The organism is Paenibacillus nanchangensis (assembly GCF_046543445.1).
Classification (GTDB): Bacteria; Bacillota; Bacilli; order Paenibacillales; family Paenibacillaceae; genus Paenibacillus_AQ; species Paenibacillus_AQ nanchangensis.
The window spans coordinates 1-57671 of the sequence record NZ_JBHOFD010000006.1 but is presented as its reverse complement, the minus strand read 5'-3'; the positions used below and the strand labels follow the sequence as shown (position 1 = coordinate 57671).

Below are 57671 nucleotides of genomic sequence, written 5' to 3'. Positions count from 1 at the left end.
ATAATTAACCTGCCATTTACGAACTCGGCAGTTATGATTACGGAGGTTCAAAACCAATGAAATTCGGACATCCACTCCTCGCATCGCTGAAGAGGCATCCTACTTATATGAAGCTCATTTTTTATTTTGTCAGTGCAAACGTTCTGGTGTTGGGCGTATCTTTTGCGCTGCTCTATTGGCAGTCTTCCAAAACACTCCTGGAGGAGATCGGCGATCATTCCGAGTCCTTGCTGGTGAACAGCGCCCAAAACACGGCGCGGCTGATGGAATGGGCGTTGGAATTTAGCTTTTCCTCAAGTAATGACAGCACCCTTAAGGTATATGCCCTCTCTGATCAATACAGCGATTTAGAAACGTTCGAGGTATGGAGCCGGCTTATGGACATTAAAAACGCCAATCCGGCTATCGATTCGGTCTATCTCATCAACGATTACTCGAATACGGTAGTCGATTCAAGACTTGGATTAAATGATGCGGAGGCTTTCTACGATCAGGACATTATTGAGCGTTTACGGGATCCGGTTACAGCAAACCACAGCGTTCTCATCCCAAGAACCTTGTCCCTCCCTCTTACCGGGGATAAGCCCAAAGAGGTGATGACCATCATCAGATTTTATGAAAAAGGCAGTTCCATCTCCGCTTTCGTTATGAATGTAGATACTGATAATCTCATGACCCTGCTTCAGAATAATTCGAATTATCCCAATAGGTCGGTTACGGTTCTGAATGACCGGGATGAGCCGGTGTATAGCAGCATTTCTTTGAATCGGGAACAAATTGCGGAGCTCAGAAACCATGGGAGCAAGGGAGAAAGTGGATGGAAGCTCTTCCAGCCCCGAACTCAGAGTGAACAGCTAATGGTTTATGCAAGCGTATCCATCAAAGGAATCCAGGATTGGACCTTTATCGAGACGGTACCGAAGTCTGTCATTTTGGGAAAAATCACTGTACTTCGTAACACAAGCCTGATCTTGTTTTTCGTTCTGTTCGTAGCATCCTTGACCGTTATCGTTCTGATTTCCAAACGGGTGTACTCGCCTATTCAAGAACTGATTAGCAGAGTGATGCGGCAGCATCAAGCTGAAAAGCCTGGTCAAAGACATAGCGCAAATGAACTGGACTACTTATCCGATGTGTTTATAGCCCAACGTAATCAGATTAATGAGCTGACCGAGCAGTGGCGGCTTAATAAATTTTTGGGCAGAGAGAGGTTTTTACGCGATTTTCTGGGGGAGACCTACCATTCAGCAGAGGAAATAGGTTCTCAATTTCTAGAATGGGGAATTGATCTGCCAAAAGATCAGCTGTCGGTAGCCATCTTCCGGATCGACCTCTTCTCGAAATTTACGGAGACCTACTCGGAGAAGGACCGGCGTCTGCTCCGATTTGCAATGTCCAATATTATTCAAGAGTCGCTGCAATCGTCCAAGCACAAGCTGCAAACGGTGGACATGGGAGACGATCACGTGGCAGTTGTCTTATCCGCTCCATTGTCCGAAGAATATGCGAAGAAGCTGCAGGTATCCCAACAGTTAATAGAACAGTACTTGTCTGTTGGAACAACTGTCGCTTGGGGCAGGACGCTGCCCAGCCTGACCGACATGCATGAGATCTATATGGAGACGTATGAACTGACGCAGGAGCGGTTCCGATTTGGACACAGAGCGCTCATCGTGAAAGCATGGCTGCCCGACGCACCCGGAGAACTGTATCATCTGCCTATGAACAAAGAGCGGCAGATCACTCAGGCTCTTCCCAAGGGGAATGCAGATGCGGTTCTGGAAGTCATCCGCTCAGCCGTAGTGAAGCTGCGAGGCATGCCCTATTTTGAATGTAAAATGTCGCTGATTACCTTATTTATGGATATACGCCGGCTCATGCAAGAGCACTCCAGTCAGCCGCTGCCCAGTTCATGGGGGCTGACTTCCATCGAGAAACAGATTATTCAGCAGGAGACTATGGAAAACGTGGTTTCATGGATGGAAGCATTGGTAATCAAGACACTCGAAGACATCGTGGCCGCCCGCAGTCTGTCCAAAAACGCAGCCCTGATCGAGCAGGCGGACCGGTTTATTGACGAACAATTAACCGATCCGAACTTATCCGCGAAAATGCTGGCCGATCATTTGGGATTGTCCGTGAATTATTTCCGCAGTTTGTATAAAGCGGAGACCAACCAGTCCATTACGGATAAGATATCGGAGAAGCGCCTTAATTTCATATGTCAGGAGTTGCTTGCCTCCGACTCCCCAATTGAGCCCATTGTCCAAAATTCCGGATTTTCGTCGCTGAACACGTTTTATTCCATCTTCAAAAAGGCGTATGGAATGACACCGGCCCAATACCGGAAGAAACATAGAAATGGCGATACTATGGAGAATATGTAGATAATCTGAGCCTGCGGTGGGAACCGAAGGCGGTGCTGGGCTGCTGTGTTCGGCTTATTCGCCGCGTTTCCGGCTTGAGTCTAGATAAAGACCGGCATAGAGGGTTCTTGGTTCAATCATGGTAGGCAAACTCTTGTCTCTTGCCGGTCACGTCATAAACAATTTCAAACTTATTACCTTCCGCATCCTCACGAACCCGTTTGTTGTTCTTTATATAGTAAATGGACGCACCTGACTCTTTAGCTTGCTTACGTGCATATTGATTAGCTTTTTTGAGTATTTCTTGGAGTTGTTCACGATTTACGACCATCAGGACTGCCTCCGATTCGAATTTGGCGTTATTTTAACATATCAAAAAACCACTAACCGGGATACTGGTTGATGGCTCCTTTAGTTACTCTATATGGAGCTGAGGGGTAGCCGTGCAGAGTCATACTCGGGTGGGGTTGCTGCTGGAGCTGTACGAGAGAGCCTAGCCGTTTAGCACACGTTAGTTTTTTAATTGCATTCTTTCAATGTCAATCACGAACTCTACCTGTTTTAAGAAGTTAAAACCAAGGATGCCGTCGATTTCCATGCCACGGAAGCCCAAAAATTGATGTTAGTTTCATCTTGGTCCTCTGATTCCCACATATCGTTCTCGTGCCACAACCTCAGGACGGGAGGTGTGAAAAAAACAATACTCGCGATGTGGATCTTCCTGATGCAACTCACTGTACCGCTTCAATGCTTTGGTGGAGTCCTCATAGGAGTTGATCACGGACATTTCTTCAATAAAACGCTGGCCTTCCTTAGAATAAGCCTTAGTTGCCTCAAGAACGACCCATTCATTCGGAAACCGCTCCCGAACTTCATCCCATCGCATCTTGGACACCCTCCGGTTGAATAATTTCTATTATTATAGCATATCAGGTGCCAACCTCTATACCAGAGTCATGCCTCCACCCGATTTTTGGAGCTCTTTTATAAAACGGTATCCCTCGAGAAAACCAGCTATAAAAGCCTCCTCTTCTTGGAGCCACTGTTCTGTACTCATAGCTTCTTCCATGAATCCGTAAAATTCACGTTGAGTCTCGTTTAAACTACTGTGTAGGCGATCGATTGCATAAGAAGCCTCTTCGTTAGCCTTCCTGATATGAGGATTGTCAGATCGCATTCCCCATATCTCAAGATATCTTCTGGCAGCCACCTCGCTCAGTATTTCTCTCATTCCATCAAGATAGGCATTTTCTAGGGCTGCATATTCAGACAACGTTTCTCTTTTCTTCGGAAAATGCTTTCCCACTGTGTCCATCCTTACCATTGATATACGACAAGTCCCCATTCTTTCTCCCCCTTTCAAATCCACAATACTAGTGTTTCCCAATTGCTAGATTTAAAACAACGAACAGTGACAGGTAGCAACTATTATATATAACAAGGCAACCAAAAAAAGATTACTGGGTGAGCTATATAAAATAGAAAACCTGAATTTTCAAACCATATGGGTTGAGATTACGGGAGCATTTTATGAATGGCTATATCTTTCGAGAAACATGAAAAAAGACACCCCTCAAGGTGTCTTCTACTTTACTCCATATGGAGCCGAGGGGAGTCGAACCCCTGTCCGAAGGCAACGGCACATAAGCTTCTACGAGTGTAGTCACAGTTTTGATGTCACCCGAGTATCGCCCCGTAACCGGCTATACGTTGGGTCAGCCTGATTGTCTTCTTCAGCTAGCCCCAGGCGGAGACTAGACAGCGTATCCCACTAAAGTTGAGCCCCTATCCCGCCACATGGGCGATGGAAGGTAGGAGCCTGGTGACCGTTATTAGGCGGCCAGAGCCAGAGTTGGTTGTTTAGCTTTGCCGTTTAATTGGCTTTAGCGTTGATGAAGCGGACGCGTCCCCACTACTCGCTACCCATGCTCGAACTACCCCCGTCGAATCCAAAAACGGCCCCTCATTAAAAAGGGCTTCTTCGGATCAAGCGGATCAGTTTCAGCATTGAGTGATCCATCCCGTTCTTTTTCCCTTCCGGAAAAAGAAGAAGCATCGTTTGATACATTTACAGTATATCATATTTATCAATACTTTAACATCAATTTTACAGGAAGCGCAGGAGAATGCTGTGAAAACACCACAGTATTTCCTTCTCAGCCTGCGTTCATAACCGTTCTGGAAGCCTTCAGGTTATCTTGAGCCTATCCCTATGGTATCTAACGATTATTCGCAGTTCTGGCAGTGGTCTCGCGGTTATCTCGCAATCTTCTGCTTCTCGCGCAACGCCCGCTGAATATCGCGCTGAGCATCGCGTTTGGCGGCGGCATCACGTTTGTCGTATTGCTTTTTACCTCTGCCCAAGCCCAGCAGCAGCTTCGCGTAGCCGTTACGGACATAAATCTTCAGCGGTACAATCGTGTAGCCTTCCTGCTTGGAGTGGCCGAGCAGCTTGCTGATCTGTTCTTTGTGCATAAGCAGCTTCCGTGTGCGGGTTGGGTCCGTCGGATTCGCCCGGTTGCCCTGTTCAAATGGACTGATATGCAGATTGTGCACAAAAATCTCGCCATTACGGATCGTAGCAAAAGCATCTCCAAGATTAGCGCGGCCATTGCGCAGCGACTTAATCTCGGTTCCCGTCAGCACCATGCCCGCCTCATAGGTATCTTCGATGAAATAATCATGGGAAGCTTTTTTGTTCTGTGCGAGCACCTTGCCATCACTTTTCTTGCCCATGTTCATCCTCCTCCCGAAGCCCTCGCGGGGCAGTTTACCAGACATTTATTGTATCAACTCCGGCGGTCAAACGCAAGAAAGGACAGGGGCAGCCGCTTTTGTAGCCATACTTTCCTGCCGTATTGTCTTTATAAAACCTTCCTAATTATCCCCCTGTTTCTGATGTCCGTCTTTCGCAATGCCGTTCCTGCTCTTCCCTGCTCTTCCTTGCTCTTCCTTGCTCTTCCTTGCTCTTCCTTGCTCTTCCTTGCTCTTCTTTGCTGTCCTTTGCTGTTCCTAGCTCTTCCCTGTTCCTCGCCATCAACCATCAACCCTGGCTTTACGCCTTAAACATTCACACTCCGGCCCTAAGCCTTCCCCCGCGGCAGCTTATCCGCATACCTGGCCCGCAGCTCCCCCAGCAGCTCCAGCTTGGACAGCGCCTTCTCCTTATTCAGCAGACCGATGCTTAGAATCAGCTGCTCGATCAGCAGCAGCGGCGTCACCATGGAATGGAATTCGCCCATCTCCCCCCGGCTAACATAAAAAGCGGCCTCCACCTGCGCCCCGTAACGAAAATCCTCACGGTCGGTAATCATCACGACGGAGCAGCCTGCCCGTTTCGTGCAGTCCAGCACCACTTCGGTTTCGGGAAGCAGCCGGGTAAAATTAAACACCAGCACCACATCGTTCCGCTGCACATGCGCCAGCGACTCCAGCACTTCATGTCCGCTCGCCGCCATCATGCGCACCGACATGCCAAAACGGGACAAGCGGTAAAACAGCAGCTCCCCAAGAGCCGCAGAAGGTCCCGGCGCAAACACGTAAACCCGCCTGGCTCCAGCCATGATGGCAGCGGTACGCTTCAAATCATCCGGGTTTGTCTGGTTCGCTGTTTTTTGCAAATGACGGATCGTCTGCTCCATCATGTTCAGCGGCAGGCTGGAGGCTTCCAGCTGAGAAATGGTGGTCTGCAGCTTTAGCGCAGGGGTGGTGTCGTTGGCCTGGCGAAGCTTGAGCCGAAAGTCTTTTCCGTTCGCATACCCTGCCGCGCGCCAAAATCGGGAGACCGTCGCAATACTTGTCCCAATCCGGTCCGCAATTTCCTGCTCATTCATAAACAGCACCTCGCTTTGATGCCGTTCAATGAAATCTGCAATCTTCAGCTGCCCCGGTGAAAATTTTGATTTATCCGCAAATACCGGATTCTGCGCTAAAAACATGATTTATTCCTCCCTTGCCCGTGCCGCTAAGCGCTTTTTAAGCCCATTTTATCCGGGGAATGTTATGCAAATTTTATTACACCATTTTCATTTTGTAAAAAATATTACATCCCTTTAACATACAGCCCCGCCCTCCTTAATACTCCGCCATTACACTGAAGGCAAATCCACTCAAGGAGGTTTCCTTCATGTCCCGTAAGTCCCTCTACACACTTACGTCATCGCAAAAAATGATGATTTTTGTGCTGTCCATGTCCCTCTACGGCTTATCCAACATGTTCACCGAGCTCATCCCTGCGTTCCGGATCGGACCGGTCGAATTGTCCGTCGAGTATTTTGCGTTTATCCCGCTTACCTTGTGTATTTTGTTTCATCCGCTGTATGCGGCGGTGGGCGCGGCGCTGGGCGAAATTATTTTTGGCGAACTGATGCTTGGGCAGTTCGGGGGCTTCGGGGAACTGGAAAAATTCCTGACCTTCTCGTTCGCCATGTACGTCGCCGGAAAAATGGTCAGCAACCCGCAAAACCGCGCCCAAGTCGGCATCGCCGCCATGACCGGCGTTATCATCCACCAGCTGTGCAGCAGCCTGGTCGACATCGGCAAAGTCTGGATTGGCGTCGAGGAATTTGAAGCCGTGCCGGGCCTAGCGGAAAGCGTTGTGCTTGTGGAAGGCGTTGGTTTCCTAAACGATGTGCTATTTTCCGGCATATTGTTCGCCTTACTGCCTACCCTCTATCTCGTCCCCCGTCTGTACGGGAAAATCGAACCCCTTCTCGGGATCAAACCACGCGAAAAACGCACGAAATACGAAGGAGCTGGCGTCATTTCGCCCAAGCTGGTGATTACCGGTATTTTGCTGGCGCTGGTTGCGTTTGGTGCCGAATCGCTGTCCGAGACGGACTGGAATATCGGGGAATGGGAAAGCGGGTTCGCAGACCAGTGGGGCGACGGCGCCATCTGGCTCAGCATTGCGGCAGCCGCTATAGTTGCAGTTGTCGTGCTTCTGATCATGCGGGCCAAAAGGCTGCGTGCTCCTCAAAGCGGCAGCGGCCAAGATGCCTCCGGAGACCTGCCGTATGCCTAAGTTTACGTTGTTATGGTCTGGACGTAGGGATCAGGAGCAATCGGGGATGACCGTTCCAGCAGGAACGCCGGAAGGGACTTTCCCTCCAGGAAGTCCGGAGAACGCTGTCCCGTCAGGGACTCCAGAGGGCGTCCCATCAGGAGCGGCTGGGAGCGCTGTCCCGTCAAGAACACCGGGGAGTGCAGTTCCGTCAAGAATGCCGGAGAGGGCTGCCTCAGCGGGAATGCCGGAGAGGGCTGTCCCGCAAGGAACCGCCGGGAGCGAGATCCCGCCAAAAACACCGGAGCTGGCCACTCTATCTGAAGCTGCCGCCCCTCCAGCCGTTGCCATCGAGCTGACCAATGTAACTTTCACTTATCCGGGCTCGGAGCAGCCTGTGCTGAACGGCGCTTCCCTAATCATTAAGCGGGGCAGCTTCACCGCGGTCATCGGCGGCAACGGCTGCGGCAAATCGACACTTTGCAAGCTGTTTAACGGGTTGATCCCGCATTATTACTCCGGGGATTTTGAAGGCGAAGTGAAGATTAACGGAATTTCAGCGGCACGCAAAAAAGTCGCCGAGCTCTCCCGCATGGTCGGTTACGTCTACCAGGACTTTGACAACCAGCTGGTCCGGCCCACCGTTCTGGATGAAGCCTGCTTTGCGCCGCTGAATTATGGAATGGCCGACTATAAGGAAAAAGCGCTGCGCGCGCTGGAGCTGTGCGGCCTTACTGCCCTTCAGCACCGATACATCTGGGAGTTGAGCGGCGGGCAAAAACATCTGCTGGCCCTGGCCGGTGCCTTGTCGCTGGAACCGGATATTCTTGTCGTCGATGAACCCGTATCCCAGCTGGATCCAAGCCACGCCCGGCATGTATATGAAGTGCTGCGGCGGCTGAACCGGATGTATGGCAAAACCATCGTCGTTATTGAGCATCACACCGAGTTTATCGCCGACTACTGCCAGGACGTCTGTCTGATGGAACAGGGACGGGTGCTGTGGAAACGCCCGGTAGCAGAGGCACTGAACAGCCTGCACGACCTGGAGCGGCTGGGCATCCAGCCGCCAGAGGCCACTCAAACGGCTGTCCGGCTGAAAACTCTGCTTAATGGTGCGCCTTCGATCTATAGCGCCGGTGAAGCTGAGATGGAGACCGGCAGCGTGCTCCCGGTTTCTTTTCCGATTACTACCGGCGAAGCGGTTAAGTATTTCTCCAGCATGCTTGAAGGCGCGGCGTATACAGCGGGCAGCGGTGTGCAAAATGCCTGTGTTTTATCGTCTAAAGAGTCATCTAAGGGAAGTCAATCCGCTGTCCCAGACGCCACTTCGTCAAATTTGAACGGTTCTCGGAACTCTCCTGCCGACGTCATCCGGTTCACCGGTGCCGTACTAAACTACCGCACCCTACGTAAAACGGAGCGCACGGTGCTGCAGAACATCAATCTTAGCGTTGCTGAAGGCGAGCGCATCGCCCTGATCGGCAACAATGGCGCCGGCAAGTCTTCGCTGCTGAAGCTTATCGCGGGCATCGCCAAACCTTCGGCTGGATCGGTTCACGTTCTTGGACAAGACACCCGCAGCCTCTCGATTGAGGAGCTGTCTCAGCATGTAGCGTTTGTTTTTCAAAATCCGGAGGATATGTTCATTGAAGATAATGTGCGCAAAGAGATCGCCCACTGCCTGGTCAAGCGCCGCTATCCGGACGCCGAGCAGACCACCCTGCAAATGATGCGCAGCTTCCGGCTGGAAGACCTCCAGGAGCGCGACGCTCGGCTGCTCAGCGGCGGCCAGCAGCGCCGTGTATCGCTTGCAATAGGGGCTGCTGTTCGTCCTGCTGTCATGCTGCTTGACGAGCCGACAGCCAATCTCGATTTGGCTACACGGGAAGAGCTGCTGACCACGCTGCAAGAGCTGGACCAGCATGTACGCACGGTCATCATCGCCACCCATGATATGCAGCTGGTGCACCGGTGGGCCAGCCGCGTCATTGTCATGCATGAAGGCACGGTGGCTGCAGACGGGCCGGCTGCAGAGATTTTTGCCGATCCGCTCCTTGTCCGCCGAGCAGGCCTTGCCCTTACGCAGAGTATGGAGCTGTCGCGTGCACTCGGCTTTACGGGTTCATGCCGTACGGGGTCATGCGGCTGTATGGGGTCATGCGGCTGTATGGGGTCATGCGGCTTTACGGGTTCATGCGGCTCCCCGGACGAATTGGCCAATACCCTGCACCGCCTCCTTACAAGAGCAGGAAAGGAGATGCTCCAAGATGCAATTGGTGCGCAAATGGTTTACTAAAATCTCCCTTGACCGCATTCAGCTTGAGCTGATGAGCACCGCATACGGCAGCGGTCATGCCTCCTTATCCAGGCTGGATCCGCGGGGACTTTTGCTCTGGTATATGTTTTTTGCCATATCGCCTTGGTTCATCAACAATTATGTGATTTTGGCCGGCATGTGTCTGTTTGTTATCGTGACAACCGTGCTGTCCAGGGTTACACCTTTTGTGATTTTTGTATTATGTCTCGGACTGATCGGGCAGGTAGGGTGGCTGTTTGTGATTTCCTTGTTTTTTGGCGGTGATATCGCCTCCGCTCTGCCGTTGCTAAAGCTGACGCTTAAGCTGTCGATCGTGTCGCTCGCCAGCATTACGGTCTTTTCAGGTATGGACCCGGAAAAAATCAGCGACGGGCTTCTGGCGCTTGGCGTTCCGGCCGCTTTTTCGTTCAGCCTGTCCTACGGCTACCGCATCCTGCCGGTGCTGTTTGAGGAATTCCGTAATGTGCTGCTGTCCTACCGGCTGCGCGGTCAAGCGCCGAAGCGCCCCGGTCTGCTGTACTGGCGGATGGGCTTGTATTATCTGAAGCTGCTCGTATACGCCTTTTTCCCGTTAATGCTGGCGACGGCCAAACGTTCCCGGACTACCGTAGAAGCGCTTGAGACGCGCGGATTCTCTTACGGAATGAATAATCCGGTATCCAAAAAGCTAAAGCTGTCCCATCTCAAACTGCGAAAGCACGACCTGCTGTTTCTTGGCGGCTCGGCCGTGTATGTGATTTTGCTGTTTTGTTTGGGTTAAGCGAACAACAAACTTATAGGCGGCATCCAATAACTAACAGCCATTACCACATCGGATAACCAACAGCATTACTATCATCCGATAACCAACAACCAAGGAGTGTTTTTTATGCGAATTGACCTGCATACCCATGCCAAGCTATCCAAAGCCACCGACTTTTCGCCGACTTATTATGAAGAAATGATTGGGGAGGCAGCGGCGAATGGGCTTGATGCTATTGCGCTGACCGAGCATTTTAATACACGGAATTTCTTTGAAGTGTACGAGCAGCTGGACCGGCTGTACCCGTATAACGGGGAATATTACGAGACAGGCCGGGTAAACATTTTTCCGGGGATGGAAGTGGATATCCGGGAGAACGGCCATATTTTGCTGATCGGACGCAAAGAGCATGTGCTGGAGGTTCGGCAGGTGCTGGAGGGTTACACATCCAAAGATGCCTTTATCCCGTTTGATGAGCTTCTCGATATTGCCGAACGCTACCCTCTGCTGAAAATCGGGGCCCATCCTTACCGGGAATCCACACCACTTCATCATCTTACCCGGGAGCAGCTCAGCAGGCTCGATGCGTTTGATCTAAACGCCAAAGACATGTTCGAATACGGCGGGGATGTTAACCGCGCCAATGTGGAGCGCTTCGCGGCCGAACTCGGCAAACCCGTTACCGCAGGCAGCGATACCCATCAGTGCCTTCAATACGGGAGCGTCTATAACGAACTCGACCATCCCTGCCATACAGCAGCTGATTTGAAGCAGGCCATCCTTCAAGGTGCTTATACTGTCCATGTAGCCGACAGCCTGCCGCTCCAGGTCAAAGCCTCCGTTATGCTGAAAAAAGTGCTGAAACGCCTGGCGCTGCTTGAGCCGGCTGGCGCTTCGGGCGCAGTTCCCAGTGCAGTTTCGGGCTCAGTTTCTGGCACGGTTCCTGGCGCAGTTCCCAGTACAGTTTCGGACCCAGTTCCTGGTGCAACTTCGGGCCCAGTTTCTTGCGCAGTTCCTGGAGCAGCTGCGGGCGGTGCTCTGGGGGCAGTGCTGGAAGCTGCTCCAGGTGCCTCCTAGTACTGCCTCAAACATAGCGATGAATGACGCCCTCGGGTGTTGTCATTCCCGTCACTCACTCTTAGTATCGAACAAAGGACCGGTTCCCCGCAGACTGCCATCCTAATAACGGCAGTCCGGGTAACCGGTCCTTTGTATGCTGGCGCCCGTCAGACGGCGGGCATCAACAGGTCTTGCAGTTGGAGCGGGCTTTGAGCGAAACTGCACAAGCCCAGCTTTATTTTTTCTTTTTCTTTTTCCGCTTGCCGCCCGCAGCGGTGCCGGGCGTCACGGCGTCGCCGATGAAGACGCCGCTCTGGGCTTTTTTGCCCCGGCGGGCTTTGCCCCCGCCGGGAGCAGCCGCTCCCCGCGCACGGGAACCCCCGTATTCCCCGCCGAGATCCTCTCGGCTGCGGAACCGGGTGTTGCCATCCACTCCGGGGAGCTCCCCCGCACCGGCGGCCGGGGCGCCATAGCCGCCCTTGCCGGAGCCAAACCCGAAGCGGATGCCTTTGCCTCCGCTTCCTCCTTCGCCGGCGCCGGTGCCCGCAGCGCCGCTGCCAGCGCCAGCGCCCGTACCGCCGGCGCTGAACGGCCGGCCGCCTTCGCGGTGCACCGCGCCCAGCGGCGGAGCGCCCGCGCGGCCCTTACCGCCCTGCGGCGCGTCCGGCCCCGCGACCGGGCGCTCGCGGCCCGGCTTGCCGGCTTTGCCTTTTTTGCCGCCCTTACCGCCGCCCGCGCCGCCTTTGCCGCCAAAGCCGCCTTTGCCCCCGCGGCCCTCAAACCCATACCCGCGCCGCTCTCCGGCCGCACGCGGCTTCATGTCGACCATCTCAAAGTCGATCGTATGGTCGTCCATATTGACCCGGGCGACGCGGATTTTCGCTTCGTCGCCGATCCGGAACACCTTCGACGTCCGCTCGCCGATCAAAGCCATATGCTGCTCGTCGAAGTGGTAGTAATCGTCCGTCAGCGCGCTCAGCCGGATGAGTCCTTCAACCGTGTTCTCCAGCTCGATAAACATGCCGAAGCTGGTCACACTGCTGATGACGCCTTCGAACTCCTCGCCGACCTTATCCTGCATATATTCGGCCTTCTTCAGCTGCTCAGTGTCGCGTTCCGCCTCGACCGCAATCCGCTCACGTTCCGAAGACTGCTGTGCGATGTCCGGCATACGGCCGGCCAGATAGTCGTGCCGCTGCGGGCTCAGCGCACCGCCGTTCTCAATCACCTCGCGGATGACCCGGTGAATGACAAGGTCGGGATAACGGCGAATCGGCGAAGTAAAGTGGCTGTAATATTCCGCCGCCAGGCCGAAGTGCCCCGTGCTCTCCGCATCGTATTTTGCCTGCTTCATGGAACGCAGCATCATGGTGCTGATGACCGTTTGTTCCTTGGTACCGCGGATATCTTCAAGCAGTGTCTGCAGCGCACGCGGGTGCACCGAGTTGCCCCGGCCTTTGATTTGGTACCCGAAATTTGCGGCAAATGCCATAAAATTTTGCAGCTTCTCCGGGTCCGGATCCTCGTGAATCCGGTACAGGAACGGGACCTTCAGCCAGTGAAAATGCTCGGCCACCGTCTCATTGGCCGCCAGCATAAATTCCTCGATAATCTGCTCGGCAACCGTCCGTTCACGCTTCACGATATCGACGGCTTTGCCGTTTTCGTCCACAATGATTTTGCTCTCTTCGAAGTCAAAATCAACCGCGCCCCGGCGCATCCGGGCGTCCCGCAGTTTCATCGCCAGCTCCTTCATCAACATGAAGTCGGGAACAAGCGGACGGTAGCGTTCCATCAGCTCAGGATCTTCATCCTCAACGATTTTACGCACGTTTTTGTACGTCATCCGCTCTTTTGTGCGAATTACGCTCGTAAAAATATCGTGCTTAACCACCTTCATATGCTCATTAAATTCCATCTCGCACGACAAGGTCAGCCGGTCCACCTGCGGGTTCAAACTGCAAATCCCGTTCGACAGACGGTGCGGCAGCATCGGAATCACCCGGTCAACCAGGTAGACGCTGCAGCCCCGGTCGTAGGCTTCTTTGTCCAGCTCGGACTTCTCGCGCACATAATAACCGACATCGGCGATGTGAACGCCCAGCTTGTAATGCCCGTTCTCCAGCCGCTCCACGTTGACCGCGTCGTCAAGGTCTTTGGCATCTTCTCCGTCGATCGTGACGATGTTCAGCCCGCGCAGATCACGCCGTCCCTGGCGGATAATTTCTTCTTCGGTGATCGAATCAGGCGCTTGCTCCGCCTCTTTCATCACTTCTGGCGGGAACGCCTCCGGCAGCTGATGCTTCCGGATAACGGACAAAATATCGACCCCGGGGTCATCCTTATGCCCCAGGATTTCAATAATTTCGCCTTCCGCCGCCGCCCGTCCTTCCGGGTAACTCACAATGCGCACCACGACTTTTTCTCCGTCAACCGCTCCCTTAAAGGATTCCCTCGGAATAAAAATATCGCGGTTAATCCGTTTGTCGTCAGGCAGCACAAATCCGTACGCCTCCAGGTTCTGGAACACGCCGACAACCTGCTCCACCCCGCGCCGCACAATGCGGACCACCTCGCCTTCCATCCGTCCGCCCTGCGGGCTTTTGGAGGTGACGCGAACCAGCACAATATCGCCGTTCATCGCGCTTTTCTGGTCGTTTGCATGGATGTAGACGTCAGGATGCTCCCGGTCATCTGGGATCAGGAAAGCAAAACCCTTCGCGTGCGCCTGCAGCCGCCCCCGCACCAGATCCATCCGTTCCGGCACGCCGTAGCGGCCGGTCCGGGTCAATACGATACGCCCGTCCTGCTCCAGGGCATTCAGGAGCTCAACGAAGGCTTTGAAATCCATCGCGTCATCCAGTCCGAAGTGGGTCTCCAGCTCTTGGTAGGTCATCGGTTTATAGGCGGTCTCCCGCATAAAATCAAGCAGTGTCTCTTGTGTAATCATGTCATTCACCTCGGCATACCGAGGACAGCCCCCGGCTTCTTAAGTATGCTTGTCCCGTTCGGCCGCGGCTTCCCTGTTAGACCCTGCGTCCCAAACCTTTCCAAGCGATTCATCCTTATTATACTCATACCCTAGTATATACGAAATCAATCCGCGGCATCCCTCAGGACTCCGTTCTCCGCTGTACATCCGTTAATCGGCCCGCCGTCTTCACCATTATCCTAGTTCCAACGCACGCTCTGCTGCCTTCGCCAATCCCCTTACTCCTACGCACGCTCTGCTGCCATATTCACGGGGCTCACTGCTCCTACGTGCGCCCTGCAGGTCACCAGCATCTTTGCATGGCTGCATCCTCCAGGTTTTTCCACAGCTAAATCCCACAAAAAAACCTCCGCCCATCCATCCGGAGTAAGCGAAGGTTTGTGATCGTCATATCAAGGTTAGTCCACGAAGACGGCAACCAGAATAGCCATGATGAAGAAACCGCTGGCCAGAGCTACCGTTACACGCTGGAGCACCAGCTCCATACCGCGTGCCTTTGTCTTGCCGAACAGATGCTCCGCACCGCCGGAGATGGCACCGGCAAGTCCCGCACTTTTTCCTTTTTGCAGCAGAACCACCGTAATCAGACCGATGGAGAAAATCAAGAGCAGCACTTTCAAGAAAATATCCATACAATTCCACCTCCTAAATCTGAGCATCTTACTATCTATGCAAAAACAATGGGTACCGATTCATAAACAGCGTTTTTATTGTACCATACCGAAGAATGGAAAACAACTATTCCCCTGCATTTACTCCCTTTCACCGTTCTCTCGGAAACACCGTTTTAAAAAAAAGGCTGCAAGCAAGCTTTGGTTGTGCAGTAGGCATCGTTCTAAAGCGAAAAAAAGCCCCGCGTCCAGGACGCGGGGGCTTTTGTGCCTGCCTTGCGGCGGGCTTTATAACGCCTGATTCAGGATAAGCGCTGCTTATCTTTTCAGGTTGTAGAAGGATTTCAGGCCGTTGTATTGAGCCAGTTCGCCCAGTTCGTCCTCGATGCGGAGCAATTGGTTGTACTTGGCGATACGGTCTGTACGGGAAGGTGCGCCCGTTTTGATTTGGCCGGCGTTGGTTGCCACAGCGATGTCGGCGATAGTGCTGTCTTCGGATTCGCCGGAACGGTGAGAGACAACCGCAGTGTATCCTGCACGTTTTGCCATTTCGATCGCGTCAAAGGTTTCTGTCAGCGTACCGATTTGGTTTACTTTGATCAGGATGGAGTTACCGATGCCGTCTTCGATACCTTTAGCCAGACGTTCGGTGTTCGTTACGAACAGGTCGTCGCCAACCAGCTGGATTTTGTTACCCAGTTTCTCGGTGAGCAGCTTCCAGCCTTCCCAGTCGTCTTCGGAGCAGCCGTCTTCGATTGTGATGATCGGGTATTTGTCTACCCAGGAAGCCAGCAGGTCTACGAACTCAGCAGGGGTAAAGGATTTGCCTTCGCCTTCCAGGTGGTATTTGCCATCCTTGAAGAACTCGGTGGAAGCAACGTCCATACCCAGGAATACGTCAACGCCCGGTTTGTATCCGGCTTTTTCGATAGCTTCCATGATCGAGGACAATGCGTCTTCGTTGGAAGTGAAGTTCGGTGCGAAACCGCCTTCGTCGCCTACAGCCGTGTTCAGGCCTTTGGATTTCAGAACCGATTTCAGGTGGTGGAAGATTTCAGCGCCGGTACGCAGAGCTTCTTTGAAGCTAGGAGCGCCTACAGGCAGAACCATGAATTCTTGCACGTCCACGTTGTTGTCAGCATGCGCGCCGCCGTTTACGATGTTCATCATCGGAACCGGAAGCTGCTTTGCGTTGAATCCGCCAAGGTATACGTACAGCGGCACATCCAGAGCGGAAGCTGCAGCGCGGGCTACGGCCATGGATACAGCCAGGATGGCGTTAGCGCCCAGTTTGCCTTTGTTCGGTGTACCGTCCAGAGCGATCATCAGCTTGTCGATGCCCAGTTGATCCAGAGCGTCCATGCCGATCACTTCAGGAGCGATGATCTCGTTAACGTTCTTCACTGCGTTCAGAACGCCTTTGCCGAGGTAGCGGGACTTGTCGCCATCACGCAGCTCAACAGCTTCGTGCGCGCCAGTGGAAGCGCCGGAAGGAACGATAGCGCGGCCTTTTGCGCCGGACTCCAGATATACGTCTACTTCTACAGTCGGGTTACCGCGGGAGTCGAGGACTTCGCGTGCGTATACGTCGGAAATAATGGTCATGTAATTTAATCTCCTTTTTGTACGAATTTGATCTTTTTACTTACGGCTTGCGATCATCGATTGTCCGGTCATTTCCGGCGGCTGCGGCAGACCCATCAGGTCAAGCAGCGTCGGAGCGACGTCGGCCAGAATGCCGTGATCCCGGAGAACAACGTTTTCGTCCGTCAGGATAAACGGAACCGGGTTTGTCGTATGCGCAGTAAACGGACGGCCTTCTTCATCAAACACCATATCCGCGTTGCCGTGGTCAGCGATAATGATGGCTACGCCACCTTTTGCTTTGACGGCATCAACTACTTTGCCTACGCATTCATCGGTTACTTCAACCGCTTTGATTGTTGGCTCCAGCATGCCGGAGTGTCCAACCATGTCCGGATTTGCGAAGTTCAGGATAATCGCGTCATGCTTGTCGGCCTCAATTTCGGCCACACAAGCTGCGGCTACCTCATAAGCGCTCATCTCAGGCTTCATGTCATAAGTTGCGACCTTCGGCGAATTGATGAGAATCCGGGTTTCTCCAGGCAGCTCCACATCGCGGCCGCCGCTGAAGAAAAAAGTTACGTGAGGATATTTTTCGGTCTCGGCAATACGCAGCTGTTTCTTGTTCTGTTGAACAAGCACTTCACCAAACGTGTTGTCCAGGTTCTTCGGTTTATAGGCGACAAAGCCTTCCACCGTCTCGCTGAACAGCGTCAGGCAGACAAAATGCAGGTTCTGCGGGAACAGCGGGCCCCGGTCGAAGCCGCGGAAATCCTCGTTCGTGAACACCTGGGACAGCTGAATGGCGCGGTCCGGCCGGAAGTTCAGGAACACGACGGAATCGCCGCTCTCTACCGTAGCGGTAGGCTTGCCTTGCGCATCAACGATGACACAAGGTTCCACGAACTCGTCATATACGGAGTTCTGGTACGATGCGGTGATGGCTTCCAGCGCACTCGTGAATTTCGGGCCTTCGCCGTAAACCATTGCGCGGTAAGCTTTCTCCACCCGGTCCCAACGCTTGTCGCGGTCCATCGCGAAGTAACGGCCGGAAACGGTGGCGATTTGTCCTACGCCAATTTCCTCGATCTTCGCTACGAGCGACTGCACGAACTTCTGTCCGCTATCCGGCGGCACGTCGCGGCCGTCCATAAAGGCATGGATGAACACGTCGTTCATGCCTTCCTTTTTGGCCAGGTCCAGCATAGCGAACAAGTGATTGATATGGCTGTGCACGCCGCCGTCGGAGACAAGCGCGTACAAATGCAGTTTTTTGCCGGACGTTTTGGCGGTTCTGACTGCCTCTACCAGCGTCTCATTGTCATAAAACTCCCCATCACGGATCGACTTGTCGATGCGGGTAAGGTCCTGATACACGATACGTCCGGCGCCGATGTTCAGATGGCCAACTTCGGAGTTGCCCATCTGTCCTTCAGGAAGCCCGACCGCTTCGCCGCAAGCGGTAAGCGTTGTATTCGGGTATTGTTTCAAATAACGGTCGTAATTCGGCTTGTTGGCTTGCGCAACCGCGTTACCTTCCGCCGTATTCCGGAGGCCGAACCCGTCCATAATGATCAAAGCTACAGGTCTTGGTGCGGACATCCTTACTTCGCCCCCTCAACCAACTGCACGAAGGAAGCGGGCTGCAGGCTTGCGCCGCCGACCAGAGCGCCGTCGATGTCGCTTTGGCCCATGTATTCGGTCACGTTCTCCGGCTTCACGCTGCCGCCGTACTGAATGCGGATTGCGTCAGCCGTAGCTTGATCGTACAGATCGGCCACCAGGCTGCGGATATAAGCGATTACTTCATTTGCATCCTGAGCCGTGGAGGATTTGCCAGTTCCAATAGCCCAGATCGGCTCGTAAGCGATAACCGTCTTGGCAGCCTGCTCTGCGCTCAGTCCTTGGAACGCGCCTTCGGTCTGCACCTTGCACACGTCTTTGGTTTGTCCTGCTTCGCGTTCTTCCAGCTTCTCGCCTACGCAGACGATCGGCGTGATGCCGTGGCGGAAAGCAGCGTGCATTTTTTTGTTAACGATCTCGTCGGTTTCCCCGAAATACGCGCGGCGTTCGGAGTGTCCGATGATTACGTATTCTACGCCAAGGTCTTTCAGCATAACGCCGCTGATTTCCCCGGTGAAAGCGCCATTGTCCTCAAAGTGCAGGTTCTGTGCGCCAATCTTGATGTTAGTGCCTTTGGCTGCGGCAAGCAGCGCAGGCAGGTTCGTGAACGGCGCACAGATTACGGTCTCTACGCCTTCCACTTCGGCTTTGCCTTTTACTTCGCTAATAAAGCTCTCGGCCTCCGGAACGGTTTTGAACATTTTCCAGTTACCGGCGATAATCGGTGTTCTCATAGCCAAGGTAGCCTCCCTCTTCGTCTTACTTGTCGTTCAGTGCCACTACGCCAGGAAGCGCCTTGCCTTCCATGAACTCGAGCGACGCGCCGCCGCCGGTGGAGATGTGATCCATTTGGTCAGCCAGATGGAATTTCTCAGCTGCAGCCGCGGAGTCTCCGCCGCCGATAATGGTGTAGCCTTGCGTTTCGGCGCAGGCTTTGGCAACAGCAATGGTGCCTTCGGCAAAGATGTCGATTTCGAATACGCCCATCGGTCCGTTCCACACAACCAGCTTCGAGTTCTTGATGACGTCAGCATACATTTCACGGGTTTTTGGTCCGATATCAAGACCTTCCCAGTCTGCAGGAATATCCGTTACGTCTACAACTTTAGTGTTTGCATCAGCGCCGAATTTGTCGGCAACCACTACGTCAACAGGCAGAAGGAAGTTTTTGCCAAGCTTCTTCGCTTTTTCGATGAAGCCAAGCGCCACGTCGATCTTCTCGTCGTCAACAAGCGACTTGCCGATTTCATTTCCTTGCGCTTTGGCAAACGTATAGGACAGACCGCCGCCGATCAGCACGTTGTCGGCCAGATTCAGCAGGTTGTCGATTACGTCGATTTTGTCTTTAACCTTAGAGCCGCCGATAATGGCGGTAAAAGGACGCTCCGGATTGGACAGCGCTTTGCCAAGAACCGACAGTTCTTTCTCCATCAGCAGGCCGGATACGGCCGGCAGGTGGTGCGCGATACCTTCTGTCGAAGCATGGGCACGGTGAGCGGCGCCAAATGCGTCATTTACAAACAGATCGGCCAGCTCAGCGAACTGCTTTGCCAGTTCCGGATCGTTTTTCTCTTCGCCCGGATAGAAACGGACGTTCTCAAGAACAAGCACATCGCCGTTGTTCAGCTCGGCGATCTTGGCTTTTACTGCATCGCCAACCGCCTCGTCGGCTTTTGCTACCGGTTTGCCCAGCAGCTCGGACAGACGATCCGCAGCCGGAGTCAAACGCATGGAATCAACGAATTGACCTTTCGGACGGCCCAGGTGGCTCGCCAGAATGATTTTTGCGCCATTTTCGATCAGGTATTTGATGGTCGGCAGCGTTTCACGGATCCGGGTATCGTCGGTGATTTTGCCGTCTTCCAGCGGTACGTTAAAATCAACGCGTACAAAGACGCGTTTGCCTGTTACTTCCACATCACGGACACTTTTTTTGTTCATGTGCAATTCCTCCACCCAAATAAGTTCTTAGTCGGAACAGATCGTACACTTGCCGGCAAAGACCGGCCGCAATTCGTAAAAGAGCGGAAACAAGTGGGATGCTGTTTCCGCTCTATGGATGGTCTTATAAAGAACCGGAATTACTTAGCCAGTTTGGCGAAGTGCTCCAGCGTGCGCACGAGTTGTGCCGTGTAGGACATTTCGTTGTCATACCATGCAACAGTCTTAACGAGCTGTTTGTCGCCAACCGTCATAACTTTTGTTTGGGTAGCGTCGAACAGGGAGCCGTAAGTCATGCCGATGATGTCGGAGGATACGATTTCGTCCTCAGTGTAGCCGTAAGTTTCCGGATCGGAAGCTTCTTTCATAGCTGCATTGATTTCATCAACCGTTACGGTTTTGTTCAGAACTGTTACCAGCTCAGTCAGGGAGCCTGTCGGTACCGGTACGCGCTGAGCGGCACCGTCGAGTTTGCCTTTCAGTTCCGGAATAACCAGACCGATTGCTTTGGCTGCGCCAGTTGTGTTCGGAACGATGTTCGCTGCAGCTGCGCGGGCACGGCGGAAGTCACCTTTCGCATGCGGAGCATCCAGCGTGTTTTGGTCGCCAGTGTAAGCGTGGATCGTAGTCATCAGGCCTTCTACAACACCGAACTTGTCGTTCAGAACTTTAGCCATAGGAGCCAGGCAGTTCGTTGTGCAGGATGCGCCGGAGATTACTGTTTCGCTGCCGTCCAGAATGTCATGGTTTACGTTGTAAACAACAGTTTTCATGTCGCCTGTAGCCGGAGCGGAGATTACAACCTTCTTAGCGCCGCCTTTCAGGTGAAGCTCGGCTTTTTCTTTAGTTGTGAAGAAGCCTGTGCACTCCAGAACGATGTCAACGCCGAGGTCGCCCCAAGGCAGCTCTTCAGGGTTACGGTTAGCCATAACCTTTACTTCTTTGCCGTTTACTTTGAAGAAGCCGTCGTGAACTTCCACATCGCCATCGAATCTTCCTTGCGTTGTATCATATTTCAACAGATGAGCCAGCATTTTGGCATCGGTCAGGTCATTGATCGCTACTACTTCGATACCTTCGACGTTTTGAATACGGCGGAAAGCAAGGCGTCCGATACGTCCAAAACCGTTAATACCTACTTTTACTGTCATTGAAAAGTTCCTCCTAAATTTCATTTTATTTATTCAAGACAGGCCGTGAAGCCCGTCAAGACAACGAATTAAGTATGATGCAGGTGCCGCTTAACTAAACAGTATAACTTGAGTAAGGGCTATAAGGCGATTTGTGCTTCCTCGTCGATTCGTTTGCCGATTTCCACGGCAGCCGCTTCGTCCGTTACAAGAATATTCTCCTGCCCGAACCGCAGCATTGCATGAATCGCTTTGGCCTTGCGTTTGCCGCCCGCGATGCCGATTACGACTTCCGTCCGGAGAATATCCTCCAGCCGCAGCCCCATGGTGAGCATCGTATGGACTACTTGACCCTGCTCGTCAAAATAATACCCGAACGATTCGGCCAGCGCCCCTTCGCCTTGAATCTCGGCAACCGTGGCCGCATCCAGCTTCCGGCGGCGCGTCATCTCGATGGCGTCTCCGATGCCATGGACGATGATCCGCGAAGAACGGATAATCTGGACAACTTCCTGAATGTTGGGGTCCTGTGCAAGCGACTGGTACGCGTCCTCGCCAAGCAGGTCGGGAACGTGCAACAGCCGGTAATTCGCGCCTACCCGCTTCGCCATGGTGGACGCGATCGTGTTGGCCTGGATTTCAACGCTTTCTCCGAGGCCTCCGCGCGCCGGTACAAACCAGGCGTTGTTGTAGGACACGGACAGCGGCGCCGACAGCTGGTCGGCCATCTCCGCCAAGGTAGTGCCGCCGGTAACAGCGACCGTATCGTCCGAACGCAGTACGCTGAGCAGTGCTCTGGCGCCCGCGCGTCCAAGCTCGCGTTTGGCGAACGGGGACGATTCACAATCGCCGGGTACAATGATTACCTTCTGCAGACCGTAAGTCACCCGAATCTTCTCCTCCAGGTCGTCCAGACCGAAAAGGCTTTTCGCGACGGGTTCGAGCATATCCAATAGTCTGCGTCCCGCGTCACTGATTCTCATGCCGACGTTCTCGATCTCGATCAGCCCCTGCGATTTCAAAAGATCGGTTTCGGCGCGCAGCACCCGCTCGGTCATATCCAGCGATGCGGCGAGCGTCCTGCGTCCGATAATGTCGGACAGCATGATCTGGTGAAGTATCGTGTACCGTCTCTTTAGGGTTTCCATGAGATCAGGCAGAAGCTGCTTTTGTATTTCCAATAAATTGCGCATGCTTTCACTCCTGCAACTTCGTCTTTCTCTACTCCTTCTCCATGGTCTTAAAACGTCCCGGGTTAACTTTTTAAGTCCCACTCATATTCTAACCAAATTCCTCCTTGGATGCAAGTCTCCGAAAGTAGAATTGACATCCGCCTACCTTCTTATGCACTTCAGGGTCTTTGCAGTGCTTTAACCTCTATCCCGGAGGCGCATTAAATAGGTGGGATCCATTGGCGTCCCGCTCTCCTATTAACCATAGAAAATGACACAGCCCTTCGCTGCGCCCGCAGCTTACCGGCAATATTGAAATGATGCTTGCTTTTCCGGCAAACGTGCGTTATAATAACTTTTGTTGCGCCCGTGGTCCAATGGATATGACGCAGGCCTCCGAAGCCTGAGATCGAGGTTCAATTCCTCGCGGGCGCGCCATATTTTGTAACTAAGGCTTGTTTTTTACAGCCTCTATAGTATTGTTTAACCAAAGTGCCGGTGATCGGCTCTTTTTTTTGCGATAAGTTTGACTTTCTTTGACTTTTTGTTTGATATTGTTTATCATGTGGTTAATACGGTAACAGTATTGAAGTACCAAGCGACAGCACCCTATATTTAAGGAGGTTTTCCACGTGAGTTACATTCCAATGGTCGTCGAACAGAGCAACCGTGGTGAGCGTGCATACGACATCTACTCCCGGCTGCTGAAAGACCGCATCATTTTCCTCGGAACGGAGGTTAATGACGTGGTAGCCAATTCCATCATTGCCCAAATGCTGTTCCTGACCGCCGAGGATCCGGAAAAGGACATTCATCTCTATATAAACAGCCCTGGCGGCTCGATTACTGCAGGCATGGCCATTTTCGACACCATGCAGTACATCAAGCCGGATGTCAGCACCATCTGTGTCGGTCTGGCCGCATCGATGGGCGCGTTCCTGCTGAACGCAGGCGCCAAAGGCAAACGCTACGCGCTGCCGAACAGTGAAATCATGATTCACCAGCCGCTGGGCGGCGCTCAGGGACAAGCGACGGACATCGAGATCCGCGCCCGCCGGATCCTGAAGCTGCGCGACAAGCTGAACCGCATCCTGGCTGAACGGACTGGACAGCCGCTGGAACGGATCGAGAAAGACACCGACCGCGACTACTTCATGAGCGCTGCCGATGCAGCCGAATATGGCATCATCGACCGCGTGATCGAAAAGACGCTGCCGAGCGGCGTGTAAGTCCTGCGCCAAGCACAAATTAATCCAAATACAGACAGATACCCCTCACGGGCACATCCACATGTGGTGCCCAGTGAAGGGGTATCTTTTTTTTGATGTCAAGTTTGGGGATTACGATCTAGAGCAAAGAGTGGCTTTCCTAAAAAACGAAATTTAAAACCTCTGTTTTATTAGGTGTTCGCAAAACAAAAAAAGATGACACCTGTGTAAACAGGTATCATCTCCTGGATGGCGTCCCCCATCCCAAAACTCCGTACCCAAGCGCGTCCAGCCGGTCTGCGATCACCCGGTACCCTTCACGGTTTGGGTGTACTCCGTCCAAGGACAACAGCCTCCGTCCGTAACGGGCGAATGGGTCATAAATGTCCGCAAAGCTGAAGATCCCGTTCGACAGTCCTGCGGCATAACGGTTGTAACGCCGCACCCAGACCGCCGCTTCCTCCCACTGCGGGTAAGGGTTATACAGTCCGACCATACGGATAATATAGGGTTCCCCCGTCTGTGCCTTCAGCCTGTACAGATCGTTCAGAACACTAGCGCAGTTCCGCTTGCACGCCTCCAGCGTCCGCTCCATTTCTCTCGCAGCAGCTCTTCTGCGGGCCGCACGGATCAAATCGTTCCCGCCGATGCTGACCGTAATCAGCTGCGCTCCCCGCAGCGAACGCCGAAACAGGGGATCGCGCGATACTTTGTCTGCAAGCTCCGCCGAGTCCAATCCGTTGATCCCCAGGTTCACCGCGGCCACTCCCGTGTGCAGCCGGCTTTCGGCCGCTCTGCGGTACAGCGGAACGAATCCGCCGCCGGCCAGCGTACCGAAGCCTGTTGTCAGGGAGTCGCCGATTGCGCAGTACCGGTACGTCATTCCTCCGCGCCTCCTTCTCTACCGTTTTTTCACTTACTTCACGGTATGAGGATCGAAACGCATGCGGCACGGCGGAAACCTTCCTCTATTCGTCTAACTGCTTCTATTCATCTAACTGCTTCTATTCAACTAACTTGCTTTTTTTCGTCTAACTGCTTCTATTATCTACCTTGCTTCTTACGTCCAACTTGCCTCAATCCATCCCCTTACTTCAGCTTCGCGAACGGGCTGCTTCCATCGGGGAGCAGCTCTTTAAAAGTAAAGTCGAATTCAGGGAATCCTGCAGCATAAGGCGTATAATCATACAATTGGAAGAAGACCACCGCTTTGCCGTCTTTCAAGTAATATGACTTCTCTGTGGTAAGCCCATTGAAGCCGCCCAAGTAACCCCAGTCGCCAGTCTTCAGCTCCTTGGCGATCGCCGCATTCAGCTGTTTCTTGTAATTCTTGTTGCCGCCGAACAGATCGCCGAGCAGCAGCTGCTTGCCGTCCTTGAGCGAAAAGTTGAAGGCATCCCGGTACGTCATCCCATGAGCGCCGCCCATATCAATGTAATGGTTCACAATCAGACTCAGCACGCCGTCCTGATTGTAGGTAACCAAATAGCCGTTTTCGTACAGGTATTGGCGATCCTCAGCCGACCGCTTCGACAGGTCCTCACGGATGCCTTTCAGCGAAGAAGTCATCGTGTTTTTAAGCACGGCATTGATCTTGTTCTGCGCAGCGGCATTGGATAAACCGCTGATCTGCGGGTAATCCAGCTTAATCGAAGCCGCGGCACTCTCATCGTTATAACTTACGGTAGTGACGGAAAGCTTGTTCTGCGGTTTAACCACCACGTTCAGACTGCCTGTAGAAGCACTCCAATCCCCTTTATAGCCAAGGTAATCGGTCAGCACCTCGAGAGGCAGATACAGCCGGTTGTCGACCATTTTGCCGTCATAGCCCGGCAGATAGACGTTGTTGACCGAGACGGAGATTCCATAGGACATGTCGGTTACCTTCACCTTGGACGAACCGCTGCCGATGAGATAAGCTTTTTCTTTTTTGTCGTAGCTGACCGGCTTTTTCAGCGAATCCCGGATAAACGCTACCGGAACCCAAACCCGCCCTTCACGATAAAGTCCTGTATGGGCGGACACGGCTCCGTTTGCTTTTAAGACCGCTTTGGCGCTTGCGCCGCTCTGAACCTTCGTTTTCGCCGCAGCTGCTGAAGTCTCACCGGCCGGAAGCACTCCTCCGCCCAGTAGAAGTCCTGCCGCCAGCAGACCCGCTCCCCATTTACCCGCCTGACGTTTCCACTCCGTTTTATTCATTATCCCATCCTCCTGTCTGATTGCTCCCTGTGTAATAGGCTGCTGTTTCTCTCAACGCATTCTATTATATAAAACCGGGAGTAACGCTTTGTTACAACAACCTTTACAGTTTCTTAGGCTTTGCCCAATGGATATGTCACTCTTTTAAACAAGTTGTAACGGCATGGAACATTTTTCCTTATTGTTCAACAAAAACAAAATAGAGCGGAACCCGTTCAAAACCGGGAAGCCGCTCCACTGAACTGCAGCAAAATGCCGCTTATTTCATTTCATACATTACACTTAGCTGGGCCGTAACTTTGACTTCACCCGTCTCAATTGCTGTACCAGCTGCGCTGTCGGCCGTAGACTTCAACATGTTCGCCTGCTCATAAAACACCGGGACCGATCCGCTTTCATTCTGCGCAATGTTGATCACTGCACCTACGCTGCGTTTGGCCGCTTTGGCAATGGCCGCCGCCTTGGCGTCCGCGCTAGCCATCGCCTTGTCAATGGCTTGGGATTCAAATGCCGTCGGATCCTCTACCGAAAACCGGGCATTGCCTACATTGTTTGCTCCAGCGTCCGCCGCCGCGTCAAGCAGCGCGCCCACTTTATTCATATCCCGGTAAGCCACCTCAAGCGTATGATTGGCGATATAGCCTTTTACCTGCTGTCCGTCCTTTTCAGTGTAGGTATAGTTAGGCTGTACATAGAACTGGCCGGTCTGGATATCTTTGTCCGCAATGCCCCACGTTCCTTTAAGGAGTGTGGTCAGCTTCTGGATTTTGGCCGCGTTCTGCTTCTGCGCTTCTTTAGCCGTTTCCGCATTGCTGGTTACCCCGATCGACAGATAAACGATATCCGGCTTGATGGATACCTCGCCTTTGCCTACCACGCTAATGGTGTTGCGCAGCGTGTCCTCGGCCGCGTAAGCTTTGCTCGGGCCCTGTACGCCGCCGCTGAGTGAAAGCCCGCCCATCACCAAGCTGCCTGCCACCAGTACCATCCCTACCGATTTTGCCCATTGTTTCATCATTTCCATCCCCCTTCATTTGATGTTTCCTTAGTTACCCTCTAGACGGAAAGGTTTTCAAAAGGTTGCATGGCACCAGCCGGATTTCAAGATTTTTTGGCCGAGTTTTCCTCCTGGACCTCCGCGTCTTACTTGCGTGCCCTTTCTTGCTTGTCCCGGCCTCTTTAGGATGGCACAAAATAACGGGGATGAATCCAAGCAACGCCAAAAAACCCCGCTTCACCCGCGGGGTTCCATTACCGTTCTTATTTAAAAAAGCCCGTTAAGGGCTTTTGGCAATACGGCAGACTAGGGCCGTGCAATTTACTGGTTCTCCAGTTCTTCCTTGCTTACAAGGTTGGTCAAAGCGGTTACAGCCTGCTCGGCATCGGCGCCGTCCGCGCTAATGTGGATCTCCGTTCCCGAGCTGATCGCCAGACTCATAATCCCCATGATGCTCTTCGCGTTTACTTTTTTATCGTCTTTTTCCACAAAGATTTCCGACGAAAACTTGTTGGCCTCCTGCACAAACAGTGCTGCCGGCCGAGCGTGAAGCCCCGTCTTCAACCGTACGACTACCGGGTGCTTTGTCATGAAACGCTTACCCCCTAATTAAGATCTGCCCTAAAATTACACAATAAATTTTATCATATTATATCATTATAACCGAATCCGCACTAGAAAAAAAATATTTCAGCCGTTTCGGACCTTCTCCGCCAGCTCATCGATTTTGCGCAGCCGATGGTTGACGCCCGATTTGCTGACCGTACCTTTGAGCATCTCGCCGACTTCCTTCAGGTTAATGTCGGGATGGGCAAGCCGGATTTCGGCGACCTCTCTCAGCTTCTCCGGCAGGTTCTCAAGGCCTACTTCCTTCTCCAGCAGCTTGATATTCTCGATCTGCCGCACCGCGGCTCCAATCGTCTTGTTCAGATTCGCCGTCTCGCAGTTGACGATCCGGTTGACGGAATTCCGCATGTCGCGCATAATCCGCACGTCTTCAAATTTGAACAAAGCCTGATGCGCCCCGATGAGATTCAGGAATTCAATGATTTTTTCCCCTTCCTTGAGGTAGAGGATAAACCCTTTTTTCCGTTCGATACAGCGGGCGTTCAAATGGAACTCGCCGGCCAAATCGACCAGTGCCTTACAGTGCTCTTCATACATCGACGCAATCTCCAGGTGATAGGAAGACCCTTCCGGGTTGTTAACCGACCCGCCCGCCATAAAAGCGCCGCGCAGATACGCGCGTTTACAGCAGTTCTTGCGGACAATGCTTTCATCAATACCATCGGTAAAAACGAAACCTTCGGAGACGATTTTCAGGTCGTTCAGAATTTCCTGCACACGGGCGGGAATCCGGACGATATAGACGTTATTTTTCTTCAAACGCATTTTTTTACGCACGAGAAGCTCGGTATGGACCTGGTAATATTTCTTTAATAAAGAATATACCCGCCTTGCAATCGCGGCATTCTCCGTCGAAATGTCCAAAACCACCTTTTTATTGGAAAGCTGCACGGAACCGTTCATCCGGATCAATGCCGATAACTCCGCTTTCTCGCAGCAAGGCTGGCTTTCGACCATCGTCAGTTCTTTTTTGGTCAAGGCCGCAAAAGACAAGGTTCTCACCTCTTTCGTGTTATTCCCGGGGCTTTCTCGAGATCCAGTCCTGCACCAGCTGGTAAATATGCCCGCTGAGCTTCTGGGTATCATGTCTTAAATATGTCCGGAACAGCACCAACTTATCGGCGATAACTTTGTACCGGTTGCCTTCCAGGGCGTCCCAGTCCAGCTGGACGGGGCGAGCGCCTTTCTCGGCGTATTTGTCCTGCACCTGCGGCGGAATTTCGCCGTCGTTCACGATCACGTAATCGAACAGATGCAGACCGATATGGTCATAAACCGCCTGAAGATGGTCGCTGACCGTATAATTGTCCGTTTCTCCCGGCTGAGTCATTACATTGCAGATAAAAATCTTGATCGCCTCGGACTGCACCACCGCCTCGGCCAGCTTGGGCACCAGCAGATTCGGCAGGATGCTCGTATACAGGCTGCCCGGCCCAAGCAGAATCGCGTCCGCTTCCCGGATGGCCTCCAGCGCCTCCGGCAGCGGCTCCACATCCGGCGGGTCAAGCGACACCCGCTTGATTACGCCCATCGCCTCCGGAATACGCGATTCGCCGGTGATGGTGCTACCGTCGGCCATTTCCGCCCGCAGCACCACCGCTTCGCCGGCGGCCGGCAGTACCCGGCCCCGAACGGCAAACAAGCGGCTCAACTCCCGGACACCGGTTACAAAATCGCCGGAGATATCCGTAAGTGCAGCCAAAATGAGATTGCCCAGGCTGTGCCCCGCAAGGCCTTCGCCGCTGCTGAACCGGTATTTCATAATCTCGGCCATAAGCGGCTCCACATTGGCCATCGCCGTCAGCACGTTGCGGATATCCCCGGGAGGCGGCATCTGCAGCTCGCTGCGCAGAATGCCCGAGCTGCCGCCGTCATCGGCAACCGTAACGATTGCCGTAATGTCCAGCGGCTTCTCCTTAAGCCCCCGGAGCATCACCGACAAGCCCGTTCCGCCGCCCATCACTACGATACGCGGCCGCTTCGTTTCTTGTTCCGCCACTGGCTCCCCTTCTCTCTTAGTGCCGATCCCGATCGGAATCCCGATGGCTGACCGTTACCGTCTCTGTCTCACTGGCTCCCAACATCTTGCCCAGATATTCCGCAATCGCCACCGAACGATGCTTGCCGCCGGTACAGCCGATCCCGATAATAATCTGCGCTTTGCCCTCTTTGCGGTACTGCGGAATCAGGAAGTGCAGCATATCCAGCAGCTTGGTCAAAAAGGTCTGCGTCTCGGGCCATTTCATTACGTATTCGTATACGTCGCTATCCTGTCCCGTATTGGGCCGCAGATGATCCACATAGTGAGGATTAGGCAGGAACCGCACGTCAAAAATGAGGTCCGCATCAATCGGAATGCCGTATTTGAAACCAAAAGAGGTAATGTTGACCGACAGCGCGCTTTTGCCCAGATGGGAAAACCGGGAGACGATCTTCTCCTTGAGCTGGGCCGGCTTCATGGTGCTCGTATCAATTACCTGAGTGGCCGAATTCTTCAGCTCCTCCAGCATCTTCCGCTCCAGCCGGATGCCGTCGAGCGGCATGCCTTTGGGCGCCAGCGGATGGCGCCGCCGGCTCTCCTTGTACCGCTGGACAAGCACGGAATCCGTTGCATCTAGGAACAAAATCTCACAGCCGATGGTGAAATGATCCTTAATAAAGTTAAGCGATTCCGACAGGGCGGTGAAAAACTCCCGGCCCCGCAGGTCGATGACCAGCGCAACCTTGGCGATTTTGCCCTTGGACTGCTCGATCAGTTCGGCGAATTTGGGAATGAGTACAGGCGGCAGGTTGTCGACGCAGAAAAACCCGAGGTCTTCCAGGCTCTGTACCGCTATCGTCTTGCCTGCTCCCGACATCCCCGTGATAATAATCAAAGTGGCGACACCGGCCGGAGTATTCTCCGTCTCAAGCATAAGCTTTTCCTCCCCCGGTTATAGTATATCTTGACTTAACTCTTCTAAGAACGAAGCAGCAGGCCTGCGGCGCCGATGATGCCGGCGTCGTTGCCCAGCTTGGCGGGAATGATCGACACGCCCGTCTGGAGCGGCTCAGGCGTCAGCTTCTCGTAAACACGCTGAACTTCGTCGAACAAAATTGCGCCGGCTTTGGATACGCCGCCGCCGACGATAAACAGCTCGGGATTCAGCACCGCGGCTACGGATGCCATCGACTTGCCCAGGTAGAAAGCGGCGCGCTTCACGATCCGTACTGCCACTTCGTCCCCTTCTTTGGCCGCGTCAAAAACTTCCTTGGCGGCGATTTTCTCGACATGGGCCAGCGAAGTGCGGTCCCCGCGCTCTACCGCGTCTTTAGCCATGCGGATGATGCCCGTTGCGGAAGAAACGGTCTCAAGGCAGCCCATTTTGCCGCAGCCGCACTGGATGGCTTCCAGATCCGGCACAACAGAAATATGACCCAGCTCGCCAGCCAAACCGGAGAAGCCTTGATAAATCCGCCCATTGATAATGATGCCGCCGCCAACGCCGGTTCCCAGCGTGTAGCATACACAGTTATCCACGCCTTGCCCCGCACCGCTCCAGGCTTCCCCCAGCGCCGCGACGTTAGCGTCGTTGTCTATTTTGACGGGCTTGTTCAGTCGGCTCTCCAAAATGGCGCGGATCGGCACATCGCGGAAACCGATGTTCGGCGCGAGAATGATAATGCCCTCGCGGATGTTGGTAAATCCGGCCACCCCGGCACCCACTCCGGCCAACTGGTCCCAGGAATAAGGGGAGTCCTCGACAATCTGGCGCACATACTTCTCGATATTATTGATAACGGCGTCGGTCCCTTTGTCTGTCTCCGTAGGTCCCTCGTACGTATGCAGCAGCTGCCCTTCGGCGCTGCAGATGCCCACCTTGATTGCGGTTCCGCCCAAATCCACGCCAACGTAGATATTCTCAGACATGTAAACAAGCCACCTTTTTCTTAGCAAAATGATAATCCTACGTTCCCACTATAATGGAAGCCCTGCCTGCGGTCAAGGAAAGGCGACACACCCGGCTCGTTTTGGGCAACCGTTTTCCCAATTTATGCGTTTGTCTACAAAAAAACTCCCGCCGCAGGCGGAATTCGCCTTTCGGAGGGAGCATCAAAACAAACTGGATGCCGCGGTCAAGGGGCTCACGGACAGCCTTCTTTTTCCTCTATATCAATCCTATGAATTCGGGGGAAACGGCTACTCGGACAAAATACGTTTCTGTCCCTCCAACGCACGGATCGGCGCTATGTTCTGAGTAAATTCCAGCGTCCCGCGGTACACGCCCTGCTCATCTCGAATGGCAAAATAGCGAATGTACACAAATTTGTCCTTAAACTGAATCCAGAAATCCTCCACGTCTTTGCGTCCGGCTTTGAAGTCTTCAAGCAGCTTCTCGACGACATGCACGCTTTGCGGCGGATGGCAGTTCTGTACCGTGCGTCCAATGACCGCCTTGGTCCGGGCAAAAATCCGCTCTTTGCCGTGGGAGAAATACCGCACGACATCGTTTTCGTCAATGTAGGTCAGGTCCACCGGAAGATGGTTCATGATCAGCTCAAGCTGGTCTACGGAGACAACCCCCGTCTCGAAGCGGACATAACCTTGAGGCGTGGAGGCGCTTGCCAAAGCCCCGGCTTCATTTTCCGTATCAGCTTCTGTTCCCGGCAACGGCGCCCGCTGCGGCACCCATTCCCGTTCGGGAGCGGTCAGGCAGTAGCCGATTTCGGCGCTTTCGGCAGCGATTTTCAGCCACTCATCTTCGGTCAGTTTGTCGAGGGCCATCGGCAGCAGTATATTTTCCTCTTTAAAAATCATTTCATTGACCTCAGTAATCACCTGGCGCAGCGCCTCGCCCACGGCCTGTTTGTCACCGCTGTAGTTGGTCAGCAGCGCTTTCGCATCCTTCACCATCGCCCGGATTCCGTCATCCACGCCCCACATTACTTTGGTTGGCCCGTAGATTCCATATTTCTCCAGATAGGGGAACAGCAGATTTTCTTTGCGGCTGTAGTGCTTGTCGAGGTCCATCAGCAGGCTTAAATCCTCCAGCAGCTTAAAACGCAGTTCATCCGTATCCTCGCGCTGAAATTTTTCATGATGCAGCTCCAGGCGGAAATTGACTAGCCGTTCGATCTCCCTGTTCTCCAGCTTAAACGTATGCACAGGGTGGCCCGCCTGCTCTTCCGGCTTCGACGGACGGTGAATTTCCTCAATCGATCCCTTAAAAATCGCCGTATGCACAGAGCACAGCCGCTGCACCTCCGACACCGGGATGCCCTCCTCCGTCATCAGTGCATGCTCCATTGCCGAGATTTCCGCCACCGTCACATCGCCCACCGCTTCGGCGAACCGCGCCTTCACTTCCTCGACGCTTTTGCCGGCATGCAGTTCCTTGATGATTTCTTTCAGCATCCGCTGCCGTTCGCTTTGGTTCGGCGCTTCAGTCTCCCGGTTGTTGATCAGTTCGCTCATGGCAAAATGCCTCCTCTATATTTGTGATTCTAACCCTTATTACGGGATAGGGATTGGCACATCCAAGGGGTCTACTCACCCTCCGTGCGCTCCAATATAGTGAATCCGCGCAGCCGGAAAGCTTCTTTGACCGTCTCCGCGTCCATTTTCTTCAGCTTGATTCCTTTGGCGAGAGTCATGAACCGTCCGGCCGTCTGCAGCATCCCCGGTTTGGCGATATCGCGGAAGCCCAGCTCCACCATGATTTCCACTACTTCCGGATAACGGCCAGCCAGCTCGAATACCGTCTCGTCCAGATTCAGCACTTTGTCCATCGGTTCCTCTCCTTTGCTTTTTCGTTTCGAATAGCTCTATTTAATGAGAAGCATTCTCAAGTAGATCGTAACACGGCCGTTGAGCCCCCCTTGTGATTTCACGCACAAAGCGCTTAAATCTCCCCGCTAAAAATGCAATAATCCTTCCATACAAAAAGAGCCCGCTCAAGGCGGACTCTCAGCACAACACAACTTATAAACGGAAGCAGTTATAAAAAAGAATAGACTCTGTAAAGGGCCATGCCGCCTGCGGATGTTATCCCCGGTCCCGAAGAGCGACAGACTCCCTGGATACCAGCTCAGTCCGGACAAAAACCCGTTCCCCGGCCGGCTGCGGCTGGCCGATCAGACTCAGCAGCTTGCGTGCACCTTCCCGGCTGATCTGCTCAATGGGACGCTTCACTGTGGTTAAGGCGGGATTGGTGTAAGAGGAGAACCCGATGTCGTCGAAACCGATCAGCGACAAATCGCGCGGGATTTGCAGGCCGCGGCCAAAAGCGCTTTTCATCGCCCCGATCGCCATATCGTCATTTGAACAAAACACAGCAGTCGGCGGCGCGCTTAACTCCAGCAATTGGTTCATCGCCTCATAGCCGCTTTGGACATCGTACCGGCCTTTGACCATGTATTGCCCCCGAACCGGCAGCTTGTGGTCGATCATGCACTGGACGAATCCCTCCCTGCGTTCCTGGGTTGACTTGTACTCCTCCATCCCTTCGATAAGCGCAATATCCGTATGCCCATGCTCAATCAAATGCCGGCACGCCGTATAGGCGCCCTCCCGGTCGTTCGGAATAATATTGACCACCGCGTCATCCTCCACCTGGCGGTTCAGCACCACAAGCGGGATGTCCTGGCCAAGCACATGGTAGATAAACCGGTTGTCGGCCTCGCTTTGGCTCATCAGCACAATGCCGTCGAACCGTTTCCGGTTGATCGCGGAGTATTCCTCATAATCGTCGATTCCCCGGACGAACAGGTTGTAGCCGACATCAACCATGCGGTTGACTCCCCGGATCGTGTCGGAAAAGAAGCTGGCGGACGTCCCTTTGGCAATGCTGGTAAAAAACAATCCGATCGTGTAAGAACGCTGCATCACCAGACTTTTGGCGTTATAGTTCGGAATGTAACCGATCTGCTGCGCGATCTCCATAATCTTGCGCCGGGTGTTCTCCCGGATGCGGGGGCTGTTATTCAGTGCCCGCGATACCGTCGTATGAGAGACATTCGCCAGCTTGGCGATATCTTTAATAGTAGGTGCCATGGAATGCCTCTCCTTTATCAGCTTCTAATCAATCTTCGTAAGTGATGGCGTCGAATTGGAAATATTCACGCGCATTATGGTAACTGATCGCTTCGACCATCGATCCCATTAGCTCCATATCATCCGGCGCTTCACCGTTCTCCACCCATTTTCCGAGCAGATCGCACAAAATTCTGCGGAAATACTCATGACGGGTATAAGAGAGGAAGCTGCGGGAGTCGGTCAGCATGCCGACAAACCGGCTGAGTACACCGACATTGCCGAGCAGCTGCATCTGCTCCAGCATGCCGTTCCGGTGATCGTTGAACCACCAGGCGGTGCCGAACTGCATTTTGCCTGGTACGCCGCCGCCTTGGAAACAGCCCATGATGGTAGCAAGCGCATGGTAGTCGTTCGGGTTGAGTGAATATAAAATGGTCTTCGGCAGCGCGCTGTCATTCTCTAGCGCGCCCAGCAGCCCGGCCAGCGGAGCTGCGATATCTCCGTCGTTAATTGCGTCATAGCCGGTATCCGGCCCCAGCCGCTTCATCATCAGCGCATTGTTGTTCCGCAGCGCGTGAATATGGAACTGCATCACCCAATCCAGCTCGGCGTACAGCTTGCCCAGGAAAACGAGGGTGTATCCTTTATATTTCTTCTCTTCCTGCCGGGTCACCTGCTCGCCCGCAAGACCTTTGGCGAAAATCGCCGCAGCTTCCTCAAAGGTTGCTTCTTCATACATAACTTCATCCAGGGCATGGTCGGACACACGTCCGCCATTTTTGTGGAAGAACCGTACGCGGCTCTCCAGTGCGTTCAAAAATTGCTGATAACCGGCGACCTCCGCTCCAGCCGCCTCAGCCAGCGATTTCACCCAAGGCTGGAAGGTGGCGCGATTGATCTCCAGCGCTTTATCCGGACGGAAGCCGGGGACAACTTTGGCGTCGAACCCTTCCAGCTTGCGGATTTGGGTATGATACTCCAGATTGTCGGCAGGGTCGTCGGTTGTGCAGACAACTTTTACATTCGATTTTATAATGAGATCCCGTGCCCCGAGACCGCCCGCCTGCAGCTGACGGTTGACTTCCTCCCAGATTTTTGGCGCATTTTGTTCATTCAGCAGGTCGTATACCCCGAAATAGCGCTGCAGCTCCAGGTGCGTCCAGTGGTACAGCGGGTTCCCGATCAGCATCGGCACCGTGCGGGCCCAGGCCAGAAATTTATCGTAATCGTCCGCGTCACCGGTGATATATTTCTCCTCTACCCCATTTGCGCGCATGACTCTCCATTTGTAATGGTCCCCGTACAGCCAGGCTTCAGTGATGTTCTTGAACGCCTTGTTCTCAAAAATTTCTTTGGGGCTCAAATGGCAGTGGTAGTCGATAATTGGCATATCCTTGGCATGCTCATGATACAGCTTGATGGCGGTTTCAGTCGACAGCAAGAAATTTTCGTCCATGAACTTCTTTTTCATTTCCTCGGCTCCTTTGGATGGTCTTCGATTGGACCAGCGGGTTTCACGTGAACATAAAGTTAGCCATCATGCCCTAAACTCGAATAAATCTAAGTAATTCCAGAGATGAATCGGACGCTTTTATGCCCCCAATAATGTTCACGTTAACATTTCACTCCTCTATTGTAACGCTTTCTTTTTCTTGTGCAAGGACTTTTTCCACAGCCTCTTTTTTTATGAGCAAAAAAGCCTTACACCGGTCGCTCCGGCATAAGGCCTTAGGATGTGGCACAAAATTATTTATCCAGCGTCTCGCTCCAGTCGTGGACCATCGACCCTTCCAGGTATTTCTCGGCGTCCATAGCGGCCATACAGCCAGTGCCCGCGGCGGAAATCGCCTGGCGGTACCGGGTATCCTGCACGTCTCCGCAGGCGAATACGCCGGGAATGTTTGTCTCCGTCGTTCCAGGACGGACCACAATGTATCCGTTCGCGTCGGTGGTAATTTGTCCGCCAAGGAAGCCGGTATTCGGCGTATGCCCGATGGCGACGAAGATACCGTCCGCCTCGAGCAGCTCTTCGGCACCCGTCTCGTTGTTGCGCACCTTCAGCCCTTTGACGGCGCTGGCTTCGGTTGTCACTTCCAGCGGAGTCCGGTTCAGCGCCCAGGAGATTTTGCTGTTGCCGCGGGCGCGGTCCTGCATGATCTTCGAAGCGCGCAGCTCCGAACGGCGGTGCACCAGCGTCACCTCGGAAGCGAACCGCGTCAGGAAGCTGGCTTCCTCCATGGCGGAGTCGCCGCCGCCAATAACGATGATTTTTTTGCCGCGGAAAAAGAAGCCGTCGCAGGTCGCGCACGTGCTGACGCCGCGTCCCACATTCTCCTGCTCCCCGGGAATCCCCAGGTACTTGGCGGAAGCGCCGGTCGAAATAATTACCGACTCCGCCTCCAGCACGCCCATTCCATCCACGGTAATCTTAAACGGCCGCTGGGAAAAATCGACCGACTCCACCCAGCCGTTGCGGAACTCTGCGCCGAAGCGCTCCGCCTGCTTACGCATGTTGTCCATCAAATCCGGTCCCATGATGCCTTCGGGAAATCCCGGGAAATTCTCCACTTCGGTTGTGGTCGTGAGCTGCCCGCCCGGCTGAAGTCCCTCAATGACCAAGGGGTTCAAATTGGCACGCGCCAAATAAATGGCGGCAGTCAGCCCGGCAGGGCCTGTTCCGATTACAATCGTTTTATACATAGCGGTGGCCTCCTCACATGGATTTTCCTTACTTATTACCTGTGGTTTCGCAGGCGCAAACACCGGTCCAGCCGGATTGGCTTAGGTTTCCGCCTGTTTCGCCATCAGATGGAGTTCGTCGGCAAGCTCCGGGTCCGCGAGCGCCTTTACAGCCTGTAGAATTTGGCGTTTTACCGTCTCTCCGCCGTAGCGGAGCGCCCAGAAAAACGAAGCCCGAAGGAGCGGGTCGCGCGCTAATTCCTCGCTGAAGCCTTCGTCCGCATTGCGCCACCGTTTAAGCCGCTCCTCAAAGGGCAGCTGATAGTTATAGCTTACCGTCGGGAAGCTTGCACCTTCAGCCAGCGTCTGCCGCAGCTGCTCCAGGTAAAACCGCGGCACCGAAGAATCGGGGTCCAGCTTGCATGCTTCGGCCCAGCAGCGCAAAGCCTCGGCATACAGGCCGCTGTTGCTTGCGGCTGCGGCGCAGTAGTGGCGCAGCTCGGCGTCTCCGCCGGACCGGCTGTTCTTCAGCAGGCGGCGGAAATGGCTGAAGGCTGCCCGGTGGCTGCCGAGAATGCCCATTGTGGTCGCAAGCTTAAACACATGCTCTTCATGAAACGGCACCGTTCCCTCCAGCGTCTGCCGCAGAGAAGCGGCTGCTTCCGGACCGCCTTCGTAATGAAGAAAAATCGCCATGTTGCAGAGCGCATGCAGATTGCCCGGCTCCAGCTCCAGTGCTTGTGAAGTATATTCCTTCGCCTTGCCGAAACGCCCTTGATAATAATACGCCAGCGCCAAATTGTTATATGCAGCAAGAAAATCCGGAGTCTTGGCGATAATCTCCTCCAGCAGCGCTATGGCCTGGGCGAACTTCCCTTCCTCAAGCAGTGTCCGGGCGCGGTCATGCTCGACGACTCCCTCGCGGCTGCGAATGTGCCGTAAAGGAGCGGGGCGGTTCAATTCGTGATACAGCAAATCCATCAATTCCTCGGCTTCCGCGAGATAATCCCCTTCGGGATCCTCCTCGAGATATTTCACCAGGGCCTGTTCCGCTTCTTCATAGCTTTCCATATTGGCGTAATTGTTAGCCATGTAGAAGTGGCATTCCGTCATTGCCGGGTTAATATGCTCCAGGACATGGGACAACACGTTGTTAGACGCTTCATAGTCACCCATCTCTGATAATATACCCGCCATATTGCAGTGATTCACCGGATTGTCCGGTTCATATTCCACAGCCTTGCGGAAATTCTTCAGCGCTTTCTCATATTGGAAGCGGTCCATGGAACGGACGGCGCGTTCGAAGAAAAAATTGGCATCCAAATGAACGGGAATGACTTTGTTATTCTCCCCGTTCAGGGATGGAGTGGATTCTATCATTGGGAGCAAGGCACCTCCTTGTCTACTTGCATCTCCTTATGAAAACAGGAGGCGGTGCCATGCGGCAAACCGATTCTCCAAACCTTGAGCCGGATAGAAATACCCGAACTCGATTGTCTTCACACAGTATACCACAAGTAGATAGGAGATTCCCCATTTCAGGGGGAGCGGGCATAAAGAAGACGCAGGAATTAGATTCCTGCGTCCGTAAACAGGCGGTCGATCGACCCGCCTTCGGTAATAATGCGGATAGCCTGGGCCAGCATTGGAGCGACCGACAGCACCTTGAACCGGTCCGAGTGGTTCTCCGGCAGCGCAATCGAGTCCGTGACAACCACCTCGTCGATTCCCGGATGATCCAGTCTCTCCAGCGCCGGGCCCGAAAACAGTCCATGGGTGGCGCACACGATGCTGTTGGCTGCACCGCGCTCCTTCAGCCCCTCTACCACGTTTACAATCGTTGTCCCCGTGTCGATCAGGTCCTCGATGATGATCGGCGTTCTGCCCTCGACATCGCCGATGACGTGCGTAATGACCGATTCGTTATGAGCGGGGCGCTTTTTGATCATGATGGCGAACGGCGAATCGAGACGGCTCGCCAGCTTTTCGGCCATCGATGCGCGTCCGGCGTCCGGGGAGACGACGACCATATTATCCAGACCCTGTACCTTCAGATAACCGCTGATTAAGTCTAGAGCAGTCAGATGATCGACCGGAATATTGAAAAAACCTTGGATAGCCGCTGCATGCAGGTCAATCGTAATGACCCGTGTCGCACCGGCGGTGGTCAGGACGTCTGCCACCATTTTTGCCGAAATCGGTTCTCTTGGAGCGGACTTCCGCTCCTGCCGCGCATAACCGTAATAGGGAACGACAATGTTCACCGTCCGCGCCGACGCGCGCTTGGCCGCATCAATCATGACCAGCAGCTCCACGAACAGCTCGTTAATCGGATGGGAAAGGGATTGCAGCAAAAACACGTCGCAGTTCCGGATGCTTTCCTCGTAGTGAACATAGATCTCGCCGCTCTTAAAACGGGTCAGCTTGATTCGGCCCAGCTCCAGCCCCAGCCTGGACGCGATGTCGGCGGCGAGCTTGGGATTCGACGAACCGGAAAAAATACGTAATTGGTGCTGCATGATACCCTCCTGATAATATTGGATTATTATTCTGGGTGTGCCTTTCCACTGCCTGCGTAAGAGCGCCTGCAGGACTGGCTGTCTGCCTTAGGCAGACCCGGTCCGGTCCTTATGTGCTGAAAAAACTGCGGGACAACGGCGCGGCAGGACATCGCAACGCCTGCCCAACCCGCTCACTTTATCCCGGCAAGTAGACTTCAGCCGCTCCGTTAAACCACAAGCGGAACGGAGGTCCGGCGTCTCCCTGCAAAGGTAACGACCTCGCGGAATCCAACGTCCCACAGCAGCTGTCTTGCTTCGGCCAAACCATCCCCCAGCTTCAGGGGATCGTGGGCGTCGGATCCAAGCGTCAGCGGGATGCCCAGGCGAAGCGCCTCCTCCAATACCGGACGCGAAGGGAACATCTCTGCGCAGGGTTTGCTGAGTCCAGAAGCGTTAAGCTCCATTGCGATTCCCGCTTCGGCAATTTGCCGGAGCGCCCCGCGCTCAAGCTCCCGTACTTCGGCCCGCCCTTCCTCTGTGTCCGGACCGTAACCGAAACGTTTGATCACATCCATATGTCCTATAATATCATAAATCCCCGATGCTGCCGATTGCCGTACGGCCTGGTAATACTGCCGGTATACCTCAAGGGGGTCTTTGCCTTCCCAGCCATGCACCTGCCGGTGATCGGTAATGTCCCATTCGCCCAAAAAATGCACCGAGCCAATCAGATAGTCCCAAGGATACGGTTCCAAAATGGCGCGAATCCGATCCTCATATCCTTCGATATAGTCGGCTTCCAGCCCCAGACGCAGCTCAATTTGCCCCTTGTAGCGCTCCTTCAGCTCCAGACATTCCTCCACATACCGCGGGAGCTCCTCAAGCGGCATTGCCATCTCCGGATAATATTCCGCCGGATTAACATGAATCAGCGGCAGGTGATCCGACAGCCCAAGCTGCTTCAGGCCAATCCGGATCCCCTGCCGCACATATTCCTCAAGCGTCCCGACGGCATGCCCGCAGCGCTCGTGATGCGTATGATAATCAATAAGCATATAAGTGGCCTCCTGTTCGCGTGCTCCAAAATCGTTGCCGGATCTGCCTGCGAATGAATCTGCCTGCAGTTCCGGCCTCTACCGGTGCCAGTCTCCGCCGGTGCCTGTGCCGGCGCTCTGACGTCCCCGCCGGTTTCCGTTCTCCGTCCGCTGGCTCCATCACCCGTCGCGCCGGCTCTCTAACCTTCGTCAGCCGGCGCCCAACCCCCGCCCGCCGAAGCGGGCAGGAGGCCGGTTTAATCCCGGCGCGGGCGTTCATGCCGGGCGCTGAGCTCCGCCATGATGTCGTCCAGCGGCAGCTTCCGCTCCTGCAGCAGCACCAGCAGGTGGTAGATCAAATCGCTGACCTCCAGGCGGAGCTCGGCGTTGTCTTTATTTTTGGCTGCGATAATAGTCTCTGCCGTCTCCTCGCCGACCTTCTTCAGAATCTTATCGATCCCTTTGTCGAACAAATAGGTTGTATACGCGCCTTCCGGACGCTCCTGTTCCCGCTCGGCAATCACCTGCTCCAACTCGCCAAGCACCGCAAAACGGTCCCCGTACGGCTGCGCCGCATCCGCCGGATTTTCCCCGGCTGAAGAAACCGCCGCTGAGCCGGTGTCCGCATGACCCGGCTTCCCAAACGGAAGCTCCCGGTAGAAGCACGACCGCTCTCCCGTGTGGCATGCCGGGCCTTTTGGATTGACTTTGACCAGCAAGCTGTCGTTGTCACAGTCATAGTGAATGGACACGACGGTCTGGATGTTGCCAGACGTTGCCCCTTTATGCCACAGCTCGCCCCGCGAGCGGCTCCAGAACCACGTTTCCCCGCTTTCCAGCGTACGTTTCAGCGACTCCTCATTCATATAGGCGAACATCAGCACTTCAAGGCTGTCCGCATCTTGGATAATGGCGGGGAGCAGCCCCGCTTCATTCCATTTGATCCGCTGCATTATTTCCGTTTCGCTCACCGGATCTCCACCCCTTTCCGTTTCAAATCCGCTTTCAGATCTCCGATTGCGATTTCCTTATAGTGAAAAATAGTCGCCGCAAGCCCCGCGTCAGCCTGGCCTGCGGTAAACACGTCGTAAAAATGCTCTTTCGTTCCCGCGCCGCCCGACGCGATGACCGGGATGCCAACCCGCCCGCTGACTGCCGCGGTCAGCTTCAGGTCAAAGCCGTCTTTTGTGCCGTCCGCATCCATGCTCGTCAGCAGGATTTCGCCGGCCCCCCTGCGCTCCGCCTCCACAGCCCACTCCAACGCCCGGATACCGGACCGCTTGCGGCCGCCGTGGGTGTAGACTTCCCACTCCCCCCAGCCTTCATTATAGCGGGCGTCAATGGCCACCACGATGCACTGGGAGCCAAAAATTCGGGCCCCGTCGGAAATCAGCTGCGGGTTCAGCACCGCCGCCGTATTAATGCCGGTTTTGTCGGCGCCGGCACGGAGGATTTGCTTCATATCGTCGGTTGTGGAAATGCCGCCGCCGACCGTAAAGGGAATGGCAATCTCCCCGGCCGTCTGGCGGACCACTTCCTCCATCGTCGCCCGTCCTTCCACCGAAGCGGAGATGTCGAGGAACACAAGCTCGTCGGCACCCTCCCGGTCATACAGTGCGGCAAGCTCAACCGGGTCGCCCGCGTCGCGCAGGTTGACGAAGTTTACTCCTTTGACTACCCGGCCGTCTTTTACGTCCAGACACGGGATAATACGTTTGGCCAGCATTCCTGTCTCTCCCCTTTATACCCTATACTCATCATACGATCTCGTGCCCCGATTCGGCGTCTTATGCCTTTTTGAGCCGCTCAAGCGCATCGGCCAGGCTGATGCTTCCCGTGTACAGCGCTTTGCCCACAATCGCTCCGCCAACGCCGCTGTCCGCGTAAGCCGACAGGCGCAGCAGATCCTCCGTGTTGGTTACGCCGCCGGAAGCGATGACCGTTTTGCCGCTGCTTTTTGCCAGCGATACAATGCCGTCCACATTAGGTCCCTGCAGCATCCCGTCTCTGGAAATGTCGGTAAAAATAAACGTCTGCGCTCCCTTGGCCGCCAATTCCTGCACCAGCGCCTCCGCTCGCACCTCCGAAGTGTTAAGCCAGCCATGCGTCGCCACATAGCCGTCCCGCGCGTCGATGCCAATTGCCACTTTGTCGCCGTATAGTCCCAGCACCCGCTCCGTGAAATCGCAGTCGTTGATGGCAGCCGTGCCGATAATAACCCGGCTGACGCCCAAGCCAAGCAGCTTCTCCACATCCTCCAGCGTCCGAAGCCCGCCGCCAACCTGGACCGGCACCTGCACGCCAGCGGCGATCTCCCCGATTACGCCGTCGTTAACCGGCCGGCCCGCCTTTGCGCCGTCAAGATCAACCAAATGGATGTACTCGCCGCCCTGCCGTTCCCAATCTTTGGCCGCAGCTAGCGGGCTGTCGTTATAAACTGTTTCCTGATTGTAGTCTCCCTGCTGCAGTCTGACGCATTTTCCGTCCCGGATGTCGATGGCCGGGTATACAATAAAAGAAGACATGTCGCTCCCCGCTTTCCTTGATTAAGCTTCTTTTGGTGCATTTGACGCCTTCCCGGTTTTCCGTCAAGCCTGCTCCGCCTGACCGCCGGACCACAGACTGAGGAACCGTCCGAGCAGCCGGATGCCCAGTTCCCCGCTTTTCTCGGGGTGGAACTGCATGCCGAACACCCGGTCCCGCCCGACGATGGCCGTAACGGGATGCCCGTAATCGGTCACCGCCAGCAGGTCCTTTGCGTCAGCAAGCGCGTGGTAAGAGTGTACGAAGTAGACATGGCCTTCCTCCTGCTCCGCCAAAAGCGGATGCTCCGGCTGCACGAACTCCAGCCGGTTCCAGCCCATATGCGGAACTTTGTAGCCGTCCCGCGGCTCGAACCGGACGACCGAGCCCGGCAGCAGGCCCAGGCCTTCGTGCTTGCCGTGCTCCTCTCCGGTCTCGAACAGCAGCTGCATGCCGAGGCAGATGCCAAGCATCGGCCGGCCGGCGGCGGCCGCTTCCTTGACTACCTCGTCCAAGCCGCTGCGCCGCAGCTCGCGCATTGCGTCGCCAAACGCGCCGACGCCCGGCAAAATGATGCTTTCGGCGGCCATAATCTGTTCACGGTCACCCGTTACCAGGCAGTTGTATCCCAGCCGCTCTACCGCCTTGCTTACGCTGTGAAGATTGCCCATGCCGTAATCGACGATGGCAACGGTCATGCTACAGCACTCCTTTGGTCGAAGGGACGCCCTGCACACGCGGATCAATTCCGGTGGCTTCGTCGAGCGCCCGCCCAAGTGCCTTGAACACCGCTTCGATCATATGATGGGTGTTGCTGCCATAGTGGACAATAACATGCAGCGTGATGCGCGCCTCCAGCGCAAATTTCCAAAGAAACTCCTGCACCAGTTCGGTTGAGAAGCTGCCCACCTGCTGGGAGGGGTAGGAGGCCCGGTATTCAAAATGCGGCCGGTTGCTAATATCAATAACGACCTGGGCCAGCGACTCATCCATCGGCACAAAAACGTTCGCATACCGCTTGATTCCCCGCTTGTCGCCAAGCGCATCACGCAGCGCCTGGCCGAGGCAGATGCCGATATCTTCTACCGTGTGATGATCGTCGATATCGATATCGCCGCGGGCTTTGACCGACAGATCAAATTGCCCGTGTTTAGCAAACAGGTCGAGCATATGATTCAGGAACGGCACATCAGTTTCCAGTTCCGCCGCTCCGCTGCCGTCGACCGCCAAAGACAGCGTAATATCCGTTTCATTTGTCGTCCGGCTGAGACCAGCTTGACGGTTCACCTGCTGTTCATTATTTTCCATTTGCGCCTCCACCTTTCTCTTCCTGTTCCAGACGAAGCTCAATTGCCCGTGCATGTCCATCGAGCCCTTCCCGGCGGGCCAATTCGATAATCGTCCGTCCGTTCGCCAACAGCGCTTCCCGGCTGTAATAAATCAGGCTGGACTTCTTGATAAAATCGTCCACATCAACCGGCGAAGCGAACCTCGCCGTGCCGTTGGTCGGGATAATATGGTTGGGTCCGGCAAAATAATCACCAACCGGCTCCGAGCTGTACGGCCCGAGGAAGATGGCGCCGGCGTTTTCAATCCGGCCCGTAAGCCCCATCGGGTCGCTTGTTACGATCTCAAGATGCTCAGGCGCCAGCTTGTTCACCACGCTGATCCCTTCATCCAGCGACTCCGCTACGATGATGGCGCCGTAGTTATCGATCGATGCCCGCGCAATCGCCTGCCGGGGCAGCTCCTGCAGCTGCCGCTCTACCTCGGCGGCCACACTGTCCGCAAGCACCCGGGACGTGGTGACGAGAATCGCGGAAGCCATCTCGTCATGTTCGGCCTGGGACAGCAGGTCGGCCGCCACATAAGTCGGCTCGGCCGTTTCGTCCGCCAGCACTACAATCTCGCTAGGTCCCGCTATGCTGTCAATGTCGACCGCCCCGTATACTTCGCGTTTGGCCAAGGCGACGTAAATATTGCCTGGTCCGCAAATTTTGTCTACCGGCGCAATGCTCTCGGTGCCGTAAGCGAGCGCCGCAACCGCCTGTGCGCCGCCAACCCGGTAAATCTCGTGCACGCCCGCTTCTGCAGCCGCGACGAGAATATAAGGATCGATGCCTTCCCGTCCGCCCGTTGCCGGCGGAGTCACCATCACAATCTCCGGTACGCCGGCAATCTGCGCCGGAATCACATTCATCAACACGGAAGAAGGGTAAGCCGCCTTGCCGCCCGGCACATATACGCCGACCCGCTTCAGCGGACGGATAATTTGGCCCAGCAAAGTTCCGTCAGGCTGCAAATCCATCCAGGAGTTCCGCTTCTGCTTTCCGTGAAACGCGCGGATGCGCTCGGCCGCCGCCCGGATCGCCTCGACAAACGAGTCCTCCACCCGGCCGTAAGCCTCGGTCAATTCCTCCTGCGTAACCCGCAGCGCGGCCGCATCCAGCTCCACGCCGTCAAAACGCTCGGTATACCGCAGCAGCGCAGCGTCGCCTTCGCTTTTGATGTCGGCCACAATTTGTTTTACGGCCTCATTCTGCTCCTTGGAGCCATATTCCACATCCCGCTTTAGTTGAAACTCCGAACCGGATAGAATCTTCACATCCTGCCTCCCCTTTCCCTATCAACCGTGCCTTTATTGAACCCCGGTCCCTATGACCTGCTGCAGCCGGTCGCAGAGCCGCTGGATTTCATCGTTTTTCATCCGGTAGCTGACCCGGTTCGCCACCAGCCGGCTTGTAATCTCAAAAATGCTGGTCAGCTCCACAAGTCCATTATCCCGCAGCGTTTGTCCTGTTTCCACCATATCAACGATCCGGTCGGCAAGACCGATCAGCGGCGCCAGCTCGATGGACCCGTTCAGTTTAATGACCTCCACCTGCTGCCCTTGTTCACGAAAATAACGGGACGCAACGTTCGGATATTTGGTTGCCACCCGCTGCTGAATGCCAGGCTGCCAATCGGGCAGCCCGATAATCGACATGCGGCAGCGGGCAATGCCCAAATCAAGCAGCTCATACACGTCCCGGTTTTCTTCCAGCAGCACGTCTTTCCCGACAATGCCGATATCGGCAACACCGTATTCCACGTACGTCGGCACATCCACCGGCTTGGCGAGGATAAATTCCATGCCCGCTTCGGGCAAGGGAACAACCAGTTTGCGCGAAGTGTCCCCGTCTGGCGGAATCGGCAGGCCCGCTTCGCGGAACAGCTCGGCCGCCTTATGATAAATCCGCCCTTTTGGCATGGCCACCTTTAAAATTTGTGCCATAAATTCCCCTCCTTTATCCGTTGTAACGCTTCCGTTCCTCTATTAACCAAGCCATTCGGCAAACGATACAAAAGTATGAATCTCCTCAAACCGTTCTTCCGTTCTGCTTCCGCCCTTCTCGGAATGTCCGGCGGGAGTTCGCAGCTCCTCTGGCCCTTGGACAAGCGCGGTAATGACCTGGCGGCCTTCCTGCCGCAGTCTTGCGGCTTCCTGCAGCCCCTCTCTGCGGCGCAGTCCATCATACTGAACAAGGACGGGCCGCGTCTCTACGGCTGAGGGTTCCTCCAGGCCGTCCAGAATACGGTTGGTCTTCAGCGAAAAGCCGGTAGCGGCCACCGGGCGGCCAAACTGCTGCAGCAGGTTGTCATACCGCCCCCCGCTGCATACCGGGAACGCGATGCCGGATGCGTACCCCTCAAAAGTCATGCCCGTATAATATGTAAAGTCGCCGATCATCGTCAAATCGATCAGTACTTGGGCGGATACGCCGTACGCCTCTAGGACCTCCCACACTTTGCACAGATGATCCATAGAAGCGGTAGCCAGCGGATGCCGGCTTAGCTCCAGCGCCTGGCTGCACACCTCTTTGCCTCCCCGCAGGCGCAAAAGACCCATCATCTCTTCACGCTGCGCTTCCGGCAGGTTGAGCTCCAGCAGGCTCTCGCGGTAGGCGACATAATCGCGGCTGAGCAGATGCCGCTTCAACTCTTCTTGCGCCCCCGGAAGACCGGGCAGCGCCTCTTGGAATAACCCGTTCAGAAAGCCCACATGGCCCATGGCGATTTTGAATTCCTTAACCCCCGCCGCCTGCAGAGAAGCGATCGCAAGGGCAACCACCTCGGCATCCGCCTCCGGCGTGGCATCCCCTACCAGCTCTACACCGGTCTGAAAAAACTCCGCTTCCCGGCCTGCCTCTTCCTCGATAGCCCGGAATACATTCGCATGATAGGACAGACGCAGGGGCAGCGGCACGTCTTTGAGGAGCGACGAGACAACCCGCGCTACCGGCGCCGTCATCTCTGATCGAAGAACCAGGGCCTGCCCCCGGTTGTTAAGCAATTTATACAACTTCTGGTCCGACGTAGAGCTCGCCACGCCCACCGTATCGTAAAATTCCAGCGTCGGCGTAATGATCTGCCGGTACCCCCATCGGCTCATGCAATCGAGCACATCGGTTTCGATCCGGCGCAGCCGGCTCACGGCGCGCGGCAGATAATCGCGGACACCGCCCGGTTTTTCAAAGCCTTTTGGTTTGGACATAGGGATCGGTTCACCTCATCGCTAGTTGTGCGGCTGTGCATGGATTCGAGTGGAGCTGGCAAGCCGCCGATCATAATAATAGAGTATAATTTCGCGTATTGCTTCACTTTGGTAAAGTGGTAGCAAACTAAAGGATTTGACTCATCGTACCATGAACCTTCAGTGGCGTCAATTTAACAATTTACAGCGTTAATTCGTGATAATTCCTCGGCTGCTGTTACAAAAAAACGCCTTCTCATAGAAGGCGTGTGTCGAACTTTCAATGTAATGCCGGTCCGTCCCCTACTTAGGAAAACGATCGGCCGGAAGACTCCGACTGCCGGATAGCGGCAGGGCGCTTCGGCACGGAGCCGAACAGAACCCAAGCTCCCGGCAGGAAGCGGAAGGCGGCCGCAACTATCAGCCATGATCCCAGCAGCGCCACCGCCATGCCGCCTGCGATGAGTGCGGCGTAGACGGCAGGAGTTCCCCCTTGAGGGGCCCAGCTCCGGTACACGTGCAGGAAGGCGGGGTGGATCAGGTAGATGCCGAACGAACAAGCGCCGATCGACACCAGCATGGCCGACAGCCGGCCGCGAACGGGACGATACAGCAGATAGGACAGCTGGAACAGCACAATGCAGGACAGCAAAGCGTGCGCATTGGCGGCAGCTTCGTACCATAAGCTGTTTACGGAGATTTTGCGCGCATAATAGTTATACCACAGTTCCACATGCACGATACCCGCACCAAGCCACAGCAGCCATACCGGAATCCAGACAGCCCCTTTGCCTGACTTCCAGCCCTCCAGGCTGGGAGCAAGCCATTGCTTCAGCTTCGGAAAATATACAGCCAGTGCTGCGCCCAATAGGAAATACGAGAAATACGTGATGGCCAAGCTGCCTTTGGACAGGTTCCAATGGCCCTGCAGCGTCATATGTTTATTCAGCACGATAAATCCCCACTGCAGACCAAGTCCGATCAGCGGCGACAGCATCGCAAGCGTGCGGCTTTTTTGCAGGCACCATAGAAAAAGCGGAAAAAGCACATAAAACTGAATAATAATGATGACGTAATATAAGTGCGTGTAAGCTGTTCCCGTGTAGACATACTTCCATAACTTCGCTGCAATTTCAGCCGGCGGGAGGTTCCATTGATGGGCCGCCCACAGCTTAAGTACAAGATACAGCACTGAAAAGATCAAGTAAGGAATTACGATATACGTCAGACGTTTCAAGTAGAACTTGCCCAGCGTCTTCCCCGTTAGCGGCTTGTCGATATAATTGTAGAACAAGACGAATCCGCTTAGAAATACAAAGGTGGGGACGGCAAACTGGCTGAATTTGTTGATATATAAAAACGGATGAAACAGGGAGGTATCCAGACTTTCCGTCAGGGTCCGCGAAGTGGCGTGAATCGCAAGCACCGCCAAAATGGCAATGGCTCGGAAAATATCCAGCTCCGGGATGCGCTCCTTTTGTGCCATGTATAAGTCCCTCCTGAACAGCTTCGTACAGTCCGGCAGCACTGCGGCAAGCAGCAAACGGATGGTTTATTGAGTATCCCGCTCCATCCGCTTCAGCTTCCTACAGCTCTTCCGGTACTTCCTCTTCCAGGCGTCTCAGCAGACGCAACGGATTCCCGCCAACAAATGTGCCGGCCTCGACATCCTTGTGAACGACGGACCCCGCCGCTACCACCGCCCCGTCGCCGATAGTTACGCCCGGCAAAATGGTGGTATTGGCACCGATCAGCACATGATCGCCAATGATGACCTCACCCAGCCGGTATTCCTTGATCAGATACTCATGCGCCAGAATTGTGGTGTTATAGCCGATAATCGAATTTTCACCGATAGTGATTTTTTCCGGAAAAAACACATCCACCATCGCCATCAATCCAAATGCCGTATGCCGGCCCACCTTCATTCCAAGCATATGCCGGTAGATCCAATTCTTAAGCGGCAGAATTGGGCAATACCGGGCAAGCTGAATGAAAATAAAGTTCTTTACGCCTTTCCACGGACTCACCGTCCGATAGATATACCATAAGGAATTGTGGCCTTCCACCGGGTACCGGGTCACTTTTCTCACCGTTCGCTCTTCTCCTGTGCCACGATTCCGAGCAGATCGGTCATATCGTGGATGACATAGTCGGGATGGTATGCCCGCAGAACAGCTTCACCCTTCAGCGACCAGGCAACGGCCGCCGACTTCACCCCCGCAGCCTGCGCCGATTGGATATCCACCGCACTGTCTCCAACCATCAGCGTGCGAGCCGGATCGGCCTGCAGCTGCCGGATTGCGGTCTGCACCGGCTCCGGATGCGGTTTGGGATGCTCCACATCGTTTACAGTCACAATCACTTCCATATACTGCAGCAGATCGAACCGTTCCAGCGCTTTAATCGTGGTCGGCCGGATTTTAGTGGTGACAACGCCCATACGGATTCCTTGTTCCCGCAGCTTGTCCAGCGTTTCATTCACCCGGGGGAAGGAACGGACGAGCGCATCGTGATGCTCCACATTAAACGCGCGGTAGGACAGCTCCAGCCCGCTCACATCCTCCAGACCGGAAAAAACTCTCATCTGATGCTGAAGCGTGGTCCCCATATGAGGAATCATCTCCTCCCGGGTAAGAACCGGCAGGGCGTGCTGCTGCAGCGCATACGTAAACGAGCTGATGATCAGCTCGTTTGTATCGACAATTGTTCCGTCCAGGTCAAACAGAATGCAGTTGATCATGATGAGGGACTACTCCTTTTTCTCTGTCTCTTCCTGCCGAACAGCTTCCTCTGTGTTTGGCTGTGGTTGTGAATTTAATTCCGGCTGTACCGGCTGGGAAACATGGCGTTCAGTGTCCTGGCCAATTTCACGCGGCGCCTTGGTGGATACAATCGGATCCAGATAACGTTCTGCTGCGCGTCCGGTCACCCGTCTTACTACAATGAATACAACAGCCGCCAAAATAATGAGCAGCGCAAGCAGCTGCGAGCTCCGGATATTGCCGTAGTTGGGGTCCAGGTAGCCCTGCTCGAAACCAAGCCAGGTCATCGGACTCCATAAAGCGTCCATAAGTGACGCTACACCTGTACTTCCTTGAAACGCAAGGCTGTCCGTCCGCAGTGCCTCAATAAAGAACCGTCCGATGGAATACCAGATGAAGTAGGAGAAAAACAACTCGCCTGCCCGCAAAAACTTCTGACGGCGCAGCACCATCAGCAGCAGAATACCTACGAGACTCCATAGGGATTCATACAGGAAGGTCGGATGGTGGAAAGCATCCCCTATGTACATTTGATTGACAATAAAGTCGGGCAGATGCAGCTTATTCCGCAGGAAAGTCTCCTCTACTACACCGCCGTATGCTTCCTGATTGACAAAATTGCCCCAGCGTCCGATCATTTGTCCCGCGAGCAGCGAAGGCGCACAAATGTCGGCAATCCGCCAGAAGCGGTAGCCCTTATATCTTACATAAATGATTGCGCATATAATGGCGCCGATCAAAGCTCCGTATATGGCGATGCCGCCGTTCCAAATCTTAAATACGTCGATCAGATTATCCTTGTAATCGTCCCATTTGAAGGCTACGAAATAAATCCGCGCGCCTACGATTGCCGACGGTACTCCAAGCAGCAGCAGATCCATAAAAAACTCTTGGGAAATGCCAAACCGCTTACCTTCCCTTATTGCTAACAGCAGCCCGACCAGTGCGCCCAAGCCGAGTATGAGTCCATACCAGTGAACCTTTAACGCCCCGATCGAAAAAGCAATCGGGTCCAGTGCCAATGGAAACATTCGTTATACCCTCCTAGTCCAGATCGTCCATGTCTTCGGAAATGGTCGCCGTTAATTTGTTGGTGAACTGAAGCGCTGCATTGTAGCCCATCTGCTTCAGTCTGTAATTCATAGCCGCCACTTCAATGATTACGGCCAGGTTACGGCCGGGACGTACTGGAATCGTGACGAGTGGAATATCGGTATCAATAATGCGGGTGGTTTCCTCATCCAGACCAAGCCGGTCGTATTGTTTGTCCTGCTGCCAGGCTTCGAGGCGTACAACCAGCGTAATCCGTTTGTGGTTACGGATAGCGCCTGCACCAAACAGCGTCATGACGTTGATAATTCCGACACCGCGGATCTCCAACAGATGGCGAATCAGCTCGGGTGCCGTGCCATGCAGCTGATTATCGGAAGTCTGGCGAATCTCCACCGCATCGTCTGCGATCAACCGGTGGCCGCGTTTGACGAGTTCCAGTGCTGTTTCACTTTTGCCGATGCCGCTGCTGCCTGTGATCAGCATCCCTACCCCATACACATCACACAATACGCCATGAATGGTTGCGGTCGGAGCCAGCCGGCCTTCAAGAAAGCTGGTCAAACGGCTCGAAAAAATAGTTGTCGCCATCGATGTGCGCAATATAGGCAGCTGCTTCTCGTTGCTGACCTCAATCAGTTCATGCGGTACATCCAGTCCGCGGGTGACGACGATACATGGCGTCTTGTCGTCGCAGATGCGCCGCATCCGGTCCTTCCGGTCCTCTTCGGGCAGCATGGAGTAAAATGCCAGCTCGGTTTTGCCGAGCAGCTGCACCCGGTCTTCCGCATAATATTCAAAGTAACCGGCCATTTCAAGACCCGGACGGTTCAAGTCATCCACTGTTACGTTACGTTTGAGTCCTTCCCTGCCGGAGATAACCTCCAGTTGAAAATGCTGTACCAGTTCTGCTACTCTAACCTTTTTGGCCATCTCATTTCTTCCTTTCATCCCCAGCGGTATTTGCCGCAAGCCGCAAGCGCTGTTGTTGCTTGATGGTGCACTGCTTCCGTATGTAATTCTCCTGCTATCTTAATGGAAATCGCCTATGATTGCAATCGCCGGGCCTGGTTCCCAAGCCGCAGTCAAACCTGAAAAAGCCCCAAGTTTTCAGCTGTGTCCTCAGAGCAAATTTAGGCGTTAAAGTTAATTCACTGCTGTATACCTGTTTATATGTCAAAAAAAGCCGCCTGTCAGGCGGCTTTTCGAAAATGCTTACTGCTATGAATTATCCGAGCAGAATGTTCAGTTCGGATTCTTTGTCGAAGAAGTGGACTTTGTTCATGTCGATTGCCAGCTTCGGCTTGCTGCCTTCGCGGGTTGTCGAACGTCCGTCTACACGGGCAATGACGGTGTCTTTGCCAAGGCCGCTCAGGTACAGCAGCATTTCGTGACCCAGGTTCTCCGTAACGTCTACCAGTGCGGTAAAGATCGTGTTCGGGGAAGCTTCCAGGAATACCGGCTCTTCATGAATGTCTTCAGGACGTACGCCCATGATGACTTCTTTACCGATGAAGCCTTTGCTCTTGATAGTTTGTGCTTTGCCGCCTGGTACTTCAACATCCAGATTCTCGGCGCGGAAGCGAACGGAACCGTTAACTTCAGCCAGCGTACCGTTGACGAAGTTCATTGTCGGCGATCCGATGAAACCTGCAACAAACAGGTTTTCCGGGTTGTTGTACAGCTCTTCCGGGGAAGCGGCTTGTTGAATGATGCCGTCCTGCATAACTACGATACGGTCGCCCATCGTCATGGCTTCCGTCTGGTCATGCGTTACGTAGATACAAGTGGTTTCGAGGCGCTTAACCAGCTTCGTGATTTCAGCGCGCATTTGACCGCGCAGCTTGGCGTCCAAGTTGGAGAGCGGTTCGTCCATCAGGAAGACTTGAGGATCGCGGACAATGGCGCGTCCGAGTGCGACCCGCTGACGTTGACCACCGGAAAGGGCTTTCGGTTTGCGCTCAAGCAAATGCTCGATGTCGAGGATTTTGGCAGCTTCGCGTACTTTCTTGTCGATCTCGTCTTTCTTTACTTTGCGGAGTTTCAGACCAAATGCCATGTTCTGATACACGCTCATGTGCGGGTACAGGGCGTAGGACTGGAACACCATCGCGATATCGCGGTCTTTAGGTGCTACGTCGTTTACGACGCGGTCGCCAATGTACAGTTTGCCTTCGGAGATTTCTTCAAGACCTGCGATCATACGCAGTGTTGTGGACTTACCGCAGCCGGAAGGTCCTACCAGTACCAGAAACTCACGGTCTTTAATATCAAGATTAATATCAACGACGGTTGCTTTATCGGAACCCGGGTATTTTTTGTAAATGTGCTCTAAACGTACGCCTGCCATTGTATGTTCCTCCTCGAATCGTTTGGTAGAATCGAATGAATAACTTATAGTCCTATCTTACACTAGCAGTCAGTCCCTGACTATTTGTAACGTTCACAAAAAACCTATTTCCTTTTCGTCAATTTATACAATAGCATGGTCAGCTTCACAATAGCCGCATCCCCAAAGCTCCGGACATCAGCGCCGGTCTCCTGCTTGATTTTATCCAGCCGGTAAAGCAGCGTATTGCGGTGGATATACAGCTTCTTAGCCGTTTCGCTGACATTACAGTCCATCTCAAAAAACGTCTCCAGCGTCAGCAGCATTTCCTTGTCCCCGAACACGGCGGAGAAATCGCCAATCTGGTGGAGCAGCGGTCCGCGTTTGGCGTCCGGAATACTGTTGACTAAGCGCTCCAGATGGAGATCCCATGGGAGATGAATGTAGGAGCCAACTTGGAAGATCCGCCCCAGCGTAATCGTCTCGCGAAGCAGATTAACCGTTCCCGGCAGCCCCTTAACCGGTACAATTTCCTGTGCAGCGGCGAGATGAAACACGCCAACCCACTCGCTTGCAATCAGTTCCTGCAGTCCCATCCCTGTCTGTGCCAACAGCTCCTGATCGCTGTCTTCGCCTTCTTCCTTTTCATCTCCTCCGGTGAGCAGCTCTTTTCGGGCGAGTATCAGCCATTCTTTGTCCTGAAGGGGAATAAGCAGCACTTCCCGGTCAAAGTAGCTGCGCAACAGCTTCATTAACGCGGCGTAAGTCATATGTTGAGTATGTACATTTTCGCTTACCAGGAGGAAGGGAATCATTTCCGAAAAAAGCCGGCTTTTAATAGGAAGCTCATCGGGAATTTCAGCATTCTCCCTTTCCTGCTCCAGCTGCAGCTGCAGCCACTGCTTCAATTGGGCGGCCTCCGCTTCCCCTTCTTCCTTAATTCCGGTTAGTGCCAGCGATGCTGCGTGCCCCGATGCCGCAAACCGGATCAACCGGATCTCTACTTCCGTAAGCCCTTGCATATCCATTAATAAAACGGTGATTTTCCCCTCCGCTTGAAAAAGGGGGATAGCCAGCTGTCCTTCATACACAACTGGCTCTTCCTTGGTTTCCCAATCACTCCCGAACAGGGAGGCGGACTGCTGTTTGCCTAACTGCTTGATACCCGTCTGTCTTCCCGTAAGCTGTTCCAGTTTCCGGCGCAAAGTTTCGGTATCCATCGTCACAGTTCTCCACCATCTTTTGTCCTTTTTCGACTATTTTATCATATTTGGTCGGATCATGCGGCTACCTGTCGTCACTTGTTCTGAAGCCCCCGCCAAGCTGGCCGGTTCTCCCACTGCTTCAGCGTTTTGTGAATCCAGATGGCTGCAATCGCCCCTTCGCCCATAGCCACTGTAGCCTGCTCGGCATGAACGCCCAGATCGCCTGCCACCCACACATTGTCCACACTGGTCATCATGGAACGCGGGTTGGCTTCCACGTGGCGGTTATGATGCAGCTTGGCCCCAAGCTGGTCGGCCAGTTCGGAATAAACCGGATTGCCGCCAAAGGCGATAAATCCCCTTTCTACTGCAAAACTTTGTCCATCAGTCAGACGCACGGCTTTAATCATTCCGTCGTTCTGCTCTTCTATAGAAACAATCGGCGTTTCAATGAGACGGATCTGCTGTTCCTTCAGACGCTGCAGATTTTCCGGCGAAATCGGCGTCCGTTCATGATTGATATAGGTTAACTTCTCCGTTCGGTCTCTTAAAATAAACGCCATTGCAGCGCCGGCATCTCCCGCACCCAGCACCACCGTTTTGCGGCCTTCAATTTCATACCCGTCGCAATCAGGGCAGACGTAAACGCTGCGCCCTAAAGTAACCTCCAGTCCGGTCAAAGGAGGGAACCGGTCCATAACTCCGGTTGCTAGCAGCAGCGTCTTACAGGTATATACCGCCCCGCTGTTCCCCGTAAGGCGGAGGTGCTCCCCATCCCGCTCCGCACCAATTACTTTGTCCTCTATAAATTGGACTCCATATCCTTCTGCCTGGCTTTTGCCTATCCGGCGCAGTTCGCCACCTGATACGCCGTCCGGCCAGCCTAGCAGGTTATGGTAGCTGCGGCATAAGCCGGAACGTCCACGCCCGGAGTTGATGACAAGTACACGGTAAGCCGAATATCTCCCAAGCTGAATCGCGGCTTGCAGTCCGGCAATTCCTCCGCCGACAATAATACAGTCATATGTCATGGATTCCTCTCCTCTGTATCTGGATTATAAGCTTATAATTAAACAGAGGAGCCGTTTCTAAACTGTCCTTATGCCCGATATGCCGATAAAATGCAAAGCAAACTCTTACAACCTCACTGCCGAGTCTGGGATTCCATTCAAATCAGTTGGGCTAGATAATGCGTGCCTCTGGGCACGCTAGAGTAAAGGGCTGGCTCGCCAGCCCCTCCTCATCAAACCGTACGTGAGGTTTTCCCTCATACGGCTTTCCGATGTTCGTCATTCATGGGCATGCAGATTACAATAGCGTTTTAAGTCCATGCATTTGGGCAATATGCTTCATCTCAGACATGGAACTTTTCCAATTCCTGCGTTGTCTCTTCTTTGCATACCACCGGGTGAATCGCTGCAAAATATACCAATCCAGCTTCGCTAACCTCTTTTGGCTGTAGTTCGTGTAGTAATAATTTCTCCATCCCTGTATCTTTGGATTGAGCCATTCCACATGTTCCTCAAACGATTTCCAGCGCATGCCGGGCGGTGCTAATCTGTCTTTGACCACGCCTCGGATACGTTCCTCTGTCTTCTTCGTTAGCCACTGCTGGGTGGTATAGTACACCCTCCCTTGAGAGGTTTCTGCTTTCGTTTTTCGGTGGTGCATTCCTAAGAAGTCGAAGCCCTCGTCTCCTGTCCACATGCCCACAATGCGGGTTTTGGTCGGGTGTAAGGTTAATTCCAGACGTTCCAGAATTCTGCGGATGAGTTCATATGCATGTTCCGCATCCTTTTTGGTTTTACAGACCACAACAAAGTCGTCTGCATACCTCGTCAGTTCTCCCAACTTACTCCCGTGTTTCCCCCATAACCGGTCAAAGTAGTTCAAATAGATATTCGCCAGCAGTGGAGAGATAACGCCACCTTGGGGTGTACCTAAATCGGAGCGCCGTACGTTTCCTTCTTCCATCACTCCCGCCCCCAGCCACTTCCGTATGAGCTTCAAAACCCGCCTGTCATTGATACGCATCTGTACCAACTTCATAAGCTTCTCTTGATTCATATTGTCGAAGTAGCCTTGGATATCGACGTCGACTACCCAATTTCCTTTGCGATTGCAGGCCTTCCGGATTCGCTCCAGCGCTCCTTTGGCACTTCGTTTCGGACGAAATCCGAAGGAGACTTCTTTAAAATCGGCTTCAAAGATGGGTTCAATCACCAGTTTGGTTGCCATCTGCACCACTCGGTCTCGCACGGTGGGGATGCCTAGCGGTCTTGGCTTCCCGTCTTTCTTCGGGATGTAGTGCCGCCGTACCGGCGGCGGATGGTAGCTGCCTTCTTTCAGTTCTCGCTCACAGCTTTTGAGAAATCTCGTCACTCCTTGTTTCTCGATTTCAGCGAGTGTCACAGCATCTACTCCCGCAGCTCCCTTATTCGCTTTCACCCGTTTCCAGGCTTCGCATAGCACATCCCACCGGTA

Annotated in this window: 53 protein-coding genes, 1 tRNA gene and 1 other RNA gene; 7 read left to right on the top strand and 48 right to left on the bottom strand. The window is 54.1% G+C overall.

Annotated elements, in window-relative coordinates; translation table 11 throughout:
- Positions 1-107: 107 nt before the first annotated feature.
- Positions 108-2387 carry an AraC family transcriptional regulator gene (locus ACE6ED_RS06065; protein WP_410826205.1) on the top strand — a complete coding sequence of 760 codons (2280 nt, stop codon included), beginning with the start codon at positions 108-110 and terminating at the stop codon, positions 2385-2387.
- 112 nt (positions 2388-2499) lie between these two features.
- Here ACE6ED_RS06065 and ACE6ED_RS06060 read toward each other — a convergent pair whose 3' ends face one another.
- From ACE6ED_RS06060 to ACE6ED_RS06030, 7 genes are all read right to left on the bottom strand, one after another.
- Positions 2500-2697, bottom strand: coding sequence for a hypothetical protein (locus ACE6ED_RS06060; RefSeq protein ID WP_410826204.1), 198 nt, complete (start codon positions 2695-2697; stop codon positions 2500-2502).
- Positions 2698-2994: 297 nt separating this feature from the next.
- Positions 2995-3252, bottom strand: coding sequence for a hypothetical protein (locus tag ACE6ED_RS06055; RefSeq protein ID WP_410826203.1), 258 nt, complete (start codon positions 3250-3252; stop codon positions 2995-2997).
- Between the two features lie 57 nt (positions 3253-3309).
- Positions 3310-3672 carry a DUF6809 family protein gene (locus ACE6ED_RS06050; RefSeq protein WP_410826202.1) on the bottom strand — a complete coding sequence of 121 codons (363 nt, stop codon included), beginning with the start codon at positions 3670-3672 and terminating at the stop codon, positions 3310-3312.
- A gap of 291 nt (positions 3673-3963) precedes the next feature.
- Positions 3964-4329: a transfer-messenger RNA gene (gene ssrA, locus ACE6ED_RS06045) on the bottom strand.
- Between the two features lie 293 nt (positions 4330-4622).
- Complete coding sequence (gene smpB / locus ACE6ED_RS06040; RefSeq protein WP_410826201.1) at positions 4623-5102, bottom strand: SsrA-binding protein SmpB; 480 nt, start codon at positions 5100-5102, stop codon at positions 4623-4625.
- Positions 5103-5230: 128 nt separating this feature from the next.
- The gene (locus ACE6ED_RS06035; protein WP_410826200.1) at positions 5231-5413 is read right to left on the bottom strand and encodes a hypothetical protein; all 183 of its coding nucleotides are present in this window, start codon (positions 5411-5413) and stop codon (positions 5231-5233) included.
- A 36-nt stretch (positions 5414-5449) separates the two neighbouring features.
- Positions 5450-6304, bottom strand: a complete 855-nt coding sequence (locus ACE6ED_RS06030) for a MurR/RpiR family transcriptional regulator (protein WP_410826199.1) — start codon at positions 6302-6304, stop codon at positions 5450-5452.
- A 188-nt stretch (positions 6305-6492) separates the two neighbouring features.
- Between ACE6ED_RS06030 and ACE6ED_RS06025 the strand changes: the two genes are divergently transcribed.
- From ACE6ED_RS06025 to ACE6ED_RS06010, 4 genes are all read left to right on the top strand, one after another.
- Positions 6493-7389 (top strand): cell division protein FtsQ, encoded by an 897-nt coding sequence (locus tag ACE6ED_RS06025; protein ID WP_410826198.1) that lies wholly within the window; start codon positions 6493-6495, stop codon positions 7387-7389.
- Positions 7390-7435: 46 nt separating this feature from the next.
- A complete protein-coding gene (locus ACE6ED_RS06020; RefSeq protein ID WP_410826197.1) occupies positions 7436-9667 on the top strand; it encodes an ATP-binding cassette domain-containing protein in 2232 nt (743 codons plus the stop codon).
- Positions 9639-10448 (top strand): energy-coupling factor transporter transmembrane component T family protein, encoded by an 810-nt coding sequence (locus ACE6ED_RS06015; protein ID WP_410826196.1) that lies wholly within the window; start codon positions 9639-9641, stop codon positions 10446-10448. The genes ACE6ED_RS06020 and ACE6ED_RS06015 overlap by 29 nt, the downstream gene beginning before the upstream one ends.
- A 108-nt stretch (positions 10449-10556) precedes the next feature.
- On the top strand, positions 10557-11507 hold the full coding sequence (locus tag ACE6ED_RS06010; protein ID WP_410826195.1) for a PHP domain-containing protein: 951 nt from the start codon (positions 10557-10559) through the stop codon (positions 11505-11507).
- A gap of 217 nt (positions 11508-11724) precedes the next feature.
- Here ACE6ED_RS06010 and rnr read toward each other — a convergent pair whose 3' ends face one another.
- The 8 genes from rnr to ACE6ED_RS05970 form a co-directional block, all read right to left on the bottom strand.
- Positions 11725-14439, bottom strand: a complete 2715-nt coding sequence (gene rnr, locus ACE6ED_RS06005; RefSeq protein ID WP_410826194.1) for a ribonuclease R — start codon at positions 14437-14439, stop codon at positions 11725-11727.
- Positions 14440-14879: 440 nt separating this feature from the next.
- On the bottom strand, positions 14880-15113 hold the full coding sequence (gene secG / locus ACE6ED_RS06000; protein WP_410826193.1) for a preprotein translocase subunit SecG: 234 nt from the start codon (positions 15111-15113) through the stop codon (positions 14880-14882).
- A gap of 297 nt (positions 15114-15410) precedes the next feature.
- Positions 15411-16697, bottom strand: a complete 1287-nt coding sequence (gene eno, locus ACE6ED_RS05995; RefSeq protein ID WP_410826192.1) for a phosphopyruvate hydratase — start codon at positions 16695-16697, stop codon at positions 15411-15413.
- 36 nt (positions 16698-16733) lie between these two features.
- Positions 16734-18278: a 2,3-bisphosphoglycerate-independent phosphoglycerate mutase gene (gene gpmI / locus ACE6ED_RS05990; protein ID WP_410826191.1), complete on the bottom strand. Its 1545-nt coding sequence runs from the start codon at positions 18276-18278 to the stop codon at positions 16734-16736.
- 2 nt (positions 18279-18280) lie between these two features.
- Positions 18281-19033, bottom strand: a complete 753-nt coding sequence (gene tpiA, locus ACE6ED_RS05985) for a triose-phosphate isomerase (protein ID WP_410826190.1) — start codon at positions 19031-19033, stop codon at positions 18281-18283.
- 25 nt (positions 19034-19058) lie between these two features.
- Complete coding sequence (locus tag ACE6ED_RS05980) at positions 19059-20240, bottom strand: phosphoglycerate kinase (RefSeq protein ID WP_410826189.1); 1182 nt, start codon at positions 20238-20240, stop codon at positions 19059-19061.
- 140 nt (positions 20241-20380) lie between these two features.
- Complete coding sequence (gene gap / locus ACE6ED_RS05975) at positions 20381-21391, bottom strand: type I glyceraldehyde-3-phosphate dehydrogenase (protein WP_410826188.1); 1011 nt, start codon at positions 21389-21391, stop codon at positions 20381-20383.
- 119 nt (positions 21392-21510) lie between these two features.
- A complete protein-coding gene (locus tag ACE6ED_RS05970) occupies positions 21511-22563 on the bottom strand; it encodes a sugar-binding transcriptional regulator (RefSeq protein WP_410826187.1) in 1053 nt (350 codons plus the stop codon).
- A 342-nt stretch (positions 22564-22905) separates the two neighbouring features.
- Here ACE6ED_RS05970 and ACE6ED_RS05965 point away from each other — a divergent pair.
- Both ACE6ED_RS05965 and clpP read left to right on the top strand, forming a co-directional pair.
- Positions 22906-22980, top strand: a tRNA-Arg gene (locus ACE6ED_RS05965).
- Positions 22981-23174: 194 nt separating this feature from the next.
- Positions 23175-23771 carry an ATP-dependent Clp endopeptidase proteolytic subunit ClpP gene (gene clpP, locus ACE6ED_RS05960; RefSeq protein ID WP_410826186.1) on the top strand — a complete coding sequence of 199 codons (597 nt, stop codon included), beginning with the start codon at positions 23175-23177 and terminating at the stop codon, positions 23769-23771.
- A 217-nt stretch (positions 23772-23988) separates the two neighbouring features.
- Here clpP and ACE6ED_RS05955 read toward each other — a convergent pair whose 3' ends face one another.
- The 33 genes from ACE6ED_RS05955 to ltrA form a co-directional block, all read right to left on the bottom strand.
- Positions 23989-24633, bottom strand: a complete 645-nt coding sequence (locus tag ACE6ED_RS05955; protein ID WP_410826185.1) for an SGNH/GDSL hydrolase family protein — start codon at positions 24631-24633, stop codon at positions 23989-23991.
- A gap of 206 nt (positions 24634-24839) precedes the next feature.
- Complete coding sequence (locus tag ACE6ED_RS05950; protein WP_410826184.1) at positions 24840-25949, bottom strand: PdaC/SigV domain-containing protein; 1110 nt, start codon at positions 25947-25949, stop codon at positions 24840-24842.
- A 259-nt stretch (positions 25950-26208) separates the two neighbouring features.
- A complete protein-coding gene (locus ACE6ED_RS05945; RefSeq protein WP_410826183.1) occupies positions 26209-26967 on the bottom strand; it encodes an SIMPL domain-containing protein in 759 nt (252 codons plus the stop codon).
- 300 nt (positions 26968-27267) lie between these two features.
- Positions 27268-27537: an HPr family phosphocarrier protein gene (locus ACE6ED_RS05940; RefSeq protein ID WP_410826182.1), complete on the bottom strand. Its 270-nt coding sequence runs from the start codon at positions 27535-27537 to the stop codon at positions 27268-27270.
- 99 nt (positions 27538-27636) lie between these two features.
- A complete protein-coding gene (gene whiA, locus ACE6ED_RS05935; RefSeq protein WP_410826181.1) occupies positions 27637-28566 on the bottom strand; it encodes a DNA-binding protein WhiA in 930 nt (309 codons plus the stop codon).
- A gap of 19 nt (positions 28567-28585) precedes the next feature.
- On the bottom strand, positions 28586-29533 hold the full coding sequence (locus ACE6ED_RS05930; RefSeq protein WP_410826331.1) for a gluconeogenesis factor YvcK family protein: 948 nt from the start codon (positions 29531-29533) through the stop codon (positions 28586-28588).
- 55 nt (positions 29534-29588) lie between these two features.
- Positions 29589-30488 carry an RNase adapter RapZ gene (gene rapZ, locus ACE6ED_RS05925; RefSeq protein ID WP_410826180.1) on the bottom strand — a complete coding sequence of 300 codons (900 nt, stop codon included), beginning with the start codon at positions 30486-30488 and terminating at the stop codon, positions 29589-29591.
- A gap of 44 nt (positions 30489-30532) precedes the next feature.
- Complete coding sequence (locus ACE6ED_RS05920) at positions 30533-31483, bottom strand: ROK family glucokinase (protein ID WP_410826179.1); 951 nt, start codon at positions 31481-31483, stop codon at positions 30533-30535.
- Positions 31484-31753: 270 nt separating this feature from the next.
- On the bottom strand, positions 31754-33028 hold the full coding sequence (locus ACE6ED_RS05915; RefSeq protein ID WP_410826178.1) for a DUF438 domain-containing protein: 1275 nt from the start codon (positions 33026-33028) through the stop codon (positions 31754-31756).
- A gap of 71 nt (positions 33029-33099) precedes the next feature.
- Positions 33100-33342 carry a DUF1858 domain-containing protein gene (locus ACE6ED_RS05910; RefSeq protein WP_410826177.1) on the bottom strand — a complete coding sequence of 81 codons (243 nt, stop codon included), beginning with the start codon at positions 33340-33342 and terminating at the stop codon, positions 33100-33102.
- A 256-nt stretch (positions 33343-33598) separates the two neighbouring features.
- Complete coding sequence (locus tag ACE6ED_RS05905; RefSeq protein ID WP_410826176.1) at positions 33599-34606, bottom strand: LacI family DNA-binding transcriptional regulator; 1008 nt, start codon at positions 34604-34606, stop codon at positions 33599-33601.
- Between the two features lie 28 nt (positions 34607-34634).
- Positions 34635-36059: a glucuronate isomerase gene (gene uxaC, locus ACE6ED_RS05900; protein WP_410826175.1), complete on the bottom strand. Its 1425-nt coding sequence runs from the start codon at positions 36057-36059 to the stop codon at positions 34635-34637.
- A 275-nt stretch (positions 36060-36334) separates the two neighbouring features.
- Complete coding sequence (gene trxB / locus ACE6ED_RS05895; protein ID WP_410826174.1) at positions 36335-37288, bottom strand: thioredoxin-disulfide reductase; 954 nt, start codon at positions 37286-37288, stop codon at positions 36335-36337.
- Between the two features lie 81 nt (positions 37289-37369).
- On the bottom strand, positions 37370-38647 hold the full coding sequence (locus ACE6ED_RS05890) for a tetratricopeptide repeat protein (protein WP_410826173.1): 1278 nt from the start codon (positions 38645-38647) through the stop codon (positions 37370-37372).
- Between the two features lie 191 nt (positions 38648-38838).
- Positions 38839-39786: a ribose-phosphate diphosphokinase gene (locus ACE6ED_RS05885; protein ID WP_410826172.1), complete on the bottom strand. Its 948-nt coding sequence runs from the start codon at positions 39784-39786 to the stop codon at positions 38839-38841.
- Between the two features lie 209 nt (positions 39787-39995).
- Positions 39996-40823 carry a histidinol-phosphatase HisJ gene (hisJ, locus tag ACE6ED_RS05880; protein WP_410826171.1) on the bottom strand — a complete coding sequence of 276 codons (828 nt, stop codon included), beginning with the start codon at positions 40821-40823 and terminating at the stop codon, positions 39996-39998.
- A gap of 236 nt (positions 40824-41059) precedes the next feature.
- Positions 41060-41755 carry a bifunctional phosphoribosyl-AMP cyclohydrolase/phosphoribosyl-ATP diphosphatase HisIE gene (hisIE, locus tag ACE6ED_RS05875; RefSeq protein ID WP_410826330.1) on the bottom strand — a complete coding sequence of 232 codons (696 nt, stop codon included), beginning with the start codon at positions 41753-41755 and terminating at the stop codon, positions 41060-41062.
- 14 nt (positions 41756-41769) lie between these two features.
- Positions 41770-42528 carry an imidazole glycerol phosphate synthase subunit HisF gene (hisF, locus tag ACE6ED_RS05870; protein ID WP_410826170.1) on the bottom strand — a complete coding sequence of 253 codons (759 nt, stop codon included), beginning with the start codon at positions 42526-42528 and terminating at the stop codon, positions 41770-41772.
- A 61-nt stretch (positions 42529-42589) separates the two neighbouring features.
- Positions 42590-43327, bottom strand: a complete 738-nt coding sequence (gene hisA / locus ACE6ED_RS05865) for a 1-(5-phosphoribosyl)-5-[(5-phosphoribosylamino)methylideneamino]imidazole-4-carboxamide isomerase (protein WP_410826169.1) — start codon at positions 43325-43327, stop codon at positions 42590-42592.
- 63 nt (positions 43328-43390) lie between these two features.
- Positions 43391-44023 (bottom strand): imidazole glycerol phosphate synthase subunit HisH, encoded by a 633-nt coding sequence (gene hisH / locus ACE6ED_RS05860; protein WP_410826168.1) that lies wholly within the window; start codon positions 44021-44023, stop codon positions 43391-43393.
- A 1-nt stretch (position 44024) separates the two neighbouring features.
- Positions 44025-44633, bottom strand: coding sequence for an imidazoleglycerol-phosphate dehydratase HisB (gene hisB / locus ACE6ED_RS05855; protein ID WP_410826167.1), 609 nt, complete (start codon positions 44631-44633; stop codon positions 44025-44027).
- Positions 44623-45930 (bottom strand): histidinol dehydrogenase, encoded by a 1308-nt coding sequence (hisD, locus tag ACE6ED_RS05850; protein ID WP_410826166.1) that lies wholly within the window; start codon positions 45928-45930, stop codon positions 44623-44625. Before hisD ends, hisB begins: the two co-directional genes overlap by 11 nt.
- A 33-nt stretch (positions 45931-45963) precedes the next feature.
- Positions 45964-46599 carry an ATP phosphoribosyltransferase gene (gene hisG / locus ACE6ED_RS05845; RefSeq protein ID WP_410826165.1) on the bottom strand — a complete coding sequence of 212 codons (636 nt, stop codon included), beginning with the start codon at positions 46597-46599 and terminating at the stop codon, positions 45964-45966.
- Between the two features lie 42 nt (positions 46600-46641).
- Positions 46642-47859: an ATP phosphoribosyltransferase regulatory subunit gene (locus ACE6ED_RS05840; RefSeq protein ID WP_410826164.1), complete on the bottom strand. Its 1218-nt coding sequence runs from the start codon at positions 47857-47859 to the stop codon at positions 46642-46644.
- Between the two features lie 286 nt (positions 47860-48145).
- Entirely contained in the window at positions 48146-49324 is a 1179-nt protein-coding gene (locus ACE6ED_RS05835) for an acyltransferase (RefSeq protein ID WP_410826163.1), read from the bottom strand.
- 100 nt (positions 49325-49424) lie between these two features.
- Entirely contained in the window at positions 49425-49931 is a 507-nt protein-coding gene (locus ACE6ED_RS05830) for an acyltransferase (protein ID WP_410826162.1), read from the bottom strand.
- Positions 49928-50581, bottom strand: a complete 654-nt coding sequence (gene ppaX / locus ACE6ED_RS05825; RefSeq protein ID WP_410826161.1) for a pyrophosphatase PpaX — start codon at positions 50579-50581, stop codon at positions 49928-49930. The genes ACE6ED_RS05830 and ppaX overlap by 4 nt, the downstream gene beginning before the upstream one ends.
- Before the next feature lie 9 nt (positions 50582-50590).
- On the bottom strand, positions 50591-51634 hold the full coding sequence (gene lgt, locus ACE6ED_RS05820; protein ID WP_410826160.1) for a prolipoprotein diacylglyceryl transferase: 1044 nt from the start codon (positions 51632-51634) through the stop codon (positions 50591-50593).
- A gap of 13 nt (positions 51635-51647) precedes the next feature.
- Positions 51648-52586 carry an HPr(Ser) kinase/phosphatase gene (gene hprK, locus ACE6ED_RS05815; RefSeq protein ID WP_410826159.1) on the bottom strand — a complete coding sequence of 313 codons (939 nt, stop codon included), beginning with the start codon at positions 52584-52586 and terminating at the stop codon, positions 51648-51650.
- Positions 52587-52881: 295 nt separating this feature from the next.
- Positions 52882-54003: an ABC transporter ATP-binding protein gene (locus ACE6ED_RS05810; RefSeq protein WP_410826158.1), complete on the bottom strand. Its 1122-nt coding sequence runs from the start codon at positions 54001-54003 to the stop codon at positions 52882-52884.
- Between the two features lie 104 nt (positions 54004-54107).
- Positions 54108-55202: a PucR family transcriptional regulator gene (locus ACE6ED_RS05805; RefSeq protein WP_410826157.1), complete on the bottom strand. Its 1095-nt coding sequence runs from the start codon at positions 55200-55202 to the stop codon at positions 54108-54110.
- 77 nt (positions 55203-55279) lie between these two features.
- Positions 55280-56218, bottom strand: a complete 939-nt coding sequence (locus tag ACE6ED_RS05800) for an NAD(P)/FAD-dependent oxidoreductase (protein ID WP_410826156.1) — start codon at positions 56216-56218, stop codon at positions 55280-55282.
- Positions 56219-56495: 277 nt separating this feature from the next.
- Positions 56496-57671: group II intron reverse transcriptase/maturase (ltrA, locus tag ACE6ED_RS05795; RefSeq protein ID WP_410826155.1), on the bottom strand; the 1176-nt coding region annotated here is incomplete at its 5' end.

What these genes read in the sequence shown, in the direction of transcription:
- ACE6ED_RS06065 (WP_410826205.1), top strand. Translation starts at nt 108, where the DNA reads ATGAAGCTCATTTTTTATTTTGTCAGTGCAAACGTTCTGGTGTTGGGC.
- ACE6ED_RS06060 (WP_410826204.1), bottom strand. Translation starts at nt 2,697, where the DNA reads ATGGTCGTAAATCGTGAACAACTCCAAGAAATACTCAAAAAAGCTAAT.
- ACE6ED_RS06055 (WP_410826203.1), bottom strand. Translation starts at nt 3,252, where the DNA reads ATGCGATGGGATGAAGTTCGGGAGCGGTTTCCGAATGAATGGGTCGTT.
- smpB (WP_410826201.1), bottom strand. Translation starts at nt 5,102, where the DNA reads ATGGGCAAGAAAAGTGATGGCAAGGTGCTCGCACAGAACAAAAAAGCT.
- ACE6ED_RS06030 (WP_410826199.1), bottom strand. Translation starts at nt 6,304, where the DNA reads ATGTTTTTAGCGCAGAATCCGGTATTTGCGGATAAATCAAAATTTTCA.
- ACE6ED_RS06025 (WP_410826198.1), top strand. Translation starts at nt 6,493, where the DNA reads ATGTCCCGTAAGTCCCTCTACACACTTACGTCATCGCAAAAAATGATG.
- ACE6ED_RS06020 (WP_410826197.1), top strand. Translation starts at nt 7,436, where the DNA reads ATGACCGTTCCAGCAGGAACGCCGGAAGGGACTTTCCCTCCAGGAAGT.
- ACE6ED_RS06015 (WP_410826196.1), top strand. Translation starts at nt 9,639, where the DNA reads ATGCAATTGGTGCGCAAATGGTTTACTAAAATCTCCCTTGACCGCATT.
- ACE6ED_RS06010 (WP_410826195.1), top strand. Translation starts at nt 10,557, where the DNA reads ATGCGAATTGACCTGCATACCCATGCCAAGCTATCCAAAGCCACCGAC.
- rnr (WP_410826194.1), bottom strand. Translation starts at nt 14,439, where the DNA reads ATGATTACACAAGAGACACTGCTTGATTTTATGCGGGAGACCGCCTAT.
- secG (WP_410826193.1), bottom strand. Translation starts at nt 15,113, where the DNA reads ATGGATATTTTCTTGAAAGTGCTGCTCTTGATTTTCTCCATCGGTCTG.
- eno (WP_410826192.1), bottom strand. Translation starts at nt 16,697, where the DNA reads ATGACCATTATTTCCGACGTATACGCACGCGAAGTCCTCGACTCCCGC.
- gpmI (WP_410826191.1), bottom strand. Translation starts at nt 18,278, where the DNA reads ATGTCCGCACCAAGACCTGTAGCTTTGATCATTATGGACGGGTTCGGC.
- tpiA (WP_410826190.1), bottom strand. Translation starts at nt 19,033, where the DNA reads ATGAGAACACCGATTATCGCCGGTAACTGGAAAATGTTCAAAACCGTT.
- ACE6ED_RS05980 (WP_410826189.1), bottom strand. Translation starts at nt 20,240, where the DNA reads ATGAACAAAAAAAGTGTCCGTGATGTGGAAGTAACAGGCAAACGCGTC.
- gap (WP_410826188.1), bottom strand. Translation starts at nt 21,391, where the DNA reads ATGACAGTAAAAGTAGGTATTAACGGTTTTGGACGTATCGGACGCCTT.
- ACE6ED_RS05970 (WP_410826187.1), bottom strand. Translation starts at nt 22,563, where the DNA reads ATGCGCAATTTATTGGAAATACAAAAGCAGCTTCTGCCTGATCTCATG.
- ACE6ED_RS05955 (WP_410826185.1), bottom strand. Translation starts at nt 24,633, where the DNA reads ATGACGTACCGGTACTGCGCAATCGGCGACTCCCTGACAACAGGCTTC.
- ACE6ED_RS05950 (WP_410826184.1), bottom strand. Translation starts at nt 25,949, where the DNA reads ATGAATAAAACGGAGTGGAAACGTCAGGCGGGTAAATGGGGAGCGGGT.
- ACE6ED_RS05945 (WP_410826183.1), bottom strand. Translation starts at nt 26,967, where the DNA reads ATGATGAAACAATGGGCAAAATCGGTAGGGATGGTACTGGTGGCAGGC.
- ACE6ED_RS05940 (WP_410826182.1), bottom strand. Translation starts at nt 27,537, where the DNA reads ATGACAAAGCACCCGGTAGTCGTACGGTTGAAGACGGGGCTTCACGCT.
- ACE6ED_RS05930 (WP_410826331.1), bottom strand. Translation starts at nt 29,533, where the DNA reads ATGGGCGGCGGAACGGGCTTGTCGGTGATGCTCCGGGGGCTTAAGGAG.
- rapZ (WP_410826180.1), bottom strand. Translation starts at nt 30,488, where the DNA reads ATGCTTGAGACGGAGAATACTCCGGCCGGTGTCGCCACTTTGATTATT.
- ACE6ED_RS05920 (WP_410826179.1), bottom strand. Translation starts at nt 31,483, where the DNA reads ATGTCTGAGAATATCTACGTTGGCGTGGATTTGGGCGGAACCGCAATC.
- ACE6ED_RS05915 (WP_410826178.1), bottom strand. Translation starts at nt 33,028, where the DNA reads ATGAGCGAACTGATCAACAACCGGGAGACTGAAGCGCCGAACCAAAGC.
- ACE6ED_RS05910 (WP_410826177.1), bottom strand. Translation starts at nt 33,342, where the DNA reads ATGGACAAAGTGCTGAATCTGGACGAGACGGTATTCGAGCTGGCTGGC.
- ACE6ED_RS05905 (WP_410826176.1), bottom strand. Translation starts at nt 34,606, where the DNA reads ATGGCACCTACTATTAAAGATATCGCCAAGCTGGCGAATGTCTCTCAT.
- uxaC (WP_410826175.1), bottom strand. Translation starts at nt 36,059, where the DNA reads ATGAAAAAGAAGTTCATGGACGAAAATTTCTTGCTGTCGACTGAAACC.
- trxB (WP_410826174.1), bottom strand. Translation starts at nt 37,288, where the DNA reads ATGTATAAAACGATTGTAATCGGAACAGGCCCTGCCGGGCTGACTGCC.
- ACE6ED_RS05890 (WP_410826173.1), bottom strand. Translation starts at nt 38,647, where the DNA reads ATGATAGAATCCACTCCATCCCTGAACGGGGAGAATAACAAAGTCATT.
- ACE6ED_RS05885 (WP_410826172.1), bottom strand. Translation starts at nt 39,786, where the DNA reads ATGCAGCACCAATTACGTATTTTTTCCGGTTCGTCGAATCCCAAGCTC.
- hisJ (WP_410826171.1), bottom strand. Translation starts at nt 40,823, where the DNA reads ATGCTTATTGATTATCATACGCATCACGAGCGCTGCGGGCATGCCGTC.
- hisIE (WP_410826330.1), bottom strand. Translation starts at nt 41,755, where the DNA reads ATGCAGCGGATCAAATGGAATGAAGCGGGGCTGCTCCCCGCCATTATC.
- hisF (WP_410826170.1), bottom strand. Translation starts at nt 42,528, where the DNA reads ATGCTGGCCAAACGTATTATCCCGTGTCTGGACGTAAAAGACGGCCGG.
- hisA (WP_410826169.1), bottom strand. Translation starts at nt 43,327, where the DNA reads ATGTCTTCTTTTATTGTATACCCGGCCATCGACATCCGGGACGGAAAA.
- hisH (WP_410826168.1), bottom strand. Translation starts at nt 44,023, where the DNA reads ATGACCGTTGCCATCGTCGATTACGGCATGGGCAATCTTCACAGCGTA.
- hisB (WP_410826167.1), bottom strand. Translation starts at nt 44,633, where the DNA reads ATGGAAAATAATGAACAGCAGGTGAACCGTCAAGCTGGTCTCAGCCGG.
- hisG (WP_410826165.1), bottom strand. Translation starts at nt 46,599, where the DNA reads ATGGCACAAATTTTAAAGGTGGCCATGCCAAAAGGGCGGATTTATCAT.
- ACE6ED_RS05840 (WP_410826164.1), bottom strand. Translation starts at nt 47,859, where the DNA reads ATGTCCAAACCAAAAGGCTTTGAAAAACCGGGCGGTGTCCGCGATTAT.
- ACE6ED_RS05835 (WP_410826163.1), bottom strand. Translation starts at nt 49,324, where the DNA reads ATGGCACAAAAGGAGCGCATCCCGGAGCTGGATATTTTCCGAGCCATT.
- ppaX (WP_410826161.1), bottom strand. Translation starts at nt 50,581, where the DNA reads ATGATCAACTGCATTCTGTTTGACCTGGACGGAACAATTGTCGATACA.
- lgt (WP_410826160.1), bottom strand. Translation starts at nt 51,634, where the DNA reads ATGTTTCCATTGGCACTGGACCCGATTGCTTTTTCGATCGGGGCGTTA.
- hprK (WP_410826159.1), bottom strand. Translation starts at nt 52,586, where the DNA reads ATGGCCAAAAAGGTTAGAGTAGCAGAACTGGTACAGCATTTTCAACTG.
- ACE6ED_RS05810 (WP_410826158.1), bottom strand. Translation starts at nt 54,003, where the DNA reads ATGGCAGGCGTACGTTTAGAGCACATTTACAAAAAATACCCGGGTTCC.
- ACE6ED_RS05805 (WP_410826157.1), bottom strand. Translation starts at nt 55,202, where the DNA reads ATGGATACCGAAACTTTGCGCCGGAAACTGGAACAGCTTACGGGAAGA.
- ACE6ED_RS05800 (WP_410826156.1), bottom strand. Translation starts at nt 56,218, where the DNA reads ATGACATATGACTGTATTATTGTCGGCGGAGGAATTGCCGGACTGCAA.